Source organism: Mesorhizobium sp. M2E.F.Ca.ET.209.01.1.1, from assembly GCF_004010375.2.
GTDB lineage: Bacteria > Pseudomonadota > Alphaproteobacteria > Rhizobiales > Rhizobiaceae > Mesorhizobium.
Genome location: NZ_SADP02000015.1, coordinates 1 through 52848, shown reverse-complemented (window position 1 = coordinate 52848; position 52848 = coordinate 1). Strand labels below are relative to the sequence as shown.

The window sequence follows — 52848 nt, the reverse complement described above, 5'->3', positions numbered from 1 at the left end:
GACCATCGGCCGCTTCCGCCATCCCGGCATCGCCGAGCTGGAATATTGGGGCAAGGACGGGCTGGTTTTGGCCACCACCTTCCATCTGCGCCAGGCCGACGAGCGCACAGTCGAGGGCATCGGCTGGCTGATCGGCCGGCGCCAGGGTCTGCTCGGCGAGCTGAAGGCCCTGGCCTTCAAGCCGCTCTTCACCATCGCGCTGCATCAGGACCGGCGGGTGTTGAAGTCTGCAAGCGACAATGCCTGTTTCGCGCCGCAGGCCGTGCCGGTGATCGGCCCGCTCGACTTCCTGCGCCGCGACATCGCGGCGATCATGGAAGAGAAGATGCCGCTGGCTGCGAGCGAGCCGAAGGTGCATCAGATCGAATTGTGATGATTGGGCGAACGGAATTCCAACGTCTCATTCCGTCACACCCCCCCTCTGTCCTGCCGGACATCTCCCCCGCAAGGGGGGAGATTGGCTGTCGCGACTGCTTTCGCCAATCATCGACGTTGCAGGAATGGCGCCGTCGGCGAAGCTGCTGATCTCCCCCCTTGCGGGGGAGATGGCCGGCAGGACAGAGGGGGGCGCTGTCCCGCCGACTTCTACAGTCTGCCTAGCCCGAGCCCGGCCCATTCCACTCGATATCCCGCGTCGAGGCCGCTTGCAGGCTGATCCGTTCGCGCCAAGCTTCCCTCGCAATCTCCGCCAGCGCTGGCCATTGCGCCCTTACCGGGGCTGAATCGCCCGGCCAATCGAGCAGTTCCTCGCCCTCGCGCATCGCCTCGCGAAAGCGGGCAAGCGCTCGCGAACGCAGCGCCGCCGGCAGCCCATAGATCCACATCGCGAGCCGCACCGTTTGCGGCCTGGTGACGTCCGGCCTGACCTCAGGACCGCCGCCCAGCACGGCGTCCACGAACCGCGCCGGATCGCGGAAGAAATGCAGGCCGCTCACCGCGCGCGGGTTGCATTCGAGCGGCAGCACGCGTCCATCCGTCTCGCGCATCAGGTCGAACGAGATCTGCCCGGTCCATGCGGTGCCGGCGACGATACGCTCGACCAGTTCGCGCGCCGCATCGTCCTCGACCCGTTCGAAGAAGATGCCGGCGCCCTTGCCGGCGCGACAGAGCGAGCGGTAGAGCGCCAGCGCCTTGAGCCTGCCCTCGCGCGCCACAGCATAGGCGCTGATCTCCTCGCCCTCGACAAAACGCTGCGCCACCCAGGGCATGGCGGGCGAGGGCGCGATCACATCGAGGAAATCCGGTGTCGGACGCAGCAGAACCTGATTGGCGAAGCGCGACCAGACCGGCTTGAACACCAGGTCACGCGAGTGGCCACCCACCGCCTCCAGATCGTCGCGGGAATTGAGAAGCGTGGTCTCCGGCACCGCCAGGCCAAGCTGTTCGGCAAGGTGAATGAAGCTGTGCTTGTTGTGGACCTCTGCCAGCAACCCGATGTCGGGGGCGAACACCTTTGCCGGCATGGTCCTGCCGCGCCAGGCCAGCGCAAGGTGGAAGACCTCCTCGCAGGTCGGGATGACCAGTTCGACACCTTCAGCCCTTATCAGCGCTTCCACCGCCTCGGCATAGGCTTGCGGTTCGAAGCGCGGCGGTGGCAGGCGATGATAGCGCGCGCAGGCCTTGCTCGCTGCCGCGATCGGCCGCGCCGGGGTGTCGGCCAGGATCACTCTGCGCCCGGCGCCGTGGACAAGGCGCGCCAGATGCAGCGCCACCGGCGCGCGCGCTCCCGTGATCAGGATGGATCTGTCAGTCCTCGGCATCGGTCATTCGCGGTCGTTCCCGTCGCGAAAACCGTTGCGCGAAATCGCTCTGCCAGGCAATTGCGCTGTTCACGCCAACCGGTGCGTTTCACCGTTTCATGGAATTCCGGACAGAAGGCTATGGCGAAGACGCCGAGCCTAACCGCTCACACTTTTCCAGGAATTGCTCTACGCATGGCGCCATGCCTGCGCGCAGCGACTACAGCTTCGCCTTGAAGCGTTTCACCTTCCTGCTCGCATAGTCGCCATTGCGCAGGTTCGATTTGCCGTGGCGGTCCGTGAACTCGTACCAGTCTCCGCCCGGAGATTTGCGCTGGTAGATCACCTTCCCGGCCTGGCGATGCTCGAAGCAGCTCAAGGAGGTCTTGGCGCCCGATGAGCCATGCCAGGTTGCCCGGAAACACAGTTTGCCGCTGCCGGGCATGAACCAGATGCCCTCGCCATAGCTCTTTCCACCTTCGGTGGACCAGGCCGTAAACTGCCGCTTCGGCACCGCGAAATAGGCGGCGCCGTGATTGCCCCAGCGCCAGGAACGGTTCTTTTAGAGCTGATAGATGCCTTCGTCAGAGATGGTGGTGGCCTTCGCCGCCTTGTCGCCGATCCTGTTCGCGGCCTTGGCCATTGCGGCGTCCTGCAGGCCGATAACAAAAACGGAGCAGGCGAGCGCCGCTCCGACAAACTTCCCCACTGCACTTTTCACGATTTTACTCCGCCGACTGATTTACGCATACGCTTCACCCACCGCCGAGCCAGCTCGGCGGCAACCCCACTTTAACAGCTTTAGCCGGAGACCGTCCCGGTCTGGCCGGGACGGGCATGGTCACGCCTTTATGGCAAGACGTGCTGGGTCACCCGCCAGTCGGGCAGGCCATAGCCGCCCAGCCATGGCCAGACTTCCTTCTGGTTGAAGTAGACGACCGAGGTCAGCGCCGGAAACTCCGCATAGGACTTGCGCGAGTCGTCCGACCATTTGGACACGTAGTCCTGCTTTCCGACATAGCCCAATTCGGCGACGACGATCGGCTTGTTGAATTTCGCGACACGGTCATAGCCCGGCTTCAGCGTTTCTTCGAAGGTCCGGTCGCGGCCGACCTCGTCATTGTCCTTCTTCTGCAGGCCGAACACCGACAGGCCGACGACGTCGACATAGTTGTCGCCGGGATAGTATTTTTCCAGGCCCTCGATACCCTTGGGCGACCACATGTATTTTGCCGCGGGCGCGGCCTTGCGGCAGACGTCCACCTCGCGCTTGTAGGCGGCGATCCAGTCCTTCGGCGCCCAGTTGGCCCAGGTGAAGCGGCCGTTGGTGTCTTCCATTTCCTGCGCCCAGCGGATGGTGACCGGGCTCTTCATCTGCCCGACGAGGTTGCAGATCGCCTGCATGTTGGCGTCATACTTGCCGCTCAATATGCCGTTCTTCAGCTCGGGCGGCGTGATGCGCCAGTCCTTCGACCATGTCCAAGGCTCGATGGTGATCAGCAGCGAGCGGCCGCGTTGCTGCGCGTAGGCATCGGCCAGAGGCAGCGTCGACAGGTCGACGTCTTCCCAGGGCAGGAACAATTCCTCAATGCTGGCCGTCTTGTCATTGCTGAAGTCGCCGTAAGGATCGTAGGAGCCGAACGCCGACGCCGCCGAGCTCGTCTTGATCGGATCCGTCCCGGCCGGCGATCCAGCCGACGCCGGCAAGGCCACGCCAACGATAAGCGCCGACACAAGCGCGGTTGCTGTGCAGAGTTTCATACCCGCCTCCATGGGCTTCAATGTCCGACGGACTTTGAAGCTTGCCACAACGTGCCGACCGAAACCGGCACGCAAACCCAAATATCGGTTGCCGACGTGGAAAATGCGGGTTTTCAGAGCGACTGGGACTGGCGTGCTTCAAGCGGTGCCGTCCACTATTGTTGTCCCTTCCGGCCCTATACATAGCCCTTGAGACGAGGTCGCCGCGATACTCACAAATTCGCGTCAACGTTACGATATTAACCCTTCCTCATATAAGAGCCTATGCTCAGTGAGAGTCAAGCGCAATTAACCGTTACTTAACCTTATCGCGATCGGTATGGTTAACGGGAAGGATGGCTCGCGCTGCCCCGAACGCTTCACACCTGCCCGCGTTGCGGGCCACGCCCGACTGGGAAGGTCGCGGATGCCGTGGTTGTTTAACCAGTTCCCAACAAGCGTGGTTAACGAAAGCCTAATCTTGTTGACTCTGCATTAGCTTGGGCTGATTCTATAGCGGGGATGAATGCGCTCGACCGGCTTGGCCGGGCGGGCAGGGCGGGTAGTGTGGGCGTATCTGGGGAAGCCGGCGTTGTCGGCGGCAAAACTGCGTCATTGGGCAAGGCTGGCGAGGTTCCGGCCGGCCACGGCCCCAATGGCCCTTACCTAGTACCTGTGCTCACGTCGCGCCAGCAATTGATCTTGCGGCTTGGCCTTGCTTTCTGGTTCGTCGCGCTGGCTTTCTTCTGGTCCTGGTGGCTGCGGCCCGAGCATGTCGATCATGTCGGGCCCTTTGCCCTCGCCACAATCGTGCTGGCCTGGCTGACCTTGATGCCGACGTATTTCCTGCTCAACGTCCATGCCTCGAGGAAGTCGTCGAAGCTGCACACGATCCCGAAGCGCTCGCGCGTCGCCATGGTGGTCACCAAGGCGCCGTCGGAACCTTTCGCCGTGGTGCAGCGCACATTGGAAGCGATGCTGGCGCAGGACTATCCGCACGACACCTGGCTTGCCGACGAGGATCCATCGGAGGCGACGGTTCGCTGGTGCGACGCGCATGGCGTGCTGGTTTCGACACGCCGCGGCCGCGAGGACTACCACCGCAAGACCTGGCCGCGCCGGACCCGCTGCAAGGAAGGCAATCTCGCCTTCTTTTACGACCACTACGGTTACGAGCGCTACGACTTCGTCGCCCAGATGGACGCCGATCACGTGCCGACGCCGACCTATCTGAGGGAAATCCTCTATCCCTTCGCCGATCCTGGCGTCGGCTATGTCTCGGCGCCCAGCATCTGCGACAACAATGCCGACGAAAGCTGGGCCGCGCGTGGCCGGCTGTTTGTTGAGGGGATGCTCCACGGACCACTGCAATCCGGTTACACAGCTAGCGGCGCACCCCTCTGCATCGGCTCGCACTATGCCGTAAGGACGAGGGCGCTGCGTGAGGCCGGGGGTCTCGGTCCGGAGCTCGCCGAGGATCATTCCACCTCAATGCTGATCAACGCCGCCGGCTGGCGCGGCGTGCACGCGATTGACGCAATCGCCAATGGCGACGGACCGCAAACTTTCGCCGATCTGATTACTCAGGAATTCCAATGGTCGCGCAGCTTGACGACCATCCTGCTTGAATACACGCCGGCATATCTGTCCAAGCTCAGCCCGAGGCTCAGACGGCAGTTCGTATTCTGCCAACTCTGGTATCCCATGTTCGCTTTGTTCGCGATGGCAACATATGCCATGCCGATCTACGCGCTTTTGTCGGGCAACAATTTTGCCAACGTGGCGTATCCGGAATTCCTTATCTACTACATGCCAAGCGCGGCCATCCCGATTGCTCTGGTGATCTTTCTAAAGAGGTTAGGTCTCTCGCGTCCATTCTCGGCCAAGGCTATCAGTTGGGAAGGGACACTCTTCCATTTGTTCGCGCGCTGGCCGTGGGTGATGGCAGGAACGCTAGCATCGGTTCGCGATTATCTGACCAAGTCATTCGTCGATTTCCGCGTCACGCCAAAAGGCAGCGGCCCAAAACACCTTCTGCCCGCCCGCGTCATCGTGCCATATGCTCTGCTTGCGATTGGTGCTTCGTTGCCGGTTCTTCTTGTGGAGCATCCTTCGACAGCCCTCGGTTTCTACTGGTTAGCCGCGTTCAATGCGACGATCTACGGATTGCTGGTCGTGGTGATAGTTGGCAAGCATCTGACCGAGAACAAGATTTCGCTGCGGCAAGACGTGGGCAAGTTTGCGCTGCAAGGATCGCTCGCTGCCATCGCCGTATTGATCCCGCTGGCAGGATTTTACGACCGCGGGCTGCAAGGCATATATGGACTGCAGCAGGGCGCCGGTCACTTGCGCATCGTCAGGATAACCTATCCGGTTTCAGGCGCGGGACAGGGCGGGGCCGGGACCCAGAACTTCTATTTCGACCCCGGCTGGGATCCGTCGCCCTGAGGCCGCAGGCGTCGTCGAGCCCATGGCCTGACTGAACCGCTGGCCTCCTGACGACCGCCATTCAAAAAAATGCTCAAATTTTAATAAAAGTAGGTCGAGTGCCGAAAGACTGCGCTCATCACGTCGTTTGCGCGAATTTTAATAAGTCTCCTCTAATATTAAGCCGCGATGCGAGTGAATGTGAACCGCTTGCGCAATATGAACGAGAGGCGGGGAGAACATATCTCCGCGCTTCATCAAGAAATACTGTGGGCAGGGGATGGCAATGATGAAATTCGCGAAAGGCGCGGTAGCGGTTGGCGGAAGATATGCCGTCGCGCTTGCCGCTGTCGCACTGGTCTCGATGGTGTCGGGCTGCCAGAGCATGGATACGATGAAAACCGGCTCGCTCAGCGTCAAGCCGGTGACTGAGCAACTCGGCAAGAAGATGCACCACGTCGAGAACGGGCGGCTGCATGTGGTCAATCGGAAGCCGATGACACGCATGACCAGGGTGACGCGCGTCAGGGAAGAAGCCTATGCGGCTTTCGTGCGCCCGCAGCGGCTGCACATGCCGGCGCCGGTCAAGGTTTCCTACACGCTGGGCAGCGTTGGCCCGCTGCTTGGCCATTCGCCCTGGATTTGCGGCCCAAGCGGCTTCGGCCAGCGCTCGGCCTGCCGGGCTCGTTGAACCAGAAAAGGCGTCGTCGCCGGGGGGCGCGAGCCGGAGGCGAGGGGAAGCGCGCAATGCGCGCGCTGCCTCTTGCCTTCCGGCCGCCAGTCCACGAACCTCGTAATTGACACCCCACGGATCCGTAGCGGTCAGCTCTGCTCCTCCAGATCCGCGTCTCCTTCCAATCTTCGTCGCAGCACCATGATCACGCCATGCATGGTGTTGATGTCCTCGACCGCGAGCCCTTCGGCGAGGTCGTTGATCCAGGGTGCCTGAAGGCGCATGGCCGCGTCGTAAGCCTCGCTGCCCTTGTCCGTCAGCATCACGAGCTGCGCCCGCCGATGGTGCGGGTTGGTCTTGAAGGCGACGAGTCCCTCGCGCTGCAGGTCGTTGACGATGCGCTGCACGTTCTGCCGGTTGGCGCCGAGGTCGCGCGCCAGCCATGCCACAGGCTGTGGCCGCTCGGCCGCTACAATGGCTCCAAGAACCTGCCAACGGGCACTGGTGAGGCCGAGATCGGCCACCAGCCTGTCGCCGGCTGCACTGATGCGGCTGTTCAACCTGAACAGGTCGAGGATGAGATCGCTCAAGGCCTTGCCAGCCGCCGTCCGTTTCATAGCGCGCGAATTCGTCATTCTATATCCATATTGACATCATAATGTCAAATTAGTATGTATGCATAGTAACAGATTGACACCATAACACCAATATGAGGAGTTCTCCGATGACCCATATGCGTCCTCTCGACCCTGCTTTCCCGATCGACCGTCAGGTCGCGCTCGACGCCAACGCCGTCGTGCTGGTCAATGTCTTCACACTCGACAAGGCCGACGAGCAGGCCTTCCTGGAGATCTGGCAAGACGACGCAGCCTTCATGAAGCGGCAGCCGGGCTTCATCTCGACCCAGCTGCACCGGGCGCTCGGCGACAGCCCGACCTATCTGAACTATGCGATCTGGGAATCGACCGCCGCTTTCCGCGCGGCATTCATGCATCCGCAATTCAGGACGAAGATTTCGACCTATCCGTCCTCGTCGGTCGCTTCGCCGCACCTTTTCCAGAAAGTCGCCGTGCCCGGCATCTGTGTAGCCTGAGCGCTATTTCCGGCGCGGCTTCGCCTTCCCGATCTGCGGCTTGCTCGGCCATTGCCAGCCGTCGCCTTCGCCAGGGGCGGGCTGCGGCCGCGCTACATAGGCGAGCGCGCCGTTGGCCTCGAGATAAACACGCGACAGCATCTCGGCCAGCACGCCCGACGTCACCGCCTGCAGCCCGGCGATCACCAGGAAGAAGCCGGTGATGAGCATCGGCCTTGTGCCGATGTCCTGGCCCCAAAACACCTTGATCGCGAAGAGATAGGCCAGGATCAGCGAGCCGAGCACGCCGAGCACGATGCCGATGCCGCCGAAGAAATGGCCGGGCCTGGTGCGGTAGCGCATGAAGAAGAACATGAAGACGAGGTCCAGCACGACGCGGAAGGTGCGCGAGATGCCGTATTTCGACTGGCCGTGGATGCGGGCGTGATGCGTCACCACCTCCTCCGCGATACGGCGCGGCGTCGTCACCGTCGCGAGCCACGCCGGGATGAAGCGGTGCATCTCGCCATAGAGGCGCACGCTGCGGATGACGCTGCCGCGGAACACTTTCAGGCTGCAGCCATAATCGTTCAGCCGCACGCCGGTGACGCGCGCGATCAGCCTGTTGGCGATGCGCGAGGGCAGGCGGCGCAACCAGAACCCTTCCTTGCGGTTCTTGCGCCAGCCGGCGACGAGGTCGAGATCCTCGGTCAGCAGGCGATAGACCATGCGCGGAATGTCGAACGGATCGTTCTGGAGATCGCCGTCGAGCGTCGCGATGACATCGCCGCGCGCGGCGTCGAGGCCGGCCTGCATGGCGGCGGTCTGCTTGTAGTTGCGCACCAGCTCCACGCCATGCACATGTGGCCCGTATTGCGCCGCCAGCCGGCGGATCTCGGTGGGCGTGGCATCGGTGCTGCCGTCGTCGACCAGCACCACCTCCCATGGCTGGCTGTAATTCTCCATCGCCTGATGGATGCGCACGAGCAACGGCTCGACATTGTCGGCCTCGTTGTACATCGGGATGACGATGGAGAGCTTGTGCTCGGGCATGACGGCGCCCTCGGGCAATCCGGAAGCCGGAATGGGAAGCACGTTCATGGCGGTCATTTCCTTGCCGGTCCCGCCGCCGGGGTTTCCGGCAGCGTCGATTTCGAGGGGAACAGCCAGGCGATCGCACCGGTCGCGACCGCCGAGCACAGAATGAAGAGATGGAGCGCGAGCGCCGCCTGCAGGCCGTCCTTCATGGCGATGCCGGAATAAAGCAGCGCCGCGGCGGCGCCTGCCTCATAGGTGCCGAAGCCGGCGACGCCCTGCACCGGCAGGATGGCGGCGGCTTCCGCGCCGACGGCGCCGGGAAAGGCGGTCTGGAACGAGGTGCCGAGCAGCATGGCGAGCAGCCAGCCCTGCACGCCGAGCTTCAGCGCCCAGTTGGCGATCGTCCACCACCAGCCATAGCGCGAGCGTCCCGTCGCCTCGGTGAAGATGTCGCGCAATTTGCCGAGCTTAGAGACGATCCTGCCGCCCGCCGTCCAGTTGTGCGGCGCGCGCGCCCAGCGCGGCAGGTACCAGGCGGCGGCGATCAGCGCCGCGATGCCGGCGGCCCTCAGCGCCGGATGCAGGCCCGGCCAGACAAGGCAGGCCAGCACGCCGACGACGAAAGCGTCCTGCAGCCTGAACCAGAGAAGAGATGCGCTGGCCCGCACGATCGAGACGCCGAACACCTGGCGCAAGAGGATCGGAAAGGCCGTCTCGCCGCCGCGGAACGGCACGATGTTGATCATGGCATTGTGGATCAGGATAACGCGCAGCGTGGCGCCGAAGCGGCCGTTCACGTCTTCGCGGAACTCGTCGCAGACGCGCAGTGCCCTGAGCACATAGGTGACGAACAGCGCCGCCGCGACCGCCACGAAAGCGCCGGGCGTGATGGAGGCGAACGCATCGCCGACCATCTTCCAGCGCTGGTCGCTGGCAAGCCATGCCAGCAGCGCCAGGGTGACGATTATCGAGAATGCTCTTTTCAACCAGTACTCCGCCGGCTTCCATCGCCGCGTCAGCGGCCGCGCCGCAACGTTCATCGCTACGCGGCCGTCCGCCGGCCGCTTGGCCCGCCGGTTGCCGCCGAAAGGCCAACCGCGTCGAGCGCATGGCCAGGCCTCAACGGCTCCCTCACGGGCGGGTGATCCTATAGACCAGCAGCGTATCCGAATCCACAAGCTTGGTTCCCGCCTTGTCGAGATAGCCTATGACCCCAGCGTGATGCTTCATAAACTGCCGGTCCTGATTGTCGGCGGCCTCCTTGGCAACGCCGAAGAGGTCTGCGCCCTGCGCGCGCAGATCCTCCAACTGAGCAATCGCGGTAGCATCGTCCTCGACGAACTTCGACCATTCCACGTCACCGCCGCCAGGCGGAAAAACCCAACCCCGTTGCCTGCTGTAATAAATGGCGACTGGGTCGCCGACGGCCGGGGCAATTGTAACGACGAGATCGTCGGGTTTGGCGACCCGCGCAAGCGCTTCGCCAAGCAGCTTTCCATTCGTGGCGACTGGCGCCTTCATCGTCTTGACGAGCGGAAAGGTCGAGAGGATGAGCGCCAACGTAGCGATGAAGATCGAGCGCAGGATGACGGCCGGGGTGAGCGCCGTTCCGGCGCCGAGCGTCGCCAGCACCAGCGCGCCACGGCCGCAGAACATCGCCAGCGGCACGTGGAAGATGTGGTAGTTCCATGGATTGCTGGTGATCTCGCGCGCCGCAGCGACATAGACGATCGCCGCCGCCGCGAGCCAGACATAGGGAACGGCCGAAAGGACCCGCTCACCGGTTTCTTCGCCGGGCTTGGGCGGCATCCAGAAGCCAACGGCGATCAGCGCCATGAACGGATAACCGTAGAACCACCAGACCGAGGTATTCCAGACCGACTTGAGGTAGAAACTGTTCTTGAAGAACGTCCAGAAGCCGGAATCCCAGATGTAGCCGCTGCCGGCGACATGGTAGGGCGGGTAGCTGCGGCCGAGATAGATGGCCCAGCCGAAATAGGCGGCAACGACCGCCAGGCTGATCAGCCCGCTGAACAGCACCCGCGTCGCCTGCCTGTAGCGCCGTTGGAGGATCCAGCAGACCGTCAGGTAGAAAATGACGGCGCCGGCGGCGAGCCCCGGCGGCTTGGCCAGCGCGCCAAGCGTGAAGCTCGCCGTTGCCAGCGGCAGCAGCCACGGCTTGCCGCCGGTCCAGTATTTCACGAACAGCCACACGCCGAGTGTCACCAGCGCAAGCATCGATGGATCGGGCAGGAACGAACTGTCGATCATCGCCGGCCCGGGCATCAGCGCATAGGCAAGGGCTGCCGCATGCGCATGCGCCTCATCCCAGCAAAGCGCGGTCAGCCTGTGCAACGAAAACACCGTCACCATGCCGAACAGCGCGGCGACCATGCGGCCGAACCAGTCGTGCCAGCCGAAGAGCTGGTAGAGCAGCGCGGTGATATAGCTGACGATCTGGAATTCCCGGCCCTGGTAGCTGGGTCCCGGGCCGGTCCAACTCACCTCGGGGAAGAAGATGTTCCAGCTGCGCTGCTGGAAATTGTCGGCCATCATCGCGGTGCTTGTCTCGCGCCAGCTGAAGGCATCGACCAGGGGCTGGGTGATGTCGTGAAAACGCGCGATGGCGGCAATCAGCAAGATCGCCAGCAGGATCGCGGTGTGGATGCGTGCGGCGCCGACAGCCCGGCGCATGCCGGCAAACCCCGCGCCTCGCAACTCACTCGTTTCCGCGCTGTCTAACATGTGGAGCAGCCCCCCGCCGAAGCTATTCTGGCGACATCCAATCGCCAAACAAGGTCAGACTATCACAACATTGTAATATCCCAGGTTAACTAACGGCTTGTAGTGCTCACTTGAGCCTTGACTCAGTTGACATCGCGCCGCGCGCGGCTGTTAATAGCTTCAAGGGCGCTGATCGCGCCGCATCGGGCCGACGGGCCCGGGCATGGCGACGGCTCGCGGAAGCCCGAAGAGACATCTTCCAGATCATGGTTCCTCGGCCCCACAGTATCGGGGTCGAGAGGGGGGTATCGATATGGGCACGCGCGTTGGAACGACAGTTGAAACCACATCGCCATGCGAACCGGGCCGACTTGAATTGAGCCAGCCCCGTCGGCTTGCGAGAGGCGGCTGGCTGGTTGTGCTGCTGGCCGCCTGCGGCCAGATTGCTTTTAGCGGCGCCGCCGGCGCGGCTCCGGCAAAGAACGGCGCGCCGGTGGAGGCGGCCGTCAAGCCCGACATTGCTCCGACGGCTTTCGAGCTGCAGCTTCTCTATGCCGACCGCACCTGGAACTGGAAGAACGGCGCCGCCTATTTCGGAATGGACAGGCGCCTGCATGCCTGGACGAAGGGTGAGGATTCGCCCGCCGTCGGCGAGGGCCGCTGGCTGGTGACGGAAGACGGCAAGATGTGCATGGAACTTGCCTGGCGGTCCAAGACCTACTCCACCAAGCCGCGGCGTACCTGCTACAGCCATCGTGTCGACAAGGGCAAAATCGAGCAGCGCAAGGATCCCGACGGCACGTGGTATGATTTCAAGCACGCCAAGGACGATCCCGCCGACGAGCATCAGAAGTTCGAGGCGGGCAACACCAAGGGCGCGCAGTTCGATGAGGCCCGCAAGCTGATCGACAACAAGAGCTGAAGCAATAAAAGCGCGCGTTGAGTCCGGCGGTTTCGCCGTGGCCCTAACGCATGTCTCCCGAAAGTGAGAACCGGTTTCGGGATAAAGACATGCGTAAAATCAAAAAACCTAAAGCGCATGGAGCGAATCTGAAAGATCGCGACGCGCTTTAGTCCTGATTGCGCTCAGGCAACAAAAATGGAGGCTCGCTGAGATGGCCTTAGCCGAACTCAGCGAGCCCACGCCCCGACACATTACTCACAGGGCCGACCGCCGGCCTTGCGGGCCGGCGTTTCTGATTGGCGTTTGCTCCGCGCGGCGCGCGCAATGCGCGCGGTATGGCGGCCGAAGCGCCGGAATCGCGCAAGGCCGGGCCGAGCCCGAAGAAGGGTGCGGCCGTCCTGACGATGGTGTCGATGTCGGAAAGTTGCGCCACGAAGCCCAGCTGTTCGCGGGCAAGGCCGGGGTCGGCGAAAAGCCCTGCCGGATCGCCAGGCCGGCGCGCCCTGTACATGACCGGGACCGGCCGCGATGTGATGCGCTCGACCGCCTCCATGATCTGCCTGATCGAGACCCCGCGGCCGGTGCCAAGGTTGACCGCAAGACTTGTGCCGCCGGCCTCCAGATGCATGAGGGCCTTGAGATGCGCCCGGGCGAGGTCGCTGACATGGATGTAGTCGCGCACGCAGGTGCCGTCCGCGGTCTGGTAGTCGGTGCCGAAGACCTCGATCGCCTCGATCATGCCGGACGCCGCCATCAACACCCTGGGGATGAGATGGGTTTCCGGCGTATGCCATTCGCCAAGCTCGCCGTCGGGATCGGCGCCGCAGGCGTTGAAGTAACGCAGGATTGCGTATTTCGTGCCGTAGGCCGAGGCATGGTCCCTGATGATTTGTTCGCCCATCAGCTTGCTGCGGCCGTAGGGGCTGATCGGGTTCTGCGACGAGGTCTCGCGCACGGGCAGCGCCTCGGGCATGCCATAGGTCGCGCAGCTGGATGAGAAGATGATGTTGCCGATGCCGTTCGCCCGCGCGGCCTCGAGCACGGCGATGGTGCCGGCGACATTGACCGAATAGTAGTCCGCGGGGTCGCTGACCGACTCGCCGACATAGGCGAGCGCGGCGAAATGGACGATCGCCTGCGGCCTGTGGATGGCGATGGCTCGCTCGAGCGCGCCGCGGTCGCGGATATCGCCGACCACCAGCGGACCCCAGGCCACAGCCTTCTCGTTGCCGCGGCTGAGATTGTCGTAGACCACCGGCAGGTAGCCGGCCGCCGCCAGCTGCTTGCAGGTGTGGCTGCCGATGAAGCCGGCGCCGCCCGTCACCAGGATGGGGCGGGCACTCATAGCGCGAAAGCCTCGCCGGAGGACAGATGATCGCCGCGTGACGTCCCGGGCTGCCGGCGGCCCAGCAAGGCTTCGAAATAGCTGGCTGTGTAGGCCAGCCCCTCGCTCAGCGCGACCTTTGGCTTCCAGCCGAGCTGCTGCTCGGCGAAGCTGATATCGGGCCGGCGCTGCCGGGGATCGTCGACCGGCAGCGGCCTGTGCACGATCCGCGAGCGGGAATTGGTGCAATCGAGCACGAGCTCGGCCAGCTCCATGACGGTGAACTCGCCGGGGTTTCCGAGGTTGACCGGATGGTTCGGCGCGGTCGGCAACCGCATCAGCCGCACAAACCCTTCGATGAGGTCGTCGACATAGCAGAAGGAGCGCGTCTGCGTGCCGCTGCCATAGACGGTGATGTCGTCCCCGCGCAGTGCCTGGACGATGAAATTGGACACCACGCGACCGTCATCGGGTCGCATGCGCGGCCCATAGGTGTTGAAAATCCGCGCGACCCGGATATCGAGGCCGTAGGTTCTCGCATAGTCGAAGAACAGCGTTTCGGCCGACCGCTTGCCTTCGTCGTAGCAGGCGCGCGGGCCGTGCGTGTTGACGTTGCCGAAATAACCTTCAGGCTGCGGATGCACCAGCGGATCGCCATAGACCTCGGAGGTCGAAGCCTGGAATATCTTGGCGTTGTGGCGCCGGGCAAGTTCCAGAAGGTTGATTGCCCCGAGCACGCTGGTCTTGAACGTGTGGATGGGATCGGCCTGATAGTGTGGCGGGGACGCCGGGCAGGCGAGGTTGTAGATCTCGTCGACGGCGATATCCATCGGCAAGGCGTCGACAACGTCGTGGCTGATGCAGGTGAAGGCGGCGTCGTGCGCGATGCTGCCTAGATTGTATCTTTTGCCGGTGTGGAAATTGTCCAGGGCGATGACTTCATAGCCGTCCGCAAGCAGTCGCTCGCACAAATGAGAACCCAGGAATCCCGCTCCGCCGGTGACCAGGGCCCGGCCGCGATCGATGCTCTTTCGACCCGATCGAACCGGCTTCAGAACCTTGATGACCCTATTCATGGCAACCTCGTACGCACACACGCTACCGTTCCGGGACGGGCTGCGCCCGACCAGGTCACGAAGGCGATTCCTCCGCATATGCAGAACCGCCTGCACTGATGTGCGTCATAATTTTCTGAGTTCGCGGGGCTTGTTGCTCTGCGGCTTGTCTTCGCCGCTAAGCGTCCCTTACGCCCCTATATCGCGATCCACGAATCGGTTGCCACCACCGCAGACTGCTCGCCCAAATTGCACACCCAACACATACAAAGATATACCTGTGTCTGGGGTAGTCAACTAAATTAGCGTTTTTTTAACCTAACGTCTTTGCGATTGGTTAACCAAGGAGGGAGGCGCACAGGGCTCGCCAGCGGTGAGACGTTGCTCCGGAAAGCTTTGTAACCGGCGCCGCACTCATCGAATTGCGGAAGCATACCGCAGAGGCCTCGGCGTCATCTCTGAAGCCGCCAAGCAACGTGGATCGAAGATCGCCGCGCCGTATCTAGATGTTCTCGGCGAGCGCTCCGGCACTTCTGGCGAAGCAATGCGACTGCTGTCCAAAGCCGCTCGGGCCGCAAATAAAATCAGCGTTCCCAAGATAAGGATTCACCCTTACCACAGGCGCCGAGCGAGACGGGCTCTCTGTATGGATGTGTCGGGTTGGTTTCAAGTCGATCAAGGCGGCATTGCCGCTTTGCGACACGCTGAATGAGCTCGACTGACCGAAGTTGAAGTATTGGCAACCGGTAGTCGCCAACAACGCACCCAGGACAAAAAGACGGGGCAGGGCCTTGATCGGAATGCGAAAATTTTTGTTGAGGCAGGGTCGGCTTAAGCCTCGATAGGCCATCAGCATGAAGTAAAGTCCCCTCAAGCGCGCGGCGCTTATGTTCGAATCATGATCAGCCGCCCACCCAAACTCATTATGGCAACTTGGTTAATTTAGCGATAGCTGTTTGACCGCTTCCACGGTTTTTCTGTTGTCGCAAGAGGGCAGGACGGCTTGACGCTGGACATCCCGCCCGGTGCCGGCAAACCGTGGCAACAAAATGGCCCGCGTCGCCGCGGGCCATTTTTTCACCTTCTGTACCTTGTGCCTGAACCCTTACTCTCCGCCCATTTCTTTCTTGAACTGGTCGAAGTCGACCTGCATGCCGTTGAAGATGGTGCTCCAGTGGCGCGTCAGCGCCGCCATGGCCACGGCTTCCTGGATTTCCTCGTCGGTCGCTCCGGCGTGCTTGGCATTCTCCGTGTCCGACCAGATGCAGTAGCTGCAGGGGATCTGCGCCGCGACCGCCAGCGAGATCAGCGACTTCTCCTTCGGCGTCAGCGCCGTCTTGTCGCTGAGTTCGATGGCCTTGACCTCGGCCCAGGCGCCGGGCAGACCGGCTTTCGGGAACTGTTTGACGAAGCTCGGCACGCCGCCCATCGTCGACTGGATATCCTTGAGGGTGGCGTCGTAATCATCGGCATGGGCGGGCGCGGAAACCAGCACCGCGGCCAATATGGAAGCCGCGGCGAGCGAAGCGGAACGAAGGCAGGAATGCATGCGAATGACGGACATGAAGTTCTCCTCTGGTTTTTGTTAGCCTTACGATGTAAGGTATGTGAACGATGAACCTTACAGTGTAAGTTGTCAAGCGCCGCCATGGATGCACCCGGCAAAAAAAAGCGGACCCGCGGAAAACTCTCCCGCGAGATGATCGAGGACGCCGCGTTCGAGGTGATCGAGCGGGAAGGGCTGTCCGGCTTTTCGATGCGCAAGCTCGCCGCCAGGCTCGGCTGCGAGGCGATGAGCATCTATCACCACTTTCCCTCGCAGGCGCATCTCTACGAGGCGCTGGTCGACCGGCAGATGAGCGGGCTTGTCATTCCCGACGACAGCCTGCCCTGGCGCGAACGGGCCCGCGTCGGCATGCAGGAGTTCCGCCGTGTCGCCACCGAGCACCCGGCCTTTGCGCCTTTCATCGTCGTCTACCGCATGAACTCGCCGCCTTGCCTTACCAAGCTCAACGCCGTCATCGGCCTGTTCGAGGATGGCGGCTTCGGTCCCGAGCTCAGCGCTCGCCTGTTCCGCGCTGCCGGCTACTATCTGATGGGCGCGATCCTCGACGAGACGGCCGGCTACGCCAAGGGGCCTTCTGCGGTCACCACGGTCAGCGACGAGGAACTGGCGCGCGACTATCCGAGCGTTGTGAAGGCCGGCGCCTATTTCGGCGCCGCGGATTTTGACAAGACATTCGAGCTTGGGCTGGAAATGTTTCTGGACGAGATGGAGCGGGTCCGCGAAGCTGCCCGAGACCAACGCCGCTCGTAAGAAATGGCTGCCGACCGAAGAAACCAGCCAAGGGTTTGAATGCGCTTCCTCTCTGTCCTTCTCCTCATCGCCGGCGCCGCCATCGGCATCTTCTATCCCTGGGCAATGAACAATTTTTCCGGCCACGCCATCGGCACTTACCGCGTCTATGAGGGCGGCCGCTTCCGGCCGGCCACCGTGCAGCTTGCCGCAAGCGATGAGCCGGTGCGGGTGCTGGTCGACCTTACCGCGCGCGCCGAGCGCGTCGCCGGCCAGCAGCGCACGGTGCTGACGCTGACCGCTGCGAGCGGCGGCCGCACGGCGCTGGCCTCGACGCTCTCGTTCAACCACACCGACAATCCGCGCCAGGTCAGCCCGCAACTGCCCGACAAGATCTTTCGCGACGAGGCCGGCGTCATCGAGACGGTCACGCCTGGTCCTTACGTCTTCACCGTTGGCCCAGGTGATGACGACGGCATCGATATGCGCGCGGTCGATCTCATCCTGCGCGCCGGCACCGGCTCGATCGACGAGCGCGCTGAGCCGGCCGGCTATACGCTGATGGGCGTCGGCCTTGCCGGACTGGTGCTGTCGCTGGCCTTTGGTCGCCGCGGTGGCGGGTCTCCGCAAAATCCCAATTCGCAGCCGCCACCGCCGCGCTGGGGCCGCAACGGTTCGCCACGAGCATGATGCCCAAAAGTGTGAAGCGGTTTTCGGTCGACATCATGCTCTTCAGAGTGAGGCGCGCATGAATTATCGCCACGCCTACCACGCCGGCAATTTCGCCGATGTCGTCAAGCATGCCGTGCTTGCGCGCCTCGTCGAGTATCTCAAGCAGAAGGACAAGGCCTTCCGAGTCATCGACACCCATGCCGGGATTGGCCGCTATGATCTTGCCTCGGTGGAGGCCGGCAAGACCGGCGAGTGGCAGGGTGGCATCGGCCGGTTGGTGGAGGCGACGCTGGAGCCGCAGGCCGCGGCACTGCTTCAGCCCTATCTGGAAGCGGTTCGCGCGCAAAATCCCGACGGCGGCCTCAAGCACTATCCCGGCTCGCCGCTGGTCGTTCGCCATCTCCTGCGCAACCAGGACCGGCTGACGGCGGTCGAGCTGCACCCGCAGGATGCCGCGCGGCTCAAACCGGTTTTCGCCGGCGACTTCCAGGCAAGGGTGATCGAGCTCGACGGCTGGCTGGCGCTGGGCGCGCAACTGCCGCCGAAGGAAAAGCGCGGCTTGGTCCTCATCGATCCGCCCTTCGAGGAGGAAGGCGAGTTCTCCCGTCTGGTCGATGGCCTGCGCAAGGCCCACCGGCGCTGGCCGGGTGGCATCTATGCGCTCTGGTATCCGATCAAGGATCGCAGGGCGGTGACAGCCTTCCGCGCGGCGCTGAAGGAGACCGGCATTCCAAAGCTGCTCGACATTGCCTTTGAGATACGGCCCGGCTCGGATGAGCCCAGCCTCGACGGCAGCGGGCTGGTGGTGGTCAATCCGCCCTATACGCTGGAAGGCGAATTGAAGGTCCTGTTGCCCGCCCTGCACAAGGTGCTCGCCGTCCGGCAGCCGTCGCGCTGGACCTGCGATTCGCTGGCTGGCGAGTAAGGTGCCTGCGTTCGCTCAAGCCAGCGCCGAGGGCGTCACGCCGGTCAGCCGCCGGCTTTCACGGATCAGATGCGCCTGATCGGCATAGCCGGCCTCGATGGCGAGCAGCGCAGTCGAGGCATTGCCCGTTTGTCGCTGCAGGCGGCGGAAGCGGTGGAAGCGCAGGATGCGGTCGAGCGTTTTGGGGCCATAGCCGAAAGCGTCCTCGAACCGCCGGCGCAGCGTCCGCTCGCTCATATGCAGCTGGCGTTGCAGGAACGGAACCAACGGCGTTTCCGGCGGCAAACCTTCGTCGATGACGTCGAAGGCCCGGCCCATCTGCGGGTCGAGCGCAGCGCGTCCTTCCGTGTGTGCGCCGATCGTCTCCTCCAGGCACCGAACCAGATCGGCGAGGTTGGGCGTCGCTCTGATACGGTCTGAAAGCTCGCGGCTGCGCGTGCCCCATAATTCGCCGAGACCAAGCCGTCCGCCGACAATCTCGCCGGCCGGCACGCCGAGCCATCCCGCGGCCGCGCCCGGCCGGAAGCGAAAGCCGACGATCACCGCGCCGGCGGCAGGTGTCTCGATTTGCGGCTCCTTGTCCGGCCCGGCCACGCGGAAGCGGCCGTCGATCCATTGCAGGTCGATCGTCGCGTCCGGGGTGATGACAATGGGCGGAACGGCCCCCTCGGCCATGCGATGGACCCAGACCGCACAGAAGGTGTCGGCCAGGCCGCGAGGGGCGGGTCGTTCCCGGAAGAAGCCGGTGGTCTGTGCCAGGACCGGTTCCATTCTGTCTCCGATCTGCTCCGCTGATTTTCTCTTGCGGATCGGTGCGACGGCCATCCTTGGCCGAAATCTTCAATTCCGGGCACTTCATCCATGGCAGAACAGACGCAGCCTGCTGGCGCCCATCGGCGCCTTTGCCAAACCACATCCGATTTCGGACGTTGGTCACGAATATAGAAAGGAGTGAGAAAAATGAAAGCTCGCATCACCGTATTGACGCTCGGCGTCGACGATCTGGAGGCCTCGCTCAAATTCTATCGCGACGGTCTCGGCCTGCCGACCGAGGGCATCATCGGCCGCGAATTCGAGCATGGCGCCGTCGCCTTCTTCGATCTCGCGGGCGGCCTGAAATTCGCCATCTACGAGCGCGCCAGCATCGCCTGGGATGCCACAGTGCCGCAAAGCGGCCGCAGCCCGACCGAATTGACCATCGGCCACAATGTCGGCAGCGAGGCGGAGGTCGACGCGGTGATGGCAGAGGCCGTCAAGGCTGGGGCGCGCGTGGTCAAGCCGGCGCAGAAAACCTTCTGGGGCGGCTATGCCGGTTACTTCCAGGATCCCGACGATCATCTGTGGGAAGTCGTCTACAACCCTGCCTTCATCCCCGAGGACTGAACGGAACGAAGCACATCGTCGAGAGAGGAGGCCGCCATGCCCGTTCAGATGATCCAAGCTGTCGGCGCTCTCCTCATCGGCGGCGTGTTCGTCTTCGCCGGCATCGAGCATTTCCTGAGATTCGAGGCGATGCGCGACTATCTGGCCGCGCAGAAATTTCCCGCTCCGGCGCTGATGCTGGCCGCCGGTTCGGCGGTCGAGATCGTTGCCGGCTTCCTGCTTGTCATTGGCATGGCCCGGCTGTTTGCCGCCGTCGCGCTGGTCCTCTTCACCCTGGCGACGAACCTCATGCTGCTGCGCTTCTGGGCGACCGCCGAGCCGGAGCGCCAGGTGCTGCGCAATGCGTTCCTGATCAACATCGCCGTCATCGGCGGCCTGCTGCTTGCCGGCACGGTCTGATTTTTCGGAACGAAGCTTTGCGGAAACCATTGTTTTGCCACCCGCTTGACCGCCGCCAAGCGAATCCGCACAGTGCGTGCAACCGACCCTGAGAGGCTGTCATGACTCGCTTCGCCCATTCCGCTCTTGCCGCGCTGGTTGCGCTGTCCACTCCCTTCGCCGCTCCGCTGGGCTTCACCCAGGCGGCGCGGGCCGCCGACCTTTCCGTCTACAGCGGCGACGATGGCAGCGTCTGCGGCGAAAGCTGGGTGCTGAGCAAGATCACCGACCGCTTCTCCTATCAGGTGCATCACGTGCCGCATCTGCCGGATGTCGCGATCACTGATTTCCGCAACATCCGCCAGCATCGCTATGAGCCGGCGAGCGACGAGTGGCCGATCGGCCGCCACTATTGCCGCGCCACCGTCAACCTGTCCGACGGCCGCGACCGCTCGATCTTCTACCTGATCGAGGAAGGCCAGGGCTTTGCCTCGATCGGCGACAATGTCGAGTTCTGCGTCTTGGGCTTCGACCGCTGGCTGGTCTATAACGGCCGCTGCCGCGTGCTGCGCTGAGGCGGCGCTGACGGGCATGGACATCACGACGCTGCTTGCTTTCGCGGCCGCATTCTTCGTGTTTGCCGCCAGCCCCGGCCCGGACAATATGACGATCGTCGCCCGCACGATCTCCAGCGGCGCCGCGTCGGGCATCGCCTATGGGGCCGGGACGGTGGTCGGCATCCTCATCTTTCTGGTGCTCGCCACCTTCGGGCTGTCGATCGTCGCCGCCAAGATGGCGGTCGTCATGACCGTGCTTCGCTATGGCGGCGCGGCCTATCTGATCTGGATGGGCATCAGGCTGTGGACCGCCGTTCCCGTGGTGCCGACATCGCAGCCTGTATCGAACCGGCGCGGCTTGCTGGCGACCTTCGCCACCGGCATCGCGCTCAACCTCGGCAATCCGAAGATGCCGCTGTTCTATGTCGCGCTGCTGCCCAACGTGGTCGGCGCGTCGCTCAACACAAGCGATCTTGGCGTGTTGGCGACGGTGATCCTGATCGTCGAGGCCGTGGTCATCGGTGGACATGTCCTGCTCGCCGGCCGAGCTCGCGGCCTGTTGCGCACACCCGCGATCGTGCGCCGCGTGAACCGCGCCGCCGGTGGCGTGATGATCGGCGCCGGCGTGGCCGTGGTCGCCACGCGCTGAGAGATGCCGGTTCAATGGCAGCTGATGGACAGCTGAGGTAGGCGCTGTCCCGCCGGCCTATCCTGAGTTGGTTTCACCGCCACCAGCCCGCGCGAGCAGCAGCGCCCGTTCCCGCTCATTGCCCGTCAGCCCGGCGGCGCGGCGAAACTCCGCGCGGGCTTCGTCCATCCGTCCGAGCTTCGCCAGAAGGTCGCCGCGCACCGTGGGCAACAAATGCGTATCCTTGAGCCGAGGTTCGTCCCGCAGCGCGTCGGCGATCGCCAACCCTTGCGCCGGCCCGAACGCCATGCCGGCAGCGACCGCCCGGTTGACCTCGACGATGGGCGAGGGCGCTGCAAGCGCAAGCGCCTGGTAGTATGCGGCGATGGCAATCCAGTCGGTGTCGGCCGCGCTTACGGCGCGCGCATGGCAGGCGGCGATCATCGCCTGCAGCTGATAGGGGCCAGGTGTCGGCGTCAGCGCCATCGCGCGGTTCAGCCCGTCGAGGCCGCGCCGGATCAGCGACCAGTCCCAGCGGCTGCGGTCCTGGTCGAGCAGAAGGACCGGGTTGCCCGTCGCGTCGATGCGGGCGCCAAAGCGCGACGCGCTGAGTTCCATTAGGGATAGCAGTGCAATCGCCTCGGGCTGCTCAGGCATCAGCGTCGCGAGCAGGCGGCCGAGGCGCATCGCCTCGTTGCTGAGATCGGCGCGCAGCCAGTCCGGTCCGGAGGAAGCGACATAGCCTTCGTTGAAGATCAGGTAGATCACCTCCAGCACGGCGCCGAGGCGCTCGCGCCGCTCCTGCCCGCGCGGCGTCTCGAAGGCGATGCCCGCATCGCGCAGCGTCCTTTTGGCGCGCACGATGCGCTGGGCGACGGTCGCCTCCGGCGCCAGAAAGGCGCGCGCGATCTGAGCCGTCGACAGCCCGCCCAGCATCCTGAGCGCAAGCGCCGCGCGCTGTTCGGGCGGCAGCACCGGATGGCAGGCGGTGAAGATCAGCCGCAACAGATCGTCGTCGATGTCCTCGTCCAGAGCCGCCTCGATGTCGGGCATCTCCCGCTCCAGTTCGGCGAGGTCGACGGCCAGCTGGCGATGCTTGCCGTCGATCAGCACGGTTCGGCGCAGCCGGTCGAGCGCCCGGTTGGTGGCGACCCGGGTCAGCCAGGCGGCCGGATTGTCTGGAATGCCTTCCCCGGGCCAGCGTTCCAGCGCAGCCAAGAAAGCATCCTGAACCACCTCTTCGGCCAGCCCGACATCGCGCAAATAGCGGGTGAGCCTGGCGGCGAGCTTTGGTTGCTCGATCCGCCAGACCGCTTCGATCGCCGCCGTGGCGGTCAACCCTTCAGCTCGCCGAACCCTTCGGCGGCCTTCTGGACGTCCTCTGGAAAATCGGTCATCTCGAAAACGCGCCGGACCTCGATGACGTCGTTCTCGCCGGCGGGGCAGCGGCGCGCCCATTCCACGGCTTCCTCGGGCGAGCGCACATCGATAACCCAGTAGCCGCCAAGCACTTCCTTGACCTCCGCGAACGGGCCGTCGGTGACCGTCGGCTTGCCGCCCTTGAAGGAGACCCGCGCGCCCGAGGACGGCGGATGCAGCCCGTCGAGCGCAAGCAGCACGCCGGCCCGCTTCAGCTCCTCATTGTATTTCATCATCGTCGCCACGGCTTCCGCTTCGGGCCTGACGTCGGGAGCCGCGGTCGCGTAGCCGCCGGGGATCATCAGCATCATGAAACGCATCGGTGTGTTGTCCTTCGTTGCTTGGTTACGACGAACGGGGATCGGCGGAATCGACAGGGGATGCGAATTATTTCGCGATGCCGGCGACCGGGCGAAGTGGCGCGACGGTACGCGAGCCGGAGCCAGCCTCGTTCGCTGGCGCTGTCTCACGCGGCCTTGCCGCCTGACAGGTCAGGTAGCCCGGCTAGCTGACAGGTCAGGTAGCTCGGCTACCTGACAGATAGGCCGAGATCAGCTCGACGAGCTGCTTCTGCAGTTCCGGCGCTTCCAGCATGTTGCGGCGCGCAGCGTTGTGGATCACGCCCTCGACCGCCGAGGAGAGCACGCGCGCCATCGTCTCGGTATCCTTGCGGCGTCTGCGGTATTGCGCGACGGCCGCCGCGTAATGTTCGAGATAGCGCGCCTGGAACGAAGCATGCGCGGCGCGCGAGCCGCGGTCGCCGGGGGCCTCGTCGAGCAGCACCTGGTGCAGCGTCGGATGGATCGAGTGCGCGCCGATCATGCCGCGCACCAGCTCGCGCGCGAACTGCCTGAGCGGCTTCTCCTCCGCCGACGCTTCGCGAATCACCGACAGCACATGATCGAAGTGACGGCGCCGGATCGCTTCGACCAGAGCGAGCTTGTCGGGAAAATACTGATAGAGCGAGCCGATGCTGACGCCCGCGGCCTCGGCCACCTTGTTGGTGGAGAAGCCGGCCCAGCCGAGCTCGCTCAGAACCTGAGCACCGGCCTCGATGATCGCCTCGACGGTGGCGATCGAACGTGCCTGGCGCGGTTGCTTGCGCATGCGCGCGGCCGGCTTGGCAATGCGAGTAGACATGCTGGCCCGTCTCCCGAGAATATGAAGAGGATACTCACATTCATTTCACCAACGCAAATGGGCCGCAAAGATGAGTGCCAAGACCTTGCTGAAGAGCCTGCTTGCCTACCAGCCTAGGCGAATGATGAGCTCGTGGAGACGCTTGCCGGATTGGATCCTTCTCACGGCGCCGGAGAGCGACACGCCGCGATCCGCCTGATGAACCACATCCATGTCGTGTCGCGGATCTTTGCCGCGCATCTGAAGGGCGTGGCCCACGGCTATGCGAGCGACAATACGCCGGACACACCCGAGCCGCGCGCGCTGCGCGCCGCCCTTGCCGAGATCGATCGCTGGTATCTCGACTATCTCGAAACCATTTCGAAGCAGGCACTTGCCGAGCTGATCGCCTTCACCTTCACCGACGGCGACAAGGGCTGCATGACGCGGCAGGAGATGCTGACCCATGTCGTCCTGCACGGCGGCTACCATCGCGGCGAGGTCGGCCGCATGCTGACCGGGATCGCGGTCTCGCCGCCCTGGGATACCTACGCCGTGCACCTGCACCGGGCCGAGCCGGCGCGCCGCCTGCGGGGCGAACGCAAGTCGATCGAGATCGGTGGTGGGTCCAGAATATGAGCTTGAAGCTCACTTTCAAACTCGTAAGCTTTGACCGTCCCGCATGGCCGGTTCATCTGTAGATGTTTTCGCTGGACAAGATGAAGCCGGTGTTCGGCAGCGTGTTCTCTATTGTGAGCACTCCGCTCACATTGCGAAATAAGGTTATGCCGCGGATGGATGGATCATCGGGCGATAGAAGCCGGGATAAAATCTGTGCGCCGGGCCGTCACTTCGAAAGTGACAGATTCGCTCACAATTTTTCCATAAGATGCATCTTCGTGTAACCAAAATTCAATAACTGAAAATCATTGTGTTGCTTCGCTGGCTAGACAGTCGCGAGTCAGATATGCATGAGCATGCCGGGTCACTCACGACCTTAGGCAAAACGCAAGGGGCATCGCATGGCAAAGACCACAACCAAGGCGCCGGCGGCGAAAGCGCCGGCAAAGAAGCCGGCAGCTAAGGCTGCCGCGAAACCTGCAGCAGTGAAGAAGGCAGCGGCACCGAAGGCAGCCGCCAAGGCTCCGGCCAAGGCAGCAGCGAAGCCGGCCGCGAAGGCCGCGGCCAAGCCCGCCGCCAAGGCAGCGGCAAAGCCGGCCGCGAAGGCAGCGGCAAAGCCCGCCGCCAAGGCAGCAGCAAAGCCCGCCGCCAAGAAGCCGGCAGCGAAGGCCGCGGCCAAGCCCGCCGCCAAGGCTCCGATGAAGGCCGCCGCCGCCAAGGCTCCGGCAGCCGTGAAGAAGGCAGCTCCGGCGAAGAAGCCGGCCGCCAAGAAGTAATCGCGTAGCTTCGCTTGGCGAACCGCAACGGGTGAGGGCGGGTGCCACCGGGCACCCCTCTCGCCAATTCGGCGTGACAGCGAGCGGAGTCGGAGCGGACGCTCCTCCTAAAGCTCTCGGAAATTTGCCACGAGGCAAACCTTCCGGGAGCTTTTTTGTTGCCGCGTCCGCGCCGGCAGGACGTGGCCAATCCGGATCAGCTTTGCTGGGCCGTTGCCCAGGAGGTTCCATTCGGTCAACAGTGGGGCAGACAACTGGGAAATCGATCATGCCGAAACTGCTCTATGCTTCCACGTCCCCCTACAGTTCGAAGGTCCGCATGGCGGCCGTCTACGCCGGCATCGCCATCGATCTCGTGCCGGTCAAGACGGAGGACAAGCCCGCCGAACTGATCTCGGCCAATCCGCTCGGCAAGATCCCGGTGCTGGTGCTGGAGGATGGCCGCTCGGTCCATGACAGCCGCGCCATTACCCAGCATCTCAACCGGCTGTCGAAGAACGCGCTGTTCCCGCGCAATCCCGACAAGCGGCTCGAGACGGAAGTTCTCGAGGCGCTGGCCGACGGCATTTGCGACTGCGCGCTGTCGATGGTCTATGAGCGGCGCACGCGGCCCGAGGCGATGGTCTATCAGCCCTGGCTCGACCGCCAGTGGGGCAAGATCACCACAGCGCTCGATCTCATCAACGCCAACCCGCCCAAGCTGCCGAAGAAGATCACCGCCGGCCACATGGCGCTGCGCGCCACACTTGGCTATCTGTCGCTGCGCTTTTCGGGCCAATGGGAGAAGGGCCGCAGCCGCCTGGTCCGCTGGGCCGCAAGGTTTGATGAGAAGTTTCCGGAACTGAAGAGCAGCGTGCCGGGGTAGATACAGCCAATCTCCCCCCTTGTGGGGGAGATTGGCAGCTTCGGCCTCGCGCCCACCTTGAACCCCACCCCCTTCCATGCTTGCCTGATGTCCCCCAGAACGCGGAGGTGGTGAGCATGGCAAAGCCCGCAAGCAGCGTCGCGCCCGACCCGATGGTCGCGCGCTTGCGCGCCGCCCTCGGCAAGTGCGTCTTCACCGAGCAGAAGATGTTCGGCGGCACCTGCTTCATGATCAACGGCAACATGCTGATCGGTACTTCGAAGCGCGGACTCCTCGTGCGTGTCGGCAAGGACGCGCATGCGGCTGCCGCGGCACGTCCCCATGCGAGCACGATGGAAATGGGCGGGCGCTCGATGGAAGGCTATATCCGCGTCGCGCCGGAAGGCACGGCGAGCGAGGCCGATCTCGCCTTCTGGCTCGATCGCGCGCTGGCTTTCGTCGAGACGCTGCCGTCGAAGGTCAAGCCCGCGAAAAAGCGCGCCTGAGGCAGCAAGGACAGCAAACCCGGGCACAAAAAAAGCCGGGCGCAAGGCCCGGCTTTTCTGTGTCGTGGCTTCTAACGACTTAGAACTTCATACCGACGCCGAAGGTGACGCGGTTGTCCGAAGACTTGACCTTGCCGACATTGTCGAAGGTCTTGCTGCCGTAATCGGTGTAGCGATACTCGACGCGACCGAACACGTTGTCCGTGATCTTGATGTCGGTGCCGGCGCCGGCCGTCCAGCCCCACATACCCTTGCTCTCACTGGAGATGCCGTCATCGATCTTCTGGTTCTTGGCGGCGAGACCGCCCGTGCCGTAGAGCAGGATTTCCGGGGTCACGGCATAGCCGAGGCGGGCGCGCAGCGAACCTTCGAGGCCCGACTTGGCGCTGAAGCCGTTGGAATCGCCCTTGGTGCCATTGTAGCCGAGGTCGGCTTCAGCACCGTACACGAAGTTCTCCTGCTGCCACTGATAGCCGCCGAAGACGCCGCCGACGAAGCCCTTGGTGCCGATATTGGTACCCTGGTCCTTCAGTTTGGCATGGCCGCCGAAACCATAGCCGGCGCTCAGACCGACATAGGGGCCGGCCCAGGAAGCAACCGGAAGCTCGGCAACCGGAGCGGGAGCCGGCGGCTCCTCGGAAACGACGTCGGCCGCAAAAGCGGTACCGGCAAAGGCGAACAGCCCGAGCGCGGCGGCAAGCGGCGCGAATTTAAGATTGGTCTTCATTGTTATACTCCTTAAGCCACAAGACACTTAGGCTTGGTTGTTCATGAAACGCCCCGGCCCGTCCGGGGGGATAAACGAGCCTGGCGTTTAACGGTTCCGAATGTCGTGCTGAAATGCGGCTGAAGCGAACCTGAACTTGGGTCATTCCCGGGCGCGAATGAGGCCGAACCTTGACGTTGCATCTTCGCAACAGCGAATGTCAGCAGGCTAATCATGTTGCGCTGCACATCGCTTGGTTCAAGGGGTGCAGCGACATATATTGCCGGGAATGGCGCCCCGAATCTGGCGGGGCGGAAGCGCATCCGGGCCGCTTCGCCACATTCCTGCCCCAGGTGGAAATGGCATTTAACGCTTGGCCCGTCATATTGTGCCGGCTTCCCGGAATCGTGAAGCCGATTGAGGATTGACACCATGAAACAAGCCACGGCCGTCGCGCTGGTGACGGGTGGAGCAAGACGGATCGGCAAGGCGATCGTCGAGGATCTCGCCGCCAATGGCTTCGCCGTCGCCATCCATGCCAACCGGTCGAGCGCCGAGGCCGATGCGCTGGCCGGGAAGATTACGGGCGACGGCGGCCGCGCCGCCGTCGTCGCAGCCGACCTCACCGACATGGATGCCGTCGGCGATCTCGTCGGCAGATCCGAGGCGGCGCTCGGCCCTGTCACGCTGCTGGTCAACAATGCGTCCCTGTTCGTCGACGACCGGGTCGAGGATTTCGACTGGCAGGCCTGGGACCGTCATTTCGCCATCCACGTGAAGGCGCCCGCGCTTTTGGCGCAGAATTTCGCCCGCGCGCTGCCGCAAGGCGAGGACGGGCTGATCGTCAACATGATCGACCAGCGCGTCTGGCGGCCAACGCCGCGCTATTTCTCCTACGCCCTGTCGAAATCGGCGCTGTGGACGCAGACTGAGATGCTGGCGCAGGCGCTTGGGCCGCGCATCCGCGTCAACGCCATCGGTCCCGGCCCGACACTGAAGAACAAGCGCCAGGACGACGACGATTTCGGCAAACAGGTCGAGGGCCTGATCCTGAAGCGCGGCCCGCAATTGCCTGAATTCGGCGCCACGATCCGCTATCTCTGGCAGGCGCGCTCGGTGACCGGCCAGATGATCGCGCTCGACGGTGGCCAGCATCTTGCGTGGCAGACGCCCGATGTGACAGGCATGGTGGAATGAGTCCCGCAGCCCAAAAACACAGACGCAACGGCGCCGCCGACGACCTGCCGCCCGAAGTCGATCTCGACGTCGAGGACGAGGCGGCGGAGGAGATCGTCGAACCGGAGTCGATCCCGACCGGCCCCGATGTCGCCTTCACGGCCATCGACTGGACGCCGCATGCCGGCGATGCCGACGGCATGGTCGGCGCCGAGGTGATCCAGACCTTGGTCAAGCGGCTGCCCAACCAGCCCGGCGTCTACCGCATGATGAATGCCGCCGGCGACGTGCTCTATGTCGGCAAGGCGCGCAGCCTGAAGAAGCGCGTCACCAACTATGCGCAAGGGCGATTCCACACCGCCCGCATCGGCCGCATGGTGCGCGAAACGGCGACGATGGAATTCGTCGTCACCCGCACCGAGATCGAGGCGCTGCTGCTCGAGGCCAACCTCATCAAGCGGCTGAGGCCCCGCTTCAACGTGCTGATGCGGGACGACAAGTCCTTCCCCTACATCCTCTTGACCGGCGACCATGTCTCGCCCGGCATCTACAAGCATCGCGGCGCGCGATCGCGAAAAGGGGACTATTTCGGCCCCTTCGCCTCGGCCGGCGCGGTCGGCCGCACCATCAATTCGCTGCAGCGCGCCTTCCTGCTCAGAAGCTGCACCAACTCCTTCTACGAGAACCGCACGCGGCCTTGCCTGCTTTACCAGATTAAGCGATGCGCCGGTCCTTGCACCGGCGAGATCTCGCATGAGGGCTATGCCGAGCTGGTCGAGGAAGCCAAGGATTTCCTCTCCGGCCGCAGCCAGAAGGTGAAGACAGAGATTTCGGCCGCCATGCAGCAGGCCTCCGCGGAGCTCGATTTCGAGCGCGCCGCCATCTACCGCGACCGGCTTGCCGCGCTGTCGCATGTGCAGGCGCATCAGGGCATCAATCCGCAGACGGTGGAGGAGGCCGACGTCTTCGCCATCCACCAGGAAGGCGGCCAGACCTGCATCCAGGTGTTTTTCTTCCGCACTGGCCAGAACTGGGGCAACCGCGCCTATTTCCCCAAGGCCGATCCGGCGCTGGAGCCGGCCGAGGTGCTGGGCTCGTTCCTGGCGCAATTCTATGACGACAAATTGCCGGCGCGCACGCTGCTGCTGTCCCAGACCGCGCAGGAACAGGAACTGCTCGCCGAGGCGCTGTCCACCCATGCCGGCCGCAAGATCACGATCTCGGTGCCGCAGCGCGGCGAGAAGAAGGACCTGACCGACCACGCGCTGCAGAATGCGCGCGAGGCGCTCGGCCGCAGGCTGGCCGAGACCTCGACGCAGGCGCGACTGCTGACGGGCTTCGCCGAGACCTTCGGCCTGGCAAAACCTCCGGTGCGCATCGAGGTCTATGACAACTCGCACATCATGGGCACCAATGCGGTCGGCGCCATGGTCGTTGCCGGGCCGGAAGGGTTCGTGAAGAACCAGTACCGGAAATTCAACATCCGCTCGACCGAGATCACGCCGGGCGACGATTTCGGCATGATGCGCGAGGTGATGCAGCGGCGTTTCTCGCGACTGCTCAAGGAGCATGGCGGCGAGCAGCCCGGCGCAACTGCTGACGACACCGGTGACGAGGACCTGGTTGCCGGCAATGGCGGTTTTCCGGCCTGGCCCGACGTCATCCTGATCGATGGCGGCCAGGGCCAGATGACGGCGGTGCGCCAGATCCTTGCCGATCTCGGCGTCGAGGACCGCGTCACCGCGATAGGCATCGCCAAGGGTCCCGACCGCGATGCCGGGCGCGAGCGCTTCTTCGTCAAGGGCAGGGAAAGCTTCATGCTGCCGGTGCGCGATCCGGTGCTCTATTTCGTCCAGCGCCTGCGCGACGAGGTGCACCGCTTCGCCATCGGCTCGCACCGGGCCCGCCGCAAGAAGGAGATGGTGAAAAGCCCGCTCGATGAGATCGCCGGCATCGGCCCCGGCCGCAAGCGCGCCCTGCTGCTCGCCTTCGGCACCGCCAAGGCGGTCAGCCGCGCCGCGGTCGAGGACCTGATCAAGGTCGACGGCATTTCCGAGCATGTGGCAAAGCTGGTCTACAATCATTTTCACGAGAGTTGAGGCGGTCGCGCGGAGGGATGTCCCGAAAGGGTACCTCACGATGCGCCTCACGCCATTTTTCCCTGTCCAATCGAATCTCGGCTGTTGACCCCCTACATTGGCTTCTGATTTGAGTACCTCTGGCGGCGGAGATTTCCCGAGACGATATGGCACAACGCGCGTTCAACCTGCCGAACATCCTCACCTACGCCCGCATCGTCGCGGTGCCGCTGGTTGTGCTGTGCTTTTTTCTCGAAGGCCATCTGAAGTCGTCCGACTTCGCCCGCTGGTCGGCGCTGGTCATTTTCCTGCTCGCCTCGATCACCGATTACTTTGACGGCTATTTCGCCCGCGCCTGGCAGCAGACGTCCAACATCGGCAAGATGCTCGATCCGATCGCCGACAAATTGCTGGTCGCGACCTGCCTGCTCCTGCTTGCCGCCGACACCGACCGCCACGCCGGCATCGCAGGCTGGTCGCTGTGGGCGGCGATCATCATCCTGTGCCGCGAGATCCTGGTTTCCGGCCTGCGCGAATATCTGGCCGCCTTGAAAGTGTCGGTGCCGGTGACCCAGCTCGCCAAGTGGAAGACCACCATCCAGATGGTCGCCATCGCCTTCCTTTTGGTCGGCCCGGCCGGCGACAAGATCTTTCCGCTGACTACACAGATCGGCCTGGTGCTCTTGTGGGTCGCGGCGCTCGTCACGCTCTACACCGGCTATGATTACTTCCGCGCCGGCCTCAAGCACATCATGGACGAGTGAAGACAATGTCGACGAAACTCATCTATTTCGCTTGGGTACGCGAGCGGATCGGCAAGCCGGAAGAGGATGTCGACTTGCCTTCCGGCATCGAAACGGTCGCCGACCTGCTGCGCTGGCTGAAGTCGCGCGGCGAGGAATATGAGAACGCGCTGCAATACCCCGACGTCATCCGCGTCGCCATCAACCAGGAACATGTCGGCCACCGCGAGAAGATCGCCGGTGCGCGCGAGATCGCGCTGTTTCCGCCGATGACCGGAGGCTGACATGGCCGGCGCCGTCGTGCCCGCCATCCGCATCCAGCGCGAGGATTTCGACGTCGCCGCCGAGATCGCCGGCCTGACCGGGGGTCGGACCGATATCGGCGCCGTGGTCACTTTCTCCGGCCTTTGCCGCGACGAGCAGGGCGCGCTGTCGGCGCTCGAGCTCGAGCACTATCCCGGCATGGCCGAGGCCGAGATCGGCCGCATCGCGGCCGAAGCCGTCGAACGCTGGCCGCTGCAGGGACTCACCGTCATCCATCGCCACGGCAAGATAATGCCGGGCGAGAACATCGTGCTGGTGGTCGCGGCCTCGTCGCACCGGCAGGCGGCCTTCGAGGCGGCGAATTTCCTGATGGATTATCTGAAGTCGCGCGCACCCTTCTGGAAGAAGGAGCATCTTGCCGACGGCTCCGAGGGTGGCTGGGTCGAGGCCAAGGAAGCCGATGACCAAGCGGCGGACCGCTGGAAGAAACCGGGCGGATAATGCATGTCGCCCCGAAGTGTGCAGCGGTTCGGGGGCAACGACATGCATCAGAGAAAACTCCCGTTCAGCCATTGATTGACCGCAATCCTTCCCGACTCTGCCAATCGGGTTTGATTTGCTTGGCGGAGCAATCTCATGCTGGACCGCGTCGCGGAATTCTTCATCTTCGGGCTGGTGCCGCTGGTCGTCGGCGTGCTCGCCGTGCCGCAAGTGACCAATGCCGGCGAGAAGACCATCGCCGGCGAGGTGACCTATCGCGAGCGCATCGCCCTGCCGACCGATGCCGTGCTGGTGGTCGAGCTTGCCGATGTCTCCCTGGCCGATGCGCCGGCCATCGTGATCGCCAAGCGCAGGATAGCGCCCACCGGCCAGGTGCCGATCAAATTCGAGATCGGTTTCGACCCCAAGGCGATCCAGAAGGGTCGGACCTACGCGCTGCAGGCGCGCATAACGGTCGGTGAGCGGCTGATGTTCATCACCGACACAAGCCATCAACTCGATCCGCTGGCCGGCAAGCCGCAGACGGTGCTGCTGAAGATGCCGCGCTGACGTCGGGCGCTGGCTGGACGGCCGCGACTTTTCACTCTGGAAACCGTGTTCGCCGGAATAAACCGGCGGCGCCAAGCGTTGACTTATGCATATGGCGGGCAGGCAAAGGGACAAACGTCCCTTCACTCAAACCGCCAGACCGAATGCGCGGGATCGATCTGGCACTCAATGGAGACCAGATATGAAGAAGCACACGCTCATTCTCGCAGCCACAGGCGTATCGCTGATCGCCTTCGCCGGTTTTGCCCGTGCGGACGACCATTTGTTCAACGCCACCCAGCATGGCCTCAGCCCCGACAGCCAGCCCTTCCAGACCAACAAGGCCGGCCATAGCGGCGACCTTGCGCCTGGGCAGGGCAGCCCGTTCACGGGCGAGGAGACGAAGACGCCGTCGACCGACACCGAAGCGGCGAACGCCCACGCGAATGTGAAAGACCGTCAAGCCAAATGATTCCTGTGCCCGCCGGGGAGGGGCGGCGGGTTTTCCTGTCCGACATGCAGCGCCGCCGGCTGACCAAGGCCGCATCGTCGGCTAGCGGATCCTGAAGCAGAGGCAGGACGGATGGGGCCCGGCTGCTGGATCGAACTGCCACCGACCCTGGCGACATTCGATGCGAATCCGTCCTTGCCCCGATATTCTTCCGGCGCATAAATGCCCGTCACAATTGACCCCACCGCCACAACCGCCTAGGCTCGCCCGAAAATGGGGATGGGGTTCCCCCGAAACCGCCCATATGGGCTGATGACTCCTGCCAGGCGTGCTCTTGCGCGGCAGGATTTGTTTTTCCCGCTCGCATCATGCCTGATTTCGTGAAGTGATTCCGGTGTGGAATCGCGTTTGGAAAGGCATTGAAGCGATGACCCTTGCGGCCTGCGCCCTGGTCCTGATCGGCGGTTTCCTCGGCGGCGTTTCCCGCTTCTTCCTGTCCGGCGTGGTTGGCCGCAGGGTCGGCGAGACCTTTCCCTGGGGCACGCTGGCGGTCAATGTCTCCGGCGCTCTTGCCATTGGCGCCTTCGCCGGTGCTGCGCGGTCGGTGGGCGGCGTCTTCGCCAGCGATCTCGTGCGCGACCTGATCGTCGTCGGCCTGTTCGGCGGCTATACCACGGTGTCGTCCTTCTGCCTGCAGACGCTCAACCTCGCGCTCGACGGCGAGGGGCGGCTCGCGGCCTTCAACGTTGTCGCCTCGTCGGTTCTGTGCGTGCTGTTCGTCGCCCTCGGCTTCTGGGCGATCATCTGGGTGGCTGAGTCAGCCACCTGGGTAGCTGGTTCAGCCGCTGGGGCATCGGGCTGAACGATGACGGACAGACAGGCGGCAACGCGGCTTTATCTGGCGGTCGGCTGCGGCGCGGCGATCGGCTCCCTGACCCGCTTCCTGTCGGGCTATGTCATCGTCTCGCTGCTCGGCCTCAACGCTCTATGGTCGACCGCTTTCGTCAACGTCGCCGGCTCCTGGATCATCATGGCCTTTGCCACGCTGACCGGACCGGATGGGCGCATGATGGTCGGCGCCGCCAGCCGCAATTTTGTCATGGCCGGCTTCTGCGGCGGCCTCACCACGTTTTCGGCGATGAGCCTCGACACCTTCATCCTGCTGTTCGAGGGCGACTTGCCGCTGGCCGCGACCTATCTCATCAGTGTGGTCGGGCTGTCGCTCGCCGCCGCGTGGCTGGGCTATCTGATGGCATCCAGGCTCAACCGCTTGCCGGTCGACAGGTAACAGGCCAACTGGTGATCAGGCCAATAGGTGATCAGGCCAAGAGGTGATCAGGGAGGAGAACATGGAACTTCCCGCGCAATGCGCGCTGCTCAGGATCTTCTTCGGCGAGGACGACAGGGCGGCCGACGGCAAGCCGCTGCACGAGGCGATCGTCATCAAGGCCCGCGAAACCGCTATGGCCGGCGCCACGGTGCTGCGCGGGCCGCTGGGCTTCGGTCGCTCCAGCGTGCTCCACACGGCCAAGATCCTGCGCCTGTCGCAGGATCTGCCCATCGTTGTCGAGATCGTCGATGCGCCGGAGAAGATCGATGCGCTGATCCCTGCGATCAAGGCGCTGACGAAGGCGAAAAGCTGCCTGATCACCAGGGAGAAGGTCGAGGTCATCCGCTACGGTGACGGGGACTGAGCCACCGATCCTCGCATCAGCCGCTGCGCAGACGTCTTCCGATCGTTCCTTCGTCGAAGATACCGGCGGAAAAGAGTTTCATGGCCTCGATCGCCAGGTCCGATGCCTCGGAACTGCCGACGACGATGCCGCGTTCCGCGCAGACCTGATCGTAAATGCGCTTCAGCAGGACAAGATCGTCCGGATAGGCAACGCCGCTCTTGGAAATATGGGGACCAATCATCGCGTCCTCCGTTGTGGTACGGAAGCGCGACAGAGGTTCGCGGGGGGCGGGTGAACCCTCTATCGCCAGAGCTGGCTACCATAGGTTGATCCGCCCACGGCGCATTTACCCATGTTAAAAAGGCGGCCTAAAGGGCCGCCTTTTCGGCAGATTTCAGAGCGATTCCACGAAGCGGTTTTCCGTTCGGGATTGCGTCAGATAGATCAGCCGACGATCTCGGTGTCCGAGAACCAGTACTTGATCTCCTGCGCGGCGGTCTCCGGCGCGTCCGAGCCATGCACCGAATTCTCGCCGATCGACAGGGCGTGCACCTTGCGGATGGTGCCCTCGGCGGCATTGGCCGGGTTGGTTGCACCCATCACTTCGCGATTCCGGGCGATGGCATTCTCGCCTTCCAGGACCTGCACGATGGTCGGAGCCGACGACATGAATTCCACCAGCTCGCCGAAGAACGGGCGGTCCTTGTGGACGGCGTAGAAACCCTCGGCCTCGCGGCGGCTCATCCACACGCGGCGCGATGCGACGACGCGCAGCCCGGCGTCCTCCAGCATCTTGGTGATGGCGCCTGTCAGGTTGCGCCTGGTCGCGTCCGGCTTGATCATGGAGAAGGTGCGTTCGATCGCCATAGGGTCGTCCTTGTTCTTGGGAATGGAAATTGGAGTGGCGGGCTCTATACAAGCCACCCGGCGGCTTGCCAAGGGGAGGCGGCTTCTGGTCAAGGCGGGCGCTTTGCGGGATAATTAGACAGCTGCACGCGCTTCGGGCGCTTGCTCCCGAACGCTCGCGGCGGCGGAGCCGGAGGCGATGAACTGGCCTTATCTCAGACGCGGCGACATTGCGGGTATCGTCTTCATGGCGCTGATGTGCGCCGTGATCGCCGTCTTCCTGCTGGTCCTGCCGCCGCGGGATCACAATTTCGGCTTCGGTCCGGAATGGCAGTGCGCGCGCATGGGCGAAGGCGATCCGATCTGCGTCAGGCTGGTCGACCAGGACCGGGATTGACCCCTAGAGCTCGATCTCAATGGTCAGCCTTGGCGCATCGCCGGCCTTTAGGCCCTCGCGCTGGCGCACCGAGGCTTTGACCGGCAACAGCAGGCTGCCAGACGCCCTGTCGGGAAAGAGCGATGTCTGCCACCTGGTCTTGCCGATGCTCGCCGTCACGCCGAGCGAACCCCAGGGGCGGGCAAGCCCCGCCATCGCCGCCTTGATCCGCGCCGCGACCTCCGTCGGCAGCGTCACGAAATGCCAGCCGCCCTTGCCGGGGTAGACCCAGATCCCAGCCTGCATCTCGTAACGCAACATCGCAATTCCGACGGCTGTCACGCCGCTGCCGCGACCTGCCGCCCGATCCCGCCATGCAGATCGAGGCAGCGCTCGAACCAGCTGACGATGCTGTCGCCGTCGTCGAGCAATTGGAAAGGCGAGGCGATGCGCCCCCATTGCAGCGCCCCGAACACGATGTAGTCGGCAAACAGCGGCGAGGCTCCGCCGATGAAGGGCTGGTAGGCAAGCGTCGAGCGCAGCGGCTCCAGCGCGGCGCGGAAGGCCGAGAGTCCGGCGTCGCGGTTGGCCACGACCTCTTCCAGCCGCTTGCCGTAGCGCTGCTCGCGGCTTTCGCGGAAATAGGCGGCGTTCGCCTCGTCTTGCATGGCATGCAGACCGGTCAGCGCCACCGTCGCGACATAAGGGTGGATGGTGATCTGCGACCAGCGCTCGATGAACCGCGCCATCGCTTTGCCGCCTTCGCCGCCGAACAGCGTCGGCCGATCCGGATAGGCTTCGTCGAGGTAGAGCGCGATGGCGAAGGAATCGGCCACCACGCGCTCGCCGTCGCGGATCACCGGCACCGTCTTCGACATGCCGCCCTCGACGCCAGGCACCTCCAGGAAGCGCGTCGGCACCTTGGTGGCGGCGAGCCCCTTATGCGCCAGCGCCATCTTGGTCTTCCAGCAATGCGGGCTGAACGGGCGGCCGACATCGTGGCCGACCAGGTCGTAAAGCAGAATGGTCATTGGCGGGTCCGTTGCTGCAGGTTACGAAGAGCCCGGATTCGTGATGAGCCGGGTGGAAAGAATGAAGCAGCATTTCATGATGTTTGCCGCCTATAATCAATGGGCCAACGGCCGCCTCTACGATGCCGCTGCCGATCTTGATGAGGAGGAACTCGGCCGTGACGTCGGGGCCTTTTTCGGCTCGATGCTTGGCACGCTCAACCATCTGCTTGCCGTCGACCGTGTCTGGATGAAGCGCTTCACCGGCGAGGGCGATGCGCCGTCCAACACCGCCGCCATCCTGTACCGGGCCTTGCCGGCCCTGAAGCTGGCGCGCGAGGCCGAGGACAGGAGGATCGTCGCCTGGGTGAGCGGCATGGGCGACAAGGCGATTGCCGGCCGCTTCTCCTACATGACCGTCGACATGCGCACCGTCTCGCAGCGGCTTTCGCCCGCGCTCAGCCATTTCTTCAACCATCAGACCCATCATCGCGGCCAGGCGCATATGGTGCTGACGGTGCTCGGCCGGCCTTCGGTGCCGCTCGACCTGATGCTGTTCCAGCGCTCCGAGGAAGGCCGCGCCTACGCGTGAAGCATAGCTCCGGGCACCCCGCACATTTCTGCCGTGGTTTCGTTGCAAATGGCGCTCGGTGCGGGAAGTGTTTGCTGTTTGCTATATATGTTTAAATATCGAATAAAAGTACGAAGATTGATTTAACAATTCGATATAACAACAAGAAACTAAAAAATATCATCAAAAATCGGGCATGAAACTGAGGCATGGATGTCGGCGTAGATATGTATGCGCACGGCGTTAATCAAAGAACGCGGTGCCTATGTGATGCAATGCGGCATATCCGTCTAGGAGGAGAGTGTCATGCCAAGTATCATTCGGGAATTGCATAAAGCCCTTTCTTGCGGCGCGATTATCGCCATTTTGGCCATGCCTGCAAACGCCGCAAGCCTTGGCGTTGGAGCATCGGTCGGCGGGTCCGGCGGCGTCAACGCTGGCGCCGGCGCCTCTGTCGGTGGTGGCAGCGGCGTCAATGCCGGTCTTGGCGCCTCGGTTGGCGGGTCGAACGGCGTGAACGCCGACGCGGCCGCATCGATAGGCGGCTCGAATGGCGCTGACGCAAACGCCACGGCGTCGATCGGTGGCTCAACCGGCATCAATGCGGGTCTCGACGCTAACGTCGGCGACGACATCAACGCCAGTGCGGGTGCAAATGTCGGCAATGGCGCCAACGCGAGCCTTAGCCTCGGGACTGGTGACGACGCGGGCCTCGGCGTGGGAAGGTTCTCTACACTGAGCACGCTGAGCACGCCTAGCACAGTAGGAGCCCCTGAAGCGCCCGCTATGAAGAACGCCGTGGCTCAGATGTCCGGCACGAAATTGATGCGCATGAAGAAGCGTTGCGCCGACGTGCTCTCCAGCGAAGAAACCTACGACAAGGATCTCAGGGCGCTCTGCCTGATGATTTCGCGTCGCTGACATATGCTGCAAGGCAGCCTGGTCGGGAGTGCCGCACCGGCCGTGAGGCTCTGCGGCATCTCCTACCGCATCGCCGCCATGGCTGGCGGTGCGTTGACGAGAACCTCCGGCCAGTCGGGAAGCCTGCCGCCTTTGGCGGCGGGCTTTCTGCTTGCCTGCCACCACGGCGGTTCCGACGACCTGTTAACCACACTTGCATTGAAGCTAATATGTTAGGACTTCCTTTGCGCTCGCGCCCCACAATAAGCCGGTAGCCGTGGGAGCAAGGGCATGCGCATCGATTTGTCCCCGACAAGCTGGGGCAGGGTTGTGGTGGTAACCGCCGCCGGCACAGCCTTTTTCATTGCCGTCGCCTTCTTCGTCGATTCCTTCAATTTTCCCTCGCTGTCGCCGCAGGCGCTGCTCTGGGCGCAACTCACGGATCTTTTCCTGCCGCTCGTGCTCGGCGGCTCCTTTCTGTTCTTCCTGATGTGGAAGATGCGCCAGCTGGCGATCACGCAAAAGGAGCTCAGCGTCATCGCCGCGACCGACAGCCTGACCGCGGTCTTCAACCGCGGCGCCTTCTCGATGCTGGTCGAGGCCTATCTCGACCAGGCACGCGACCAAACGGTCGCTGAAGCCGGCGCGCTGCTGATCGTCGATGCCGACCATTTCAAGTCGATCAATGACCGCCTGGGCCACGACTGTGGCGACCAGGCGCTCAGGTTGATCGCCGCGACGATCAAGGGGCAACTGCATGGCGCCGACATCGTCGGACGCATCGGCGGCGAGGAATTCGGGGTCTTCCTGCCCGGCGCCGACGCCACGCGCTCCTTCCTGGTCGCCGAATCGATCAGGCGGCACATCCGCGAGGTCGAGTTTGCCCCCGACGGGCGGCCCTGGCCGCTTTCCGTGAGCATCGGCGGCATCGCCTTTAGCGGCCCGACCACCTATCACGACATGTTCCAGGTCGCCGACCGCCATCTTTACAAGGCCAAGTCCAATGGCCGCGATCAGGTGAGCTTCGAGAGCCAGCGCAGCGCGCTTGCCGGCGACGCCGGCGGCACCATGCACTAGGCATCCCTCGCCGCTCAGGCGCCATCAACGGTCCGTTCATCCTTTGGCGGCTAGTGTCGGCGGCTGACCTCAGCCGATCCGCGAGCGACCGTGTTCGATCTTATCGACTTCAAGGCGGTGCTGATCATCGCCCTCATCTTCATCCCGCTGGAGCAGCTCCTGCCGCTGCATGGCGAGCAGTCGGCGACGCGCCGGCATTGGCTGAACGACGTTTTCTACCTGCTCTTCAACGGCATCGTCATCAAGGCCGGTATAGTATTGGTGGTTGGCGCGGCGATGCTGCTGGCGCAGCGTTTCGTTCCCGAGGCGCTCACCGCCGCCGTCCAGTCGCAGCCTGTTTGGCTGCAGGCGATCGAGGCTCTGCTCATCGCCGACATCGGCTTCTACCTTGCCCATCGCGCCTTCCACGCGGTGCCGTTCCTGTGGCGCTTCCACGCCATCCATCACTCGATCGAGGAGATGGACTGGCTGGCCGCGCACCGCGTGCACCCGGTGGACCAGATCCTGACCAAGTCGGCCTCGTTCCTACCGCTGTTCGCGCTGGGTTTTTCCGCCGAGGCGGTTCTCATCTACGTGCTGATCTACCAATGGCAGTCGGTGTTCATCCACTCCAACACGCGCATCGGGTTCGGGCCGCTGAAATGGCTGATTGCCTCACCGCAGTTCCATCACTGGCACCATGCCAATGATCGCGAGGCCTATGACAAGAACTTCGCCGGCCAGTTGCCCTTTCTCGACCTGATCGGCGGCACTTTGTTCATGCCGCCGCGGATGCCGGAAAGATACGGTGTCGACGAGCCTGTGCCGCAGCTCTACCACCAGCAGCTCGTCTATCCACTCGTTGCAGCGGCTGAACCGGCCGCGCCGATCGCCAAGGCCTCGGCCGGCAAGCCGGAATAACGGTATGGAACGGCCCGTCGTGAACTGACCCGGAGCAGTTCATGGGCGGCGGGACCGGGAAGATGGTCTTTTGCGTAAGTTCAGGCGGCAAAACCGCCATAGCCGCGCGCGACCGGCTTCACCGAGACGATTGGCTGGTCCGACGGCCACAGGATGCCGGCGGTCACCGCGAAGGTGATCAGCGCATCGCGCGCCGACTCGGCGGAGATTTCTCCGGCCCGCGCCGCCTCGCAGGCTTTTACCGCGGCGCCGTAGCTCAGCCGCCTCCGCGACGGCGGAAACTCGGTCAGGAATTCACGCATGGCGGACAGCGAGGCGATCATGCGCTTGTGGCCAGCGCCGACACTGACCGCGACCGGCGCGAAGAACATCCTGTCGTGCATTTAGACCTCTCGGAAATTGGGCGGAGGACGGCAGGGCTGCCAGCCTCGGTCTTGGATGGGACGCCGGACAACGCATGTTGCGGCGCGAGGTTCCACGGCCGGCGATCTTTTCGCGCCCGCCTTGCCCGCGCTCGTCTTGCCAAAGCCTGTAGCGGGCAATCATGGCCCGGAGCCGGCTGTGATTGCCACTTCTGCCGGGGGTTGCGGCACGTGGTAATACGCCGATAGCACCAGGAGAAAGATCGCGACCCCGGCGAACAGCGTCGCGACGATGTTGAGGAAGAGTTGGCCGGCCCGTTCGGCGAGCCGTTGCCGCCAACTCATCGTCGATGGAACCAAACGCATTTTTTCCACCCGTTCCTATGGGCACCGCTCCAAGGCCGCGTCGGCTTTGGTGAGGGACGGCTCGCTAGAGCGGTTCACCGTTTCACGGAAACGGTGAACCGCTCTATCTCTTTGTTTTGTCGCAATTTCTTGACGGAAAACCGCGCGCACTTTTCCTGAAATTGCTCTAGTATCGCCAGCCGCCGTGGCGGTCGCAGCTCGAGACTCTTTTTATAGTCCAATAGCCGTGATGCCAGCGCTTGTGCACCCTGACCATGCAGTTGCGATGATGACCGTAGCGATATCCGTCGCGCATCTCGTACCGGCCGCTATAGCGCCAGTCGTCTTTGCGCATATGGTGGCGGCGCCAGTAGTAGTCGTCATTGTATCTGCCCATGCCGTCATCGGTGGTGATGGTCAGGCTTGCCGCCTGGACTGGAACCGTTGCCGGCGCCATGGCGGGCACGCCAAGCATAGCGGCTAGAATGAGGTTCTTCATTGCTGCCTCCTTGCATTAGATTTTCCTAACGGAAACCCATTGCCGGATAAAAAGTTCCGCGACGAACGCCTGCAAGCCGGTCGCGCGTCGACGCTCCGCACCGTGACTTCAGGCGACGCTTTAAGTCTTTGTTTTGATGCATGTCGTTGTCCCAGAACCGCTGCACACTTCTGGGCGACATGCATTAGGCGGGCGTCCTATTTCCACATGCCGCGCATGCGGGCGCCAAGATCGACCTTGACTCCCGGTCGCTGACGCGGGTCGTCCTTGATCGCGGCGCTGGCCCAGGACGACTGCTCGAAGGCCGAAAGCATCGAGGCCGGGATGAAGCGGGTGCGCGAGGCATAGACATGGCGGTCGCCGCGCGCCGCCTGGTTGTGCGGATAAAAGCGCTGCGGCACGACGAGATGCAGGCTGTCCTTGGCCCTGGTCATCGCCACATAGAGCAGCCGGCGTTCCTCCTCGATGTCCTCCTTGGTGCCGACGCCGAGGTCGGCCGGGATGCAGCCGTCGACCGCGTTCAGCACGAAGACGTTCTTCCACTCCTGGCCCTTGGCGGAGTGGATGGTCGACAGGATGAGGTAATCCTCGTCGCGATGCGGCGGCCCGGCCTGGTCGCTGGTGGCGTCGGGCGGGTCGAGCGTCAGCTCGGTCAGGAAGCGTTCGCGCGACGGATAGGTCGAAGCGATCTGCTCGAGCTGGATCAGATCGGCCCGGCGCGTGATCGCGTCCTCATGGATGCGTTCCAGATGCGGCTCGTACCAGAGCCTGATCCGTTCGAGGTCGGCCGGCCATTTGGCGCCGGCGCGTAAGCCGCTATAGATGTCGAGGAACACCGGCCAATCCTGCGCGGCGCGCTGCGGCGGGCGGAAGCGGGCAAGGCCGAGCGTCTCGTCCAGCGATGTCGCCATCGCCTCGACGATCTGAGAGGCGGCGGATGGGCCGATCCCCGGCATCAGCTGCAGCACGCGGAAACCGGCGACGCGGTCACGCGGGTTCTCGGCGAAGCGCAGCATCGCCAGCATGTCCTTGACATGCGCGGCGTCGAGGAATTTCAAGCCCCCGAACTTGACGAACGGGATGTTGCGGCGCGTCAGCTCCACCTCCAGCGGTCCGCTATGGCTCGAGGTGCGAAACAGCACCGCCTGCGCCTTCAGCGCCGTGCCGGCCTCGCGCTCGGCCAGGATCGCCTGGCAGACATAATTCGCCTGCTCGGCCTCGTCGCGCACGCTGACCAGCTGCGGCTTGTGCGAGGACCGGCGCTCGGTCCACAGATTCTTGGTGAAGCGCTCGCTGGCCTCGCCGATCACCCTGTTGGCTGCGGCAAGGATCGTCTCGGTCGAGCGGTAGTTGCGCTCCAGCATGACGACCGCCGCAGCTTGCGCGAACTGTCTTGGGAAGTCGAGGATGTTGCGCACTTCGGCCGCGCGGAACGAATAGATCGACTGCGCGTCGTCGCCCACCACCGTCAGGCCGGCGCCGTCCGGCTTCAGCGCCAGAAGGATCGAGGCCTGCAGGCGGTTGGTGTCCTGGTACTCGTCGACCAGCACATGGTCGAAGCGGGAACCGAGGTGAGCGGCGATTTCCGGCTCGGCCGCCATCTGTGCCCAGTAGAGCAGAAGATCGTCGTAATCGAGCACGTTCTGCGCCTGCTTGGCCTCGACATAGGCCGCGAAAAGCTCCTTCAGCTGGTCTGCCCATGCCGCGCACCATGGAAAGGCCGCGCCCAGCACTTCGCTGAGCGGCGCCTGCGCGTTCACCGCCCGCGAATAGATCTGCAGGCAGGTGCCTTTGGTCGGAAAACGGCTTTCGGTCTTCGAGAACCCCAGCTCGTGCCGGGCAAGGTTCATCAGATCGGCGGAATCCTCGCGGTCATGGATGGTGAAGGCCGGATCGAGTCCGATCTGCTCGGCATAGTCGCGCAACAGCCTGGCGCCGATGCCGTGAAAAGTGCCGGCCCAGGCCAGCGCGTCGGCGATGATCGCGGCGTCGCGCCCCAGCACCTCGCCGGCGATGCGCTCGACGCGCTTGGCCATCTCGGCCGCGGCGCGGCGGGAAAACGTCATCAAGAGGATGCGGCGCGGATCGGCGCCCTTGACGATGAGATGGGCGACGCGATGCGCCAGCGTGTTGGTCTTGCCGGAGCCGGCGCCGGCGATCACCAGCAGCGGCGCCGCCACCTTGCCGTCGCCATGCACCACCGCCAGCCGCTGCTCGTCATTCAGCCGGGCAAGATAAGCGGGCGTCTCGAAGGACGAATCACGGGCGGCGATGTTCATCGCCCATCAAGCATCGTTTCCGCTTTGTTCGCAATAATTTCCTCGCCCCCGCGCGAGCGGAGAGAGGTGGCCGCGAAGCGGCCGGAGGTTACCGCTTCGGCTCCACTCCCATCGCCGCCGACTGGCGCCGCAGCGCACGCCTTTCGTCGCCCGGCATATCCAGCGGCGACACATCGCCGGGTACCTCGTCGATGATCCTCACGGCGACGCGATAGGCCGTGTAGGCGAAAAGGCCGGTAAGCAGCAGGCGGATCATCATCGTCTCCTCGTGCGGTTCGATTGGCTTTCAACCGGGCGCGGGCCGGTTGGTTCCGCCCTCACGCGCAACCAAACCGCCACCGCGTCGTTTGCCCTTGTGAAAGGGGCGAACGAGAGGAGGTCGTCATGATGAAGCTTCCTGTGCTGCTGGCTCTTGCGGCAGGGCTCGTGCTCGCCGCCTGCGACAACAGCGTGCAGCCCACCAAGGCGCCGGGCGATGAAGTCAACCAGAACCCTCAGGTCGACAAGAATCCGGTGCCGAAATCGACCACGGACGGCGACCAGCCGGGCACGCCTCCGAAGCAATAGGGCAGGACGGGTTGATTTGTCATCGGTCTGGAACGAAGAAGGCCGGCGCTGCTTGGGAGGAAGCTGAATAGCGCCGGCCAAGCGGGAAAATCAGGCCCGCCGCGCAATCCAACATAGCTGAGTCTCGGCCTTGCGTCATGGTGCGATCGCGCTAGCCGGCTATAGTCAGCCAAAGCATCCGGAAGGTTCTGAAGCCGCGCGAGCGGCGCACCTCACGCCACCGCCGCGCGTCCCGGCTGTCCGCCGGCGATCTCGACGTCGAGCTGGCGTTGCGTCAGCGCCGCTTCGGCCAGGATCCACTGCTTGAACAGCTCCACCTTGCGGGCGCCAAGCGCCTTGATGGGGCTGACGAAATACCAGCCCGCCGTGTTGGGATGGTGGACCGCGAAGGGAGCCACCAGCCGTTCGGCCCGGATATCGCTTGCCATATAGGCGCGGTTGGCGACGGCAAAGCCCATGCCGGCATTGGCGGCTTCGTAGGACATCATGCAGCTGTCGAAATAGACGCTCCTGGTCTCGCCCAGCACGAAGCTTGCGCCGGCAAAGCCCAGCCACGACTGCCAGTTCTGGGTGCAGGTGTCGGAGTGCAGCAGCGTGAAGAAGCGCAGGTCTTCGGGCGTCACCTTGGACAGCGGCCTGTCGCCCAGCACGTCGTGAAACAGCTTCCGGCTGCATACCGGCGTCAGGTCTTCCTTGAACAGCAGTTCCGAGGTGAGGCCGGGGAAATCGCCGTCGCCGTAGCGGATCTCGAGATCATATTCCGAGGTCGAGAATTCATGCGTGGCGTAGGATGTCGACACCCGCATCTCGATATCGGGATATTGCCGCTGGAAGGTCATCAGCCTGGGAAACAGCCAGCGCGCCGCGAAGGTCGGCAACACGCAGATCCGCAGCACATGCGCCTGCGACTGGCCGGTGGCCTCCATGCTGGCCGCCACGATCCGTTCCAGCGCCTCGCGCACGCGCGCCACATAGGTCTCGCCCTCCGGCGTCAGCGACACCGCGTTGCCGCCGCGCTCGAAAATCTTGAAGCGCAACTGGTCCTCCAGGCTCTTCACGCGCTGGCTGACGGCGGAAGCGGTGATAAACTGCTCTTCGCCGGCGCGCGTGAAATTCCTGTGCCGCGCGGCGCTCTCCACGATTTTCAGCGAGTTGAGGTTGACCTGACTGAGCAGACGCACGGGGTTTCGACCTTAAGCTGGCCTTACGCTACCACCAGCTTTCCTAAATTTACAGGGGTGGGCGTTTAAATGACTGTTAACCAAGTGTTGCCCCCATCTTGGAGAAAGTACAATGAACGCCCATACAATTCCCGAACTGCGCTGTGCAATGAGCCGCGAGGCCATCATTGGTCATGAGACGGCCTGGAAAGTGTCGGGTTTCGGCGTCGCCCAGTATCGTCACGGTTACGACCCCGCACTGCTTGCCGCCATCGAGGAAGCGGCGCTCAAATTGAAGGCCAGCCATGCCGTTCACAAGCACCTCGACCTCACCTTTATCACCGGCGCCGACCGCTATATTCCGGAGATCAAAGAGCTTTTACACGACAAGCTGCGCTTGGAAAGGCTGTCCGACATGATGGGCACCAAGCTCGAACCCTATCCGCTGTCGATCGTCGGTTCGACCGTCACCTTCATGAACCCCAGGGACGGCGCCGTCGAATGGCATTGCGACGGCGTTCCGGTGACCGAACTCATCCCGCTGTCGATCAGCGACCCGCTCATCGGCGGTCATCTTGAAATCTACTGCGACGATTCCGAGACCGGCCGTTCGATCCTGGAATCCGGCCGCGACCTGCCACGCAACAAGATCATGCGCATCGACCACAAGATGAACTACGCCACGCTCGGCCAGTTCCTCGGCGTGCTCCACCGCACCGCGCCGATCCAGCTCGGCGAGCGCGTCACGCTAGTGCTCAACCAGCGCTCGGCGACCAAGCCCTATGTCGACGACAACCGCATGTTCTACCTCGCCGCCGACAACGACCATGACCGCGCCTGGGTGAACGAGCTGGCCGAGGATGTTTGGACCAACCAGCTGCCCGCCTATCGCCGCCATGCCGAGGAGCATCCCATGCCGCAGCCCGCCGCGGAGCCGGTTTCCGGCGGAGCAAGGGAGTCGTGGTAGTGACCAACGATCCGGTCGAGCGCCAGCCGCCCTCGGCGTCGCTGAGCCTCGGCCCGGTCGTGCCGGACTGTCAGAACCGTTCCAGTGCCGCCCCCGCGGCGCTGGCCTTCGCCCTCGGCGCCGTGGCGCTGTGGGCGACCAACGCCCTGGTCGGCAAGACGCTGCTTGCCCTCTATCCGGTATCGCAAGTGCAGTTCCTGCAATTTTGCGGGGCGGCCCTGGTCTTCGCGCTGATCCGGCTTTTCCCTTCTCCCCTTGTGGGGTCCGAAGGACGGGGCGAGACCCGTGGCTCGCCCCCGGGCGGTGGCCTCGCGAAGCGAGGTCGGATGAGGGGTGCTGGACGGATCGCCGAGGCTGGCGTTTCTTCCAACACCCCTCATCCGTCTCGGCGCTCCGCGCCGATCCACCTTCTCCCACAAGGGGAGAAGGAAAGAGTCTCGCTTGCCGCCTACGCCGTCGGCTTCCTGGGTCTGGTTGGCACCATGGTGCTGCAATATATCGGCTTCGCCTCGATGCCGGTCATCGAGGCGAACCTCGTCGCCTATACTTGGCCGCTGATAACCGCCGCGGCGGTTATCCTGCTGGGCCGGCCGCGCCGGCCGCTGTTGCTCGGGCTGGCCGCCGCTGTGGGCTTCGCCGGTGTGGCGCTGGTCATTTCCGGAGGGCGCGCCCATTCTTGGTTCAACAGGGCCTGGTTTGAAGGCGGCAGCGTCGTCGGCTATCTCGCCGCTTTCGGCTCGGCGCTCTGCATGGCCTTCTACTCGCTTACCGTCGGCCGCCTTGGCGTGTCGCCGGAACGTCTGCTTTTGCCCTCCGCGCTGGTCGGCGTCGCGCTCACGTTAGCCTGGTGCCTGCATGACGGCGCTGGACGCCTGACCGGTGCGCACCTCCTGCTCGGCCTCTATCTCGGCGCCGGCCCGATGGGGCTCGGCTACTATTTCTGGTCGCGCGCGGCAAAGCTCGATCACAGCGGCAGGATAGCAATCGTGGCCTATCTTACGCCGATCGCTTCCACGTTTCTGCTGACCCTGTCGGGCGAAAGCCTGTCGATGACGGCTGTTGCCGGCGCCGTCCTCGTCATTGGCAGCTGCCTCGCGGTCGGCATCGAAAGTACGGAGACCAGGCACAATGTCCAGAATGCCCGTTGACGAGGACGAACGCCGCGCCAGACAGGAGGCGCACTGGCTGGTCAGGGAATTTGGCGCGGAAGCGCCGCTCTATGCGGCCATGAAGGCGGAAAAGGCTATCGAGCAAAAGGACTTTGGCCGCTGCGCGCGCTGGAAACGCGTGCTGGAAATCCTGGCGGACAGCCCTTCGGCGGATGTCAGGCGCGGCGTCGCCGTCAAATGAGCGATTTGCCTGGCGCCACCGAAGCGCGAATGGTCGATACCCAACAGGGGGATTATCGTTACCGTGGCGGAACTTGGCCTGAACTTCGATTTTTCAGCAACTTCCTTGGCCGACCGAGTGCTACCGTAGGTTTTACCTATCCAGCCGGACCGCCGGTGCTATAAAGCATCTGTTATAGCTATTAGAAATCCTAACTTGCGCATTTGCAGCCCGCGTAGAAACATAACCCGGTATTGAGTCGCGTAGCTTTACTGACTCTGGACGGTCCGTTGGGGGGCTTGTCCAATTCGATACACCGACAAAAGTCTTAAAAACGAGCTGGCGATTTGAGGGCCGGCAGAAGGTGAAAAAATTGTCCAACATCGACGATAAGACTGCAATCGAACTGACCGCCGACATTGTCTCCGCCTATGTCGGCAACAATCCGCTCCCTGCTTCCGGCCTGCCTGATCTGATCGCCAGCGTCAGCGCGTCGGTGCGCAAGCTCGCCGGCGGCAGCGTTGTCAAGGAGGCGGTGGCGCTGACGCCTGCCGTCAACCCGAAGCGCTCGGTCTTCCCGGATCACATCATCTGCCTGGAGGACGGGAAGAAGTTCAAGTCGTTGAAACGCCACCTTGCGACGGATCACGGCCTGACGCCGGACGAATACCGCGCCAAATGGAGCCTGCCTGCGGATTATCCGATGGTGGCGCCCAGCTATTCGGCGACCCGTTCGGCGCTGGCCAAATCTTCCGGCCTCGGCCGCAAGCCGGCCGGCGGTGATGCGGGCAAGGGCAAGCGCAAGGGCAAGGCGTGAGGCCGGGCCGAGGTGCTGCCTGAGGCAATGAATGACGCCGCGCCATCGTCATGGCGCGGCCGGCGGACTGCTCTCGGCACATTGCGTCGCCGCGTGGCCGGACAGGTGTCCGTCGGCGCGGCGGAGGGGGTCGAAGCGCGACGCGTGCTGTTTTCGTTGGGACGTCCCTCCGCCGATTTGCACGCCGCGCTCGGCGCGCTCGACGACTTCGAGCGCGCCATTCTCGAGCATGAGGACCGCGTGGTCATCGAGGCGCGGCGGCTGAAATGCCTCGCCATTCTGGACCGCATGGGCGGCCTGGAGAAAAAAGGCAATTGACGCACGTCGCCCGGAAGCGCGCAGCGGTTCCGGGACAACCACATGCGTCAAACGAAGACTGACAGCGCCTTGCCTGGATCCGTTTCAGCGCGGCGCGCTTCAAGCAATCCCGCAAAAGTGGTTTCCGCCAACGCGACGGGCACTCGGCATCAGTTGCGGGGCGGCTTGCTCTCGTCGTGGCGGTCGGGCTCCCGCTCGGCGGCGAGGCTGTCCGCTTCGACGGCTGTCATTTCAAGAAAATAGACGAGCATCTGGTAGCGCGTGCGCGAGAGCATCTTTGCCAGCCTGCGCGCGACCTCCGCCACATATTTCAGCGTTCGCAGATCGTTGACCGCTTCGCCCATCGTGAGCTCCTGACATTCCAAGGGCCAATGCTTGGACCAAGTTATCGTTGGCGCCCACTCACGACTCACGGCGCGTCCGCAAGGTCGCAGGTTTGCGATAAAAACTGAAATCAATTTTTGACAAGCATCATGCTCGGCCCGGAAGATTTTGCTGTCCTTTTTTGGTGGTATCGTCGATCGCTGCATCAATATTGAGCGCAAGGCAAACTTGCGGTTGTCTTGCTGCGCCGGATTGATCTTCCGCCCGAGAATGTTGATCGCCTCGGGCTAGCGGCTGGGCGGGCGCGCGGCTGAGCCCTTTTAGGAGGAACAGAAGGCCGGCGGATCGTCATTGCCGATCATGGCGCAGCCGCGCTTGATCTCGTCGATCATCATGCTGCATGTGTTCTGGCCATTGCAGGGCGGGTTGGTCGCCGGCGAAACCTGGACGCATTGCCAGACATATTGGTCCGGCGGTGGGAGCGCTGCCCAGCCAGCTCTCTCAGTCGTTCATGGGCGACGGCCGGAGTCCCCGCTGTCGATCTGGATCAGCAGGTGTTCCGTCGCGCGCCTCACTACGGGGGAGATTGGCTGTGTCGGTGCCGCGCTTGTCGATTCAACCGGGACAGCAATTTGAGCGGCCTGGTCTTCGAACAGAACCACCTGCGTCGCCAGCGCGGTTGTCGTGGCGACCTGGAAGAAGATGAAGGCGAGGGCGAGATAGCGGATCACGGGCCTCCAAACGCTGGGGCCGGCAACTGGTTCCAGCCCGCGTCGCTTTTTTTTTGCTGAACGGCTGCGGACAGCGCGCGGCGAGCATCGTCCGGGCGCTGGCTCTTGCGAAGCGCCGATGTCCCGTGCAAAAGCGCGGCTATGCTTATCATCAACGACCTTACGCTGCGCATGGCGGGGCGGCTGCTTCTCGATCATGCCTCGCTCACGCTGCCGGCCGGCACCAAGGCCGGCCTTGTCGGCCGCAACGGCACCGGCAAGACCACGCTGTTCAAGGCGATCACCGGCGATTTCCCGTCCGAGACCGGCTCGATCAGCCTGCCGAAAAACACCCGCATCGGCCAGGTGGCGCAGGAAGCGCCAGGCACCGAGGAGCCGCTGATCGAGATCGTACTGAAGGCCGATGTCGAGCGCCAGGCGCTGCTCGAGGAGGAAAAGACCGCCACCGACGCGCACCGCATCGCCGAGATCCACACCAGGCTCGCCGACATCGACGCGCATTCGGCCGAATCCCGCGCCGCCACGATCCTGGCCGGCCTCGGCTTCGACGATGCCGCGCAGCGGCGGCCGGCCTCGTCCTTCTCCGGCGGCTGGCGCATGCGCGTGGCTTTGGCCGCCGTGCTGTTCTCCGAGCCGGACCTTCTGCTGCTCGACGAGCCGACCAATTATCTCGATCTCGAAGGCACGTTGTGGCTTGAAAACTACGTCTCGAAGTATCCGCATACGGTTTTGCTGATCTCGCACGACCGCGACCTGCTCAACCGCGCCGTCAATTCGATCGTCCATCTCGATCAGAAGAAGCTGACCTTCTGGCGCGGCGGCTACGACCAGTTCGAGCGCCAGCTCACCGAACAGCGCGAGCTGCAGGAAAAGAGCCGCGTCAAGCAGGAAGCGCAGCGCAAGCATATGGAATCCTTCGTCGAGCGTTTTCGCGCCAAGGCTTCCAAGGCAAGGCAAGCGCAGTCGCGCCTGAAGGCGCTGGAGAAGCTGAAGCCGATCGCCGCCGTGGTCAACGACACGGTGCGGCCGTTCTCCTTTCCCGAGCCGGTCAAGCCGGTGGCCTCGCCGATCGTGGCGCTGAACGGCGTCAATGTCGGCTATAGCGAAGGCAATCCGATCCTCAAGAAGATGACGCTGCGCATCGATGCCGACGACCGCATCGCGCTGCTCGGCGCCAACGGCAACGGCAAGTCGACTTTCGCCAAGCTGCTGGCCGGCAGGCTGAAGGCCGAGACCGGCTCGATGACGATCGCGCCGGGGCTGAAGGTGGCGATCTTCGCCCAGCACCAGCTCGACGATCTGCGCCCCGAGGAAAGCGCCTATGAACATGTGCGCCGGATGATGCCGGACGCGCCGGAAGCCAAGGTGCGCGCCCGCGTCGCCCAGTTCGGCCTCTCGACCGAGAAGATGAACACCGCGGCGAAGGATCTGTCCGGCGGCGAGAAGGCGCGGCTCTTGATGGGCCTGTCCGCCTTCGAGGGCCCGAACCTCTTCATCCTCGACGAGCCGACCAACCATCTCGACATCGACAGCCGTGAATCGCTGATCCATGCGCTGAACGATTTTCCGGGCGCCGTGATCCTGATCTCGCACGACCGACATCTTCTGGAGGCGACGGCCGACCGGCTGTGGCTGGTGAAGGACGGCGCGGTCAATCCCTATGACGGCGACCTGGAGGATTACAAAACGCTGGTCACCGGCGTGTCGTCCAACCGCCGCGATCAGAAGGAGGCCGACAAGGCCTCCAAGGCCGACCGCCGTCGCGAGGCCGCGCAGCGCCGCGCCGCGTTGGAGCCGCTGGCGAAGGAAATCCGCGCCACCGAGGCCCTGATGGACCGCATCCGCAAGCGCATCGACCTGATCGAGGACGAGCTCGCCAACCCGGCGATCTACGAGAAGGATCCCTCCACCGCCACGCGGCTTGCCAAGGAGCGTTCGCAGCTTGCCCACACGCTGGCGCAAAACGAGGACAAGTGGCTGACCATGTCGGCGGAGTATGAGGAAGGGATCGCGGAGTAGCGCGGCCTTCCCTTCTCCCCTTGTGGGAGAAGGTGGATCGGCGCGCAGCGCCGAGACGGATGAGGGGGAGTGAGACGCTAGTAAATTGGGTAAAGTGGCGCGGGGAACTTCGATGTCCAGGGAGTTGTGGATTAGTGCAGGCAGCCTTCTAGCCGTCGACCCGAAGGCAGGTGTCAAATGCCCGGAATGCGGCGAAGCGGACCTCGAAGTTGTCGATACCAAGGGCGGCGAGGATCATATCGAGCGGCACATGCGCTGCCCGAAATGCGGCGCCTATAACGCACTCTATAAAGATACTAAAAAGATTGCCGAATAGCCGACCTTAAGGTTGCTCCAGCTTGGCAAGTGTCCTTGACAAGATCACCCCCTCATTCCTTCCAACACCCCTTGTGTGTTTGGAATCGTGCATGTTGAGGGTGCCACGGACCAGGTGTTTGCCTGATCCGTGGCGGCGATCGAGAGCCCGTCACCCCTCAGGTAGCCTAAACCGTGGATGAGCTGGGGCCCG

67 protein-coding genes, 1 pseudogene and 1 riboswitch (1 of these 69 only partly in view) are annotated in these 52848 nt (G+C 63.7%); of the genes and pseudogenes, 39 read left to right on the top strand and 29 right to left on the bottom strand.

Translation table 11 applies throughout. The annotated features are described in order from the left end of the window. Window positions 1-373 carry the 3' end of a Rieske 2Fe-2S domain-containing protein gene (locus EN852_RS24815; RefSeq protein WP_127877865.1) on the top strand. It extends 623 nt beyond the left edge of the window, so the window shows 373 of its 996 coding nt (coding positions 624-996); the start codon falls outside the window, past its left edge; its stop codon occupies window positions 371-373. Between the two features lie 223 nt (window positions 374-596). On the opposite strand, the gene EN852_RS24810 is transcribed toward EN852_RS24815, so the two are convergent. From EN852_RS24810 to EN852_RS24800, 4 genes and pseudogenes are all read right to left on the bottom strand, one after another. Further along, on the bottom strand, window positions 597-1760 hold the full coding sequence (locus tag EN852_RS24810) for a hypothetical protein (protein WP_127877867.1): 1164 nt from the start codon (window positions 1758-1760) through the stop codon (window positions 597-599). Between the two features lie 199 nt (window positions 1761-1959). Then, window positions 1960-2286, bottom strand: a pseudogene (locus EN852_RS42490) (DUF995 domain-containing protein); the annotation flags it as partial. Window positions 2287-2301: 15 nt separating this feature from the next. Continuing rightward, on the bottom strand, window positions 2302-2460 hold the full coding sequence (locus EN852_RS42485) for a hypothetical protein (RefSeq protein ID WP_246694382.1): 159 nt from the start codon (window positions 2458-2460) through the stop codon (window positions 2302-2304). Between the two features lie 128 nt (window positions 2461-2588). Then, window positions 2589-3500, bottom strand: a complete 912-nt coding sequence (locus EN852_RS24800; protein ID WP_127877869.1) for a glycoside hydrolase family 26 protein — start codon at window positions 3498-3500, stop codon at window positions 2589-2591. 594 nt (window positions 3501-4094) lie between these two features. Here EN852_RS24800 and EN852_RS24795 point away from each other — a divergent pair. Together EN852_RS24795 and EN852_RS24790 are read left to right on the top strand one after the other, a co-directional pair. Continuing rightward, on the top strand, window positions 4095-5927 hold the full coding sequence (locus EN852_RS24795) for a cellulose synthase catalytic subunit (RefSeq protein ID WP_246694390.1): 1833 nt from the start codon (window positions 4095-4097) through the stop codon (window positions 5925-5927). 265 nt (window positions 5928-6192) lie between these two features. Continuing rightward, window positions 6193-6597 (top strand): hypothetical protein, encoded by a 405-nt coding sequence (locus tag EN852_RS24790; RefSeq protein WP_127877873.1) that lies wholly within the window; start codon window positions 6193-6195, stop codon window positions 6595-6597. 131 nt (window positions 6598-6728) lie between these two features. On the opposite strand, the gene EN852_RS24785 is transcribed toward EN852_RS24790, so the two are convergent. Then, entirely contained in the window at window positions 6729-7214 is a 486-nt protein-coding gene (locus tag EN852_RS24785) for a MarR family winged helix-turn-helix transcriptional regulator (protein WP_127864943.1), read from the bottom strand. Between the two features lie 89 nt (window positions 7215-7303). Here EN852_RS24785 and EN852_RS24780 point away from each other — a divergent pair, with 89 nt between their 5' ends. Then, complete coding sequence (locus tag EN852_RS24780; RefSeq protein ID WP_127877875.1) at window positions 7304-7672, top strand: antibiotic biosynthesis monooxygenase family protein; 369 nt, start codon at window positions 7304-7306, stop codon at window positions 7670-7672. A 3-nt stretch (window positions 7673-7675) separates the two neighbouring features. Here EN852_RS24780 and EN852_RS24775 read toward each other — a convergent pair whose 3' ends face one another. The 3 genes from EN852_RS24775 to EN852_RS24765 form a co-directional block, all read right to left on the bottom strand. Further along, the gene (locus EN852_RS24775; RefSeq protein WP_127864945.1) at window positions 7676-8752 is read right to left on the bottom strand and encodes a glycosyltransferase family 2 protein; all 1077 of its coding nucleotides are present in this window, start codon (window positions 8750-8752) and stop codon (window positions 7676-7678) included. 5 nt (window positions 8753-8757) lie between these two features. Then, on the bottom strand, window positions 8758-9675 hold the full coding sequence (locus tag EN852_RS24770) for a lysylphosphatidylglycerol synthase domain-containing protein (RefSeq protein WP_127877877.1): 918 nt from the start codon (window positions 9673-9675) through the stop codon (window positions 8758-8760). 145 nt (window positions 9676-9820) lie between these two features. Continuing rightward, complete coding sequence (locus EN852_RS24765; RefSeq protein ID WP_246694381.1) at window positions 9821-11383, bottom strand: glycosyltransferase family 39 protein; 1563 nt, start codon at window positions 11381-11383, stop codon at window positions 9821-9823. Between the two features lie 406 nt (window positions 11384-11789). On the opposite strand from EN852_RS24765, the gene EN852_RS24760 reads away from it, so the two are divergent. Next, window positions 11790-12335, top strand: coding sequence for a DUF995 domain-containing protein (locus EN852_RS24760; protein ID WP_246694380.1), 546 nt, complete (start codon window positions 11790-11792; stop codon window positions 12333-12335). A 199-nt stretch (window positions 12336-12534) separates the two neighbouring features. Here EN852_RS24760 and galE read toward each other — a convergent pair whose 3' ends face one another. From galE to EN852_RS24740, 4 genes are all read right to left on the bottom strand, one after another. Then, window positions 12535-13662 (bottom strand): UDP-glucose 4-epimerase GalE, encoded by a 1128-nt coding sequence (gene galE / locus EN852_RS24755; RefSeq protein WP_127864950.1) that lies wholly within the window; start codon window positions 13660-13662, stop codon window positions 12535-12537. After that, window positions 13659-14717 carry a UDP-glucuronic acid decarboxylase family protein gene (locus tag EN852_RS24750; RefSeq protein ID WP_127864951.1) on the bottom strand — a complete coding sequence of 353 codons (1059 nt, stop codon included), beginning with the start codon at window positions 14715-14717 and terminating at the stop codon, window positions 13659-13661. The genes galE and EN852_RS24750 overlap by 4 nt, the downstream gene beginning before the upstream one ends. Before the next feature lie 481 nt (window positions 14718-15198). After that, window positions 15199-15552, bottom strand: a complete 354-nt coding sequence (locus EN852_RS24745; protein ID WP_127864952.1) for a hypothetical protein — start codon at window positions 15550-15552, stop codon at window positions 15199-15201. A 249-nt stretch (window positions 15553-15801) separates the two neighbouring features. Beyond that, on the bottom strand, window positions 15802-16260 hold the full coding sequence (locus EN852_RS24740; RefSeq protein ID WP_246694379.1) for a carboxymuconolactone decarboxylase family protein: 459 nt from the start codon (window positions 16258-16260) through the stop codon (window positions 15802-15804). A gap of 135 nt (window positions 16261-16395) precedes the next feature. Between EN852_RS24740 and EN852_RS24735 the strand changes: the two genes are divergently transcribed. The 3 genes from EN852_RS24735 to EN852_RS24725 are packed head-to-tail and all read left to right on the top strand — an operon-like array spanning window position 16396 to window position 18589. After that, window positions 16396-17013, top strand: a complete 618-nt coding sequence (locus EN852_RS24735; RefSeq protein WP_246694378.1) for a TetR/AcrR family transcriptional regulator — start codon at window positions 16396-16398, stop codon at window positions 17011-17013. A 39-nt stretch (window positions 17014-17052) separates the two neighbouring features. Further along, window positions 17053-17682 (top strand): hypothetical protein, encoded by a 630-nt coding sequence (locus EN852_RS24730; RefSeq protein WP_127877885.1) that lies wholly within the window; start codon window positions 17053-17055, stop codon window positions 17680-17682. Window positions 17683-17740: 58 nt separating this feature from the next. Beyond that, window positions 17741-18589 (top strand): 23S rRNA (adenine(2030)-N(6))-methyltransferase RlmJ, encoded by an 849-nt coding sequence (locus tag EN852_RS24725; protein ID WP_127877887.1) that lies wholly within the window; start codon window positions 17741-17743, stop codon window positions 18587-18589. 15 nt (window positions 18590-18604) lie between these two features. On the opposite strand, the gene EN852_RS24720 is transcribed toward EN852_RS24725, so the two are convergent. Beyond that, window positions 18605-19360, bottom strand: coding sequence for an AraC family transcriptional regulator (locus EN852_RS24720; protein ID WP_127877889.1), 756 nt, complete (start codon window positions 19358-19360; stop codon window positions 18605-18607). 189 nt (window positions 19361-19549) lie between these two features. Between EN852_RS24720 and EN852_RS24715 the strand changes: the two genes are divergently transcribed. The 4 genes from EN852_RS24715 to EN852_RS24700 all read left to right on the top strand — a co-directional run bounded on the left by EN852_RS24715 (window position 19550) and on the right by EN852_RS24700 (window position 21556). After that, complete coding sequence (locus EN852_RS24715) at window positions 19550-19972, top strand: VOC family protein (protein WP_127877891.1); 423 nt, start codon at window positions 19550-19552, stop codon at window positions 19970-19972. Between the two features lie 36 nt (window positions 19973-20008). Then, window positions 20009-20371: a DoxX family protein gene (locus tag EN852_RS24710; protein ID WP_127877893.1), complete on the top strand. Its 363-nt coding sequence runs from the start codon at window positions 20009-20011 to the stop codon at window positions 20369-20371. A 101-nt stretch (window positions 20372-20472) separates the two neighbouring features. Continuing rightward, a complete protein-coding gene (locus tag EN852_RS24705) occupies window positions 20473-20925 on the top strand; it encodes a hypothetical protein (RefSeq protein WP_127864959.1) in 453 nt (150 codons plus the stop codon). A gap of 16 nt (window positions 20926-20941) precedes the next feature. After that, the gene (locus EN852_RS24700) at window positions 20942-21556 is read left to right on the top strand and encodes a LysE family translocator (RefSeq protein ID WP_127877895.1); all 615 of its coding nucleotides are present in this window, start codon (window positions 20942-20944) and stop codon (window positions 21554-21556) included. Between the two features lie 57 nt (window positions 21557-21613). Here the strand turns inward: EN852_RS24700 and EN852_RS24695 are convergent, their stop codons facing one another. The 3 genes from EN852_RS24695 to EN852_RS24685 form a co-directional block, all read right to left on the bottom strand. After that, window positions 21614-22873, bottom strand: coding sequence for an RNA polymerase sigma factor (locus tag EN852_RS24695; protein ID WP_127877897.1), 1260 nt, complete (start codon window positions 22871-22873; stop codon window positions 21614-21616). Next, on the bottom strand, window positions 22870-23274 hold the full coding sequence (locus EN852_RS24690; RefSeq protein ID WP_127877899.1) for a YciI family protein: 405 nt from the start codon (window positions 23272-23274) through the stop codon (window positions 22870-22872). Before EN852_RS24690 ends, EN852_RS24695 begins: the two co-directional genes overlap by 4 nt. A gap of 196 nt (window positions 23275-23470) precedes the next feature. Beyond that, window positions 23471-24061 (bottom strand): TetR/AcrR family transcriptional regulator, encoded by a 591-nt coding sequence (locus tag EN852_RS24685; RefSeq protein ID WP_127877969.1) that lies wholly within the window; start codon window positions 24059-24061, stop codon window positions 23471-23473. Window positions 24062-24244: 183 nt separating this feature from the next. Here EN852_RS24685 and EN852_RS24680 point away from each other — a divergent pair, with 183 nt between their 5' ends. From EN852_RS24680 to EN852_RS24665, 4 genes are all read left to right on the top strand, one after another. After that, window positions 24245-24712: a DinB family protein gene (locus tag EN852_RS24680; protein ID WP_246694377.1), complete on the top strand. Its 468-nt coding sequence runs from the start codon at window positions 24245-24247 to the stop codon at window positions 24710-24712. A 383-nt stretch (window positions 24713-25095) separates the two neighbouring features. Next, complete coding sequence (locus EN852_RS40955; RefSeq protein ID WP_189546155.1) at window positions 25096-25470, top strand: hypothetical protein; 375 nt, start codon at window positions 25096-25098, stop codon at window positions 25468-25470. Between the two features lie 268 nt (window positions 25471-25738). Then, on the top strand, window positions 25739-26335 hold the full coding sequence (locus EN852_RS24670) for a glutathione S-transferase family protein (RefSeq protein ID WP_127877901.1): 597 nt from the start codon (window positions 25739-25741) through the stop codon (window positions 26333-26335). Between the two features lie 116 nt (window positions 26336-26451). Continuing rightward, window positions 26452-26820: a TfoX/Sxy family protein gene (locus EN852_RS24665; RefSeq protein WP_189546153.1), complete on the top strand. Its 369-nt coding sequence runs from the start codon at window positions 26452-26454 to the stop codon at window positions 26818-26820. A 79-nt stretch (window positions 26821-26899) separates the two neighbouring features. Here the strand turns inward: EN852_RS24665 and EN852_RS24660 are convergent, their stop codons facing one another. Beyond that, entirely contained in the window at window positions 26900-27547 is a 648-nt protein-coding gene (locus tag EN852_RS24660; protein WP_127864967.1) for an outer membrane protein, read from the bottom strand. Between the two features lie 411 nt (window positions 27548-27958). On the opposite strand from EN852_RS24660, the gene EN852_RS24655 reads away from it, so the two are divergent. The 10 genes from EN852_RS24655 (at window position 27959) to EN852_RS24610 (ending at window position 34961) form a co-directional block, all read left to right on the top strand. Beyond that, on the top strand, window positions 27959-28723 hold the full coding sequence (locus tag EN852_RS24655; RefSeq protein WP_127877905.1) for an SDR family oxidoreductase: 765 nt from the start codon (window positions 27959-27961) through the stop codon (window positions 28721-28723). After that, window positions 28720-30801 (top strand): excinuclease ABC subunit UvrC, encoded by a 2082-nt coding sequence (gene uvrC / locus EN852_RS24650; RefSeq protein ID WP_127877907.1) that lies wholly within the window; start codon window positions 28720-28722, stop codon window positions 30799-30801. Before EN852_RS24655 ends, uvrC begins: the two co-directional genes overlap by 4 nt. Before the next feature lie 146 nt (window positions 30802-30947). After that, window positions 30948-31544, top strand: coding sequence for a CDP-diacylglycerol--glycerol-3-phosphate 3-phosphatidyltransferase (gene pgsA / locus EN852_RS24645; RefSeq protein ID WP_027165584.1), 597 nt, complete (start codon window positions 30948-30950; stop codon window positions 31542-31544). A 5-nt stretch (window positions 31545-31549) separates the two neighbouring features. Beyond that, entirely contained in the window at window positions 31550-31807 is a 258-nt protein-coding gene (moaD, locus tag EN852_RS24640) for a molybdopterin converting factor subunit 1 (RefSeq protein WP_127877909.1), read from the top strand. A gap of 1 nt (window position 31808) precedes the next feature. After that, the gene (locus EN852_RS24635) at window positions 31809-32288 is read left to right on the top strand and encodes a molybdenum cofactor biosynthesis protein MoaE (protein WP_127877911.1); all 480 of its coding nucleotides are present in this window, start codon (window positions 31809-31811) and stop codon (window positions 32286-32288) included. Between the two features lie 135 nt (window positions 32289-32423). Continuing rightward, a complete protein-coding gene (locus EN852_RS24630) occupies window positions 32424-32837 on the top strand; it encodes a YbaY family lipoprotein (protein WP_127877913.1) in 414 nt (137 codons plus the stop codon). A 181-nt stretch (window positions 32838-33018) separates the two neighbouring features. Continuing rightward, on the top strand, window positions 33019-33288 hold the full coding sequence (locus tag EN852_RS24625; protein ID WP_127877915.1) for a hypothetical protein: 270 nt from the start codon (window positions 33019-33021) through the stop codon (window positions 33286-33288). A gap of 245 nt (window positions 33289-33533) precedes the next feature. Further along, a riboswitch (Fluoride riboswitch) is annotated at window positions 33534-33596 on the top strand. Between the two features lie 98 nt (window positions 33597-33694). After that, entirely contained in the window at window positions 33695-34129 is a 435-nt protein-coding gene (crcB, locus tag EN852_RS24620) for a fluoride efflux transporter CrcB (protein WP_127877917.1), read from the top strand. A 3-nt stretch (window positions 34130-34132) separates the two neighbouring features. Next, entirely contained in the window at window positions 34133-34555 is a 423-nt protein-coding gene (crcB, locus tag EN852_RS24615) for a fluoride efflux transporter CrcB (protein WP_127877919.1), read from the top strand. Between the two features lie 61 nt (window positions 34556-34616). Further along, complete coding sequence (locus EN852_RS24610; protein ID WP_127877921.1) at window positions 34617-34961, top strand: DUF190 domain-containing protein; 345 nt, start codon at window positions 34617-34619, stop codon at window positions 34959-34961. Window positions 34962-34977: 16 nt separating this feature from the next. On the opposite strand, the gene EN852_RS24605 is transcribed toward EN852_RS24610, so the two are convergent. After that, on the bottom strand, window positions 34978-35184 hold the full coding sequence (locus EN852_RS24605; protein WP_127877923.1) for a hypothetical protein: 207 nt from the start codon (window positions 35182-35184) through the stop codon (window positions 34978-34980). 203 nt (window positions 35185-35387) lie between these two features. Further along, window positions 35388-35810 carry a nucleoside-diphosphate kinase gene (ndk, locus tag EN852_RS24600; protein ID WP_040984737.1) on the bottom strand — a complete coding sequence of 141 codons (423 nt, stop codon included), beginning with the start codon at window positions 35808-35810 and terminating at the stop codon, window positions 35388-35390. Between the two features lie 178 nt (window positions 35811-35988). Between ndk and EN852_RS24595 the strand changes: the two genes are divergently transcribed. Continuing rightward, entirely contained in the window at window positions 35989-36186 is a 198-nt protein-coding gene (locus EN852_RS24595) for a hypothetical protein (RefSeq protein ID WP_127877925.1), read from the top strand. 3 nt (window positions 36187-36189) lie between these two features. Here the strand turns inward: EN852_RS24595 and EN852_RS24590 are convergent, their stop codons facing one another. Both EN852_RS24590 and EN852_RS24585 read right to left on the bottom strand, forming a co-directional pair. Further along, complete coding sequence (locus tag EN852_RS24590; protein ID WP_127864979.1) at window positions 36190-36486, bottom strand: DUF1905 domain-containing protein; 297 nt, start codon at window positions 36484-36486, stop codon at window positions 36190-36192. Between the two features lie 17 nt (window positions 36487-36503). Beyond that, on the bottom strand, window positions 36504-37196 hold the full coding sequence (locus tag EN852_RS24585) for a glutathione S-transferase family protein (RefSeq protein ID WP_127877927.1): 693 nt from the start codon (window positions 37194-37196) through the stop codon (window positions 36504-36506). A gap of 61 nt (window positions 37197-37257) precedes the next feature. Here EN852_RS24585 and EN852_RS24580 point away from each other — a divergent pair, with 61 nt between their 5' ends. From EN852_RS24580 to EN852_RS24565, 4 genes are all read left to right on the top strand, one after another. Further along, window positions 37258-37767 (top strand): DinB family protein, encoded by a 510-nt coding sequence (locus EN852_RS24580; protein ID WP_127864981.1) that lies wholly within the window; start codon window positions 37258-37260, stop codon window positions 37765-37767. Between the two features lie 285 nt (window positions 37768-38052). Next, window positions 38053-38667, top strand: coding sequence for a hypothetical protein (locus EN852_RS24575; RefSeq protein ID WP_127877929.1), 615 nt, complete (start codon window positions 38053-38055; stop codon window positions 38665-38667). Between the two features lie 270 nt (window positions 38668-38937). Then, a complete protein-coding gene (locus tag EN852_RS24570) occupies window positions 38938-39723 on the top strand; it encodes a GGDEF domain-containing protein (RefSeq protein WP_127864982.1) in 786 nt (261 codons plus the stop codon). A gap of 90 nt (window positions 39724-39813) precedes the next feature. Next, entirely contained in the window at window positions 39814-40623 is an 810-nt protein-coding gene (locus tag EN852_RS24565; RefSeq protein WP_127877931.1) for a sterol desaturase family protein, read from the top strand. 80 nt (window positions 40624-40703) lie between these two features. On the opposite strand, the gene EN852_RS24560 is transcribed toward EN852_RS24565, so the two are convergent. From EN852_RS24560 to EN852_RS40950, 5 genes are all read right to left on the bottom strand, one after another. Continuing rightward, entirely contained in the window at window positions 40704-41006 is a 303-nt protein-coding gene (locus EN852_RS24560; protein WP_127877933.1) for a DUF982 domain-containing protein, read from the bottom strand. A 159-nt stretch (window positions 41007-41165) separates the two neighbouring features. Next, a complete protein-coding gene (locus EN852_RS24555) occupies window positions 41166-41351 on the bottom strand; it encodes a hypothetical protein (protein ID WP_127877935.1) in 186 nt (61 codons plus the stop codon). Window positions 41352-41517: 166 nt separating this feature from the next. Beyond that, window positions 41518-41829: a hypothetical protein gene (locus EN852_RS24550; RefSeq protein WP_127877937.1), complete on the bottom strand. Its 312-nt coding sequence runs from the start codon at window positions 41827-41829 to the stop codon at window positions 41518-41520. Window positions 41830-42026: 197 nt separating this feature from the next. Further along, window positions 42027-44108, bottom strand: coding sequence for an ATP-dependent helicase (locus EN852_RS24545; protein ID WP_127877939.1), 2082 nt, complete (start codon window positions 44106-44108; stop codon window positions 42027-42029). Window positions 44109-44196: 88 nt separating this feature from the next. Further along, entirely contained in the window at window positions 44197-44364 is a 168-nt protein-coding gene (locus EN852_RS40950) for a hypothetical protein (protein WP_189401128.1), read from the bottom strand. 128 nt (window positions 44365-44492) lie between these two features. On the opposite strand from EN852_RS40950, the gene EN852_RS24540 reads away from it, so the two are divergent. Beyond that, a complete protein-coding gene (locus tag EN852_RS24540) occupies window positions 44493-44675 on the top strand; it encodes a hypothetical protein (protein ID WP_127877941.1) in 183 nt (60 codons plus the stop codon). A gap of 212 nt (window positions 44676-44887) precedes the next feature. On the opposite strand, the gene EN852_RS24535 is transcribed toward EN852_RS24540, so the two are convergent. Further along, window positions 44888-45856 carry a LysR substrate-binding domain-containing protein gene (locus EN852_RS24535; protein ID WP_127877943.1) on the bottom strand — a complete coding sequence of 323 codons (969 nt, stop codon included), beginning with the start codon at window positions 45854-45856 and terminating at the stop codon, window positions 44888-44890. A 112-nt stretch (window positions 45857-45968) separates the two neighbouring features. On the opposite strand from EN852_RS24535, the gene EN852_RS40945 reads away from it, so the two are divergent. The 5 genes from EN852_RS40945 to EN852_RS24500 all read left to right on the top strand — a co-directional run bounded on the left by EN852_RS40945 (window position 45969) and on the right by EN852_RS24500 (window position 49266). Further along, complete coding sequence (locus EN852_RS40945) at window positions 45969-46802, top strand: hypothetical protein (RefSeq protein WP_189343186.1); 834 nt, start codon at window positions 45969-45971, stop codon at window positions 46800-46802. Between the two features lie 41 nt (window positions 46803-46843). Beyond that, window positions 46844-47950 (top strand): DMT family transporter, encoded by a 1107-nt coding sequence (locus tag EN852_RS24515; RefSeq protein ID WP_246694389.1) that lies wholly within the window; start codon window positions 46844-46846, stop codon window positions 47948-47950. Beyond that, window positions 47931-48152 (top strand): hypothetical protein, encoded by a 222-nt coding sequence (locus EN852_RS24510; protein WP_246694376.1) that lies wholly within the window; start codon window positions 47931-47933, stop codon window positions 48150-48152. Before EN852_RS24515 ends, EN852_RS24510 begins: the two co-directional genes overlap by 20 nt. Window positions 48153-48504: 352 nt before the next feature. Further along, window positions 48505-48948 (top strand): MucR family transcriptional regulator, encoded by a 444-nt coding sequence (locus tag EN852_RS24505; protein WP_127877945.1) that lies wholly within the window; start codon window positions 48505-48507, stop codon window positions 48946-48948. A gap of 27 nt (window positions 48949-48975) precedes the next feature. Next, window positions 48976-49266 (top strand): hypothetical protein, encoded by a 291-nt coding sequence (locus EN852_RS24500; RefSeq protein WP_127877947.1) that lies wholly within the window; start codon window positions 48976-48978, stop codon window positions 49264-49266. A 149-nt stretch (window positions 49267-49415) separates the two neighbouring features. Here EN852_RS24500 and EN852_RS24495 read toward each other — a convergent pair whose 3' ends face one another. Beyond that, window positions 49416-49610: a hypothetical protein gene (locus EN852_RS24495; RefSeq protein ID WP_127877949.1), complete on the bottom strand. Its 195-nt coding sequence runs from the start codon at window positions 49608-49610 to the stop codon at window positions 49416-49418. A gap of 489 nt (window positions 49611-50099) precedes the next feature. Continuing rightward, on the bottom strand, window positions 50100-50321 hold the full coding sequence (locus tag EN852_RS24490) for a hypothetical protein (protein ID WP_127877951.1): 222 nt from the start codon (window positions 50319-50321) through the stop codon (window positions 50100-50102). Between the two features lie 141 nt (window positions 50322-50462). Here EN852_RS24490 and EN852_RS24485 point away from each other — a divergent pair, with 141 nt between their 5' ends. Continuing rightward, window positions 50463-52340: an ABC-F family ATP-binding cassette domain-containing protein gene (locus EN852_RS24485; protein WP_127877953.1), complete on the top strand. Its 1878-nt coding sequence runs from the start codon at window positions 50463-50465 to the stop codon at window positions 52338-52340. A gap of 112 nt (window positions 52341-52452) precedes the next feature. Further along, on the top strand, window positions 52453-52656 hold the full coding sequence (locus EN852_RS24480; protein WP_127877955.1) for a hypothetical protein: 204 nt from the start codon (window positions 52453-52455) through the stop codon (window positions 52654-52656). The last annotated feature ends 192 nt before the right edge of the window (window positions 52657-52848 follow it).

Excerpts from the sequence above, each read along its gene's own strand:
- EN852_RS24810 (WP_127877867.1), bottom strand. The coding sequence starts at position 1,760 with ATGCCGAGGACTGACAGATCCATCCTGATCACGGGAGCGCGCGCGCCG.
- EN852_RS24800 (WP_127877869.1), bottom strand. The coding sequence starts at position 3,500 with ATGAAACTCTGCACAGCAACCGCGCTTGTGTCGGCGCTTATCGTTGGC.
- EN852_RS24790 (WP_127877873.1), top strand. The coding sequence starts at position 6,193 with ATGATGAAATTCGCGAAAGGCGCGGTAGCGGTTGGCGGAAGATATGCC.
- EN852_RS24785 (WP_127864943.1), bottom strand. The coding sequence starts at position 7,214 with ATGACGAATTCGCGCGCTATGAAACGGACGGCGGCTGGCAAGGCCTTG.
- EN852_RS24780 (WP_127877875.1), top strand. The coding sequence starts at position 7,304 with ATGACCCATATGCGTCCTCTCGACCCTGCTTTCCCGATCGACCGTCAG.
- EN852_RS24775 (WP_127864945.1), bottom strand. The coding sequence starts at position 8,752 with ATGAACGTGCTTCCCATTCCGGCTTCCGGATTGCCCGAGGGCGCCGTC.
- EN852_RS24765 (WP_246694381.1), bottom strand. The coding sequence starts at position 11,383 with ATGCGCCGGGCTGTCGGCGCCGCACGCATCCACACCGCGATCCTGCTG.
- galE (WP_127864950.1), bottom strand. The coding sequence starts at position 13,662 with ATGAGTGCCCGCCCCATCCTGGTGACGGGCGGCGCCGGCTTCATCGGC.
- EN852_RS24750 (WP_127864951.1), bottom strand. The coding sequence starts at position 14,717 with ATGAATAGGGTCATCAAGGTTCTGAAGCCGGTTCGATCGGGTCGAAAG.
- EN852_RS24745 (WP_127864952.1), bottom strand. The coding sequence starts at position 15,552 with ATGCTGATGGCCTATCGAGGCTTAAGCCGACCCTGCCTCAACAAAAAT.
- EN852_RS24740 (WP_246694379.1), bottom strand. The coding sequence starts at position 16,260 with ATGTCCGTCATTCGCATGCATTCCTGCCTTCGTTCCGCTTCGCTCGCC.
- EN852_RS24735 (WP_246694378.1), top strand. The coding sequence starts at position 16,396 with ATGATCGAGGACGCCGCGTTCGAGGTGATCGAGCGGGAAGGGCTGTCC.
- EN852_RS24730 (WP_127877885.1), top strand. The coding sequence starts at position 17,053 with ATGCGCTTCCTCTCTGTCCTTCTCCTCATCGCCGGCGCCGCCATCGGC.
- EN852_RS24725 (WP_127877887.1), top strand. The coding sequence starts at position 17,741 with ATGAATTATCGCCACGCCTACCACGCCGGCAATTTCGCCGATGTCGTC.
- EN852_RS24720 (WP_127877889.1), bottom strand. The coding sequence starts at position 19,360 with ATGGAACCGGTCCTGGCACAGACCACCGGCTTCTTCCGGGAACGACCC.
- EN852_RS24715 (WP_127877891.1), top strand. The coding sequence starts at position 19,550 with ATGAAAGCTCGCATCACCGTATTGACGCTCGGCGTCGACGATCTGGAG.
- EN852_RS24710 (WP_127877893.1), top strand. The coding sequence starts at position 20,009 with ATGCCCGTTCAGATGATCCAAGCTGTCGGCGCTCTCCTCATCGGCGGC.
- EN852_RS24705 (WP_127864959.1), top strand. The coding sequence starts at position 20,473 with ATGACTCGCTTCGCCCATTCCGCTCTTGCCGCGCTGGTTGCGCTGTCC.
- EN852_RS24700 (WP_127877895.1), top strand. The coding sequence starts at position 20,942 with ATGGACATCACGACGCTGCTTGCTTTCGCGGCCGCATTCTTCGTGTTT.
- EN852_RS24690 (WP_127877899.1), bottom strand. The coding sequence starts at position 23,274 with ATGCGTTTCATGATGCTGATGATCCCCGGCGGCTACGCGACCGCGGCT.
- EN852_RS24685 (WP_127877969.1), bottom strand. The coding sequence starts at position 24,061 with ATGCGCAAGCAACCGCGCCAGGCACGTTCGATCGCCACCGTCGAGGCG.
- EN852_RS40955 (WP_189546155.1), top strand. The coding sequence starts at position 25,096 with ATGGCAAAGACCACAACCAAGGCGCCGGCGGCGAAAGCGCCGGCAAAG.
- EN852_RS24670 (WP_127877901.1), top strand. The coding sequence starts at position 25,739 with ATGCCGAAACTGCTCTATGCTTCCACGTCCCCCTACAGTTCGAAGGTC.
- EN852_RS24665 (WP_189546153.1), top strand. The coding sequence starts at position 26,452 with ATGGCAAAGCCCGCAAGCAGCGTCGCGCCCGACCCGATGGTCGCGCGC.
- EN852_RS24660 (WP_127864967.1), bottom strand. The coding sequence starts at position 27,547 with ATGAAGACCAATCTTAAATTCGCGCCGCTTGCCGCCGCGCTCGGGCTG.
- EN852_RS24655 (WP_127877905.1), top strand. The coding sequence starts at position 27,959 with ATGAAACAAGCCACGGCCGTCGCGCTGGTGACGGGTGGAGCAAGACGG.
- uvrC (WP_127877907.1), top strand. The coding sequence starts at position 28,720 with ATGAGTCCCGCAGCCCAAAAACACAGACGCAACGGCGCCGCCGACGAC.
- pgsA (WP_027165584.1), top strand. The coding sequence starts at position 30,948 with ATGGCACAACGCGCGTTCAACCTGCCGAACATCCTCACCTACGCCCGC.
- moaD (WP_127877909.1), top strand. The coding sequence starts at position 31,550 with ATGTCGACGAAACTCATCTATTTCGCTTGGGTACGCGAGCGGATCGGC.
- EN852_RS24635 (WP_127877911.1), top strand. The coding sequence starts at position 31,809 with ATGGCCGGCGCCGTCGTGCCCGCCATCCGCATCCAGCGCGAGGATTTC.
- EN852_RS24630 (WP_127877913.1), top strand. The coding sequence starts at position 32,424 with ATGCTGGACCGCGTCGCGGAATTCTTCATCTTCGGGCTGGTGCCGCTG.
- EN852_RS24625 (WP_127877915.1), top strand. The coding sequence starts at position 33,019 with ATGAAGAAGCACACGCTCATTCTCGCAGCCACAGGCGTATCGCTGATC.
- crcB (WP_127877917.1), top strand. The coding sequence starts at position 33,695 with ATGACCCTTGCGGCCTGCGCCCTGGTCCTGATCGGCGGTTTCCTCGGC.
- crcB (WP_127877919.1), top strand. The coding sequence starts at position 34,133 with ATGACGGACAGACAGGCGGCAACGCGGCTTTATCTGGCGGTCGGCTGC.
- EN852_RS24610 (WP_127877921.1), top strand. The coding sequence starts at position 34,617 with ATGGAACTTCCCGCGCAATGCGCGCTGCTCAGGATCTTCTTCGGCGAG.
- EN852_RS24605 (WP_127877923.1), bottom strand. The coding sequence starts at position 35,184 with ATGATTGGTCCCCATATTTCCAAGAGCGGCGTTGCCTATCCGGACGAT.
- ndk (WP_040984737.1), bottom strand. The coding sequence starts at position 35,810 with ATGGCGATCGAACGCACCTTCTCCATGATCAAGCCGGACGCGACCAGG.
- EN852_RS24595 (WP_127877925.1), top strand. The coding sequence starts at position 35,989 with ATGAACTGGCCTTATCTCAGACGCGGCGACATTGCGGGTATCGTCTTC.
- EN852_RS24590 (WP_127864979.1), bottom strand. The coding sequence starts at position 36,486 with ATGTTGCGTTACGAGATGCAGGCTGGGATCTGGGTCTACCCCGGCAAG.
- EN852_RS24585 (WP_127877927.1), bottom strand. The coding sequence starts at position 37,196 with ATGACCATTCTGCTTTACGACCTGGTCGGCCACGATGTCGGCCGCCCG.
- EN852_RS24580 (WP_127864981.1), top strand. The coding sequence starts at position 37,258 with ATGAAGCAGCATTTCATGATGTTTGCCGCCTATAATCAATGGGCCAAC.
- EN852_RS24575 (WP_127877929.1), top strand. The coding sequence starts at position 38,053 with ATGCCAAGTATCATTCGGGAATTGCATAAAGCCCTTTCTTGCGGCGCG.
- EN852_RS24570 (WP_127864982.1), top strand. The coding sequence starts at position 38,938 with ATGCGCATCGATTTGTCCCCGACAAGCTGGGGCAGGGTTGTGGTGGTA.
- EN852_RS24560 (WP_127877933.1), bottom strand. The coding sequence starts at position 41,006 with ATGCACGACAGGATGTTCTTCGCGCCGGTCGCGGTCAGTGTCGGCGCT.
- EN852_RS24555 (WP_127877935.1), bottom strand. The coding sequence starts at position 41,351 with ATGCGTTTGGTTCCATCGACGATGAGTTGGCGGCAACGGCTCGCCGAA.
- EN852_RS24550 (WP_127877937.1), bottom strand. The coding sequence starts at position 41,829 with ATGAAGAACCTCATTCTAGCCGCTATGCTTGGCGTGCCCGCCATGGCG.
- EN852_RS24545 (WP_127877939.1), bottom strand. The coding sequence starts at position 44,108 with ATGAACATCGCCGCCCGTGATTCGTCCTTCGAGACGCCCGCTTATCTT.
- EN852_RS40950 (WP_189401128.1), bottom strand. The coding sequence starts at position 44,364 with ATGATCCGCCTGCTGCTTACCGGCCTTTTCGCCTACACGGCCTATCGC.
- EN852_RS24540 (WP_127877941.1), top strand. The coding sequence starts at position 44,493 with ATGATGAAGCTTCCTGTGCTGCTGGCTCTTGCGGCAGGGCTCGTGCTC.
- EN852_RS40945 (WP_189343186.1), top strand. The coding sequence starts at position 45,969 with ATGAACGCCCATACAATTCCCGAACTGCGCTGTGCAATGAGCCGCGAG.
- EN852_RS24510 (WP_246694376.1), top strand. The coding sequence starts at position 47,931 with ATGTCCAGAATGCCCGTTGACGAGGACGAACGCCGCGCCAGACAGGAG.
- EN852_RS24500 (WP_127877947.1), top strand. The coding sequence starts at position 48,976 with ATGAATGACGCCGCGCCATCGTCATGGCGCGGCCGGCGGACTGCTCTC.
- EN852_RS24495 (WP_127877949.1), bottom strand. The coding sequence starts at position 49,610 with ATGGGCGAAGCGGTCAACGATCTGCGAACGCTGAAATATGTGGCGGAG.
- EN852_RS24485 (WP_127877953.1), top strand. The coding sequence starts at position 50,463 with ATGCTTATCATCAACGACCTTACGCTGCGCATGGCGGGGCGGCTGCTT.
- EN852_RS24480 (WP_127877955.1), top strand. The coding sequence starts at position 52,453 with ATGTCCAGGGAGTTGTGGATTAGTGCAGGCAGCCTTCTAGCCGTCGAC.